The organism is Neobacillus drentensis, from assembly GCF_036962125.1.
Taxonomy (GTDB): domain Bacteria; phylum Bacillota; class Bacilli; order Bacillales; family Cytobacillaceae; genus Neobacillus; species Neobacillus drentensis_B.
Genome location: NZ_JBALOA010000023.1, coordinates 10,699 through 68,369 on the forward strand (window position 1 = coordinate 10,699; position 57,671 = coordinate 68,369).

31 protein-coding genes and 1 pseudogene are annotated in these 57,671 nt (G+C 37.9%); 24 read left to right on the forward strand and 8 right to left on the reverse strand.

What is annotated here, in order from left to right:
* Window positions 1-25: 25 nt before the first annotated feature.
* Window positions 26-1,801 carry a vWA domain-containing protein gene (locus V7121_RS19085; protein ID WP_335547449.1) on the reverse strand — a complete coding sequence of 592 codons (1,776 nt, stop codon included), beginning with the start codon at window positions 1,799-1,801 and terminating at the stop codon, window positions 26-28.
* 82 nt (window positions 1,802-1,883) lie between these two features.
* Here V7121_RS19085 and V7121_RS19090 point away from each other — a divergent pair, with 82 nt between their 5' ends.
* Complete coding sequence (locus V7121_RS19090; protein ID WP_335499671.1) at window positions 1,884-2,033, forward strand: hypothetical protein; 150 nt, start codon at window positions 1,884-1,886, stop codon at window positions 2,031-2,033.
* Window positions 2,026-2,958 (forward strand): hypothetical protein, encoded by a 933-nt coding sequence (locus V7121_RS19095; protein WP_335547451.1) that lies wholly within the window; start codon window positions 2,026-2,028, stop codon window positions 2,956-2,958. Before V7121_RS19090 ends, V7121_RS19095 begins: the two co-directional genes overlap by 8 nt.
* A gap of 69 nt (window positions 2,959-3,027) precedes the next feature.
* Here the strand turns inward: V7121_RS19095 and V7121_RS19100 are convergent, their stop codons facing one another.
* Complete coding sequence (locus V7121_RS19100) at window positions 3,028-3,327, reverse strand: DUF4359 domain-containing protein (protein ID WP_335499667.1); 300 nt, start codon at window positions 3,325-3,327, stop codon at window positions 3,028-3,030.
* A 322-nt stretch (window positions 3,328-3,649) separates the two neighbouring features.
* On the opposite strand from V7121_RS19100, the gene V7121_RS19105 reads away from it, so the two are divergent.
* The gene (locus V7121_RS19105; RefSeq protein ID WP_335547453.1) at window positions 3,650-4,558 is read left to right on the forward strand and encodes a CPBP family intramembrane glutamic endopeptidase; all 909 of its coding nucleotides are present in this window, start codon (window positions 3,650-3,652) and stop codon (window positions 4,556-4,558) included.
* Window positions 4,559-4,615: 57 nt separating this feature from the next.
* Here V7121_RS19105 and V7121_RS19110 read toward each other — a convergent pair whose 3' ends face one another.
* A complete protein-coding gene (locus V7121_RS19110; protein ID WP_335499662.1) occupies window positions 4,616-5,227 on the reverse strand; it encodes a hypothetical protein in 612 nt (203 codons plus the stop codon).
* A 312-nt stretch (window positions 5,228-5,539) separates the two neighbouring features.
* On the opposite strand from V7121_RS19110, the gene V7121_RS19115 reads away from it, so the two are divergent.
* The gene (locus tag V7121_RS19115) at window positions 5,540-6,961 is read left to right on the forward strand and encodes an Ig-like domain-containing protein (RefSeq protein ID WP_335547455.1); all 1,422 of its coding nucleotides are present in this window, start codon (window positions 5,540-5,542) and stop codon (window positions 6,959-6,961) included.
* A 132-nt stretch (window positions 6,962-7,093) separates the two neighbouring features.
* Here V7121_RS19115 and V7121_RS19120 read toward each other — a convergent pair whose 3' ends face one another.
* Window positions 7,094-7,666: a 3D domain-containing protein gene (locus V7121_RS19120; RefSeq protein ID WP_335499658.1), complete on the reverse strand. Its 573-nt coding sequence runs from the start codon at window positions 7,664-7,666 to the stop codon at window positions 7,094-7,096.
* 381 nt (window positions 7,667-8,047) lie between these two features.
* Here V7121_RS19120 and V7121_RS19125 point away from each other — a divergent pair, with 381 nt between their 5' ends.
* On the forward strand, window positions 8,048-11,065 hold the full coding sequence (locus V7121_RS19125) for a S8 family serine peptidase (protein ID WP_335547456.1): 3,018 nt from the start codon (window positions 8,048-8,050) through the stop codon (window positions 11,063-11,065).
* Window positions 11,066-11,107: 42 nt separating this feature from the next.
* Here the strand turns inward: V7121_RS19125 and tagU are convergent, their stop codons facing one another.
* Window positions 11,108-12,031, reverse strand: a complete 924-nt coding sequence (gene tagU, locus V7121_RS19130; protein WP_335499653.1) for a polyisoprenyl-teichoic acid--peptidoglycan teichoic acid transferase TagU — start codon at window positions 12,029-12,031, stop codon at window positions 11,108-11,110.
* Between the two features lie 281 nt (window positions 12,032-12,312).
* Here tagU and V7121_RS19135 point away from each other — a divergent pair, with 281 nt between their 5' ends.
* Window positions 12,313-17,184, forward strand: coding sequence for a bifunctional 2',3'-cyclic-nucleotide 2'-phosphodiesterase/3'-nucleotidase (locus tag V7121_RS19135; protein WP_335547458.1), 4,872 nt, complete (start codon window positions 12,313-12,315; stop codon window positions 17,182-17,184).
* Between the two features lie 69 nt (window positions 17,185-17,253).
* Here the strand turns inward: V7121_RS19135 and V7121_RS19140 are convergent, their stop codons facing one another.
* A complete protein-coding gene (locus V7121_RS19140) occupies window positions 17,254-18,459 on the reverse strand; it encodes a HupE/UreJ family protein (protein WP_335499649.1) in 1,206 nt (401 codons plus the stop codon).
* 280 nt (window positions 18,460-18,739) lie between these two features.
* On the opposite strand from V7121_RS19140, the gene V7121_RS19145 reads away from it, so the two are divergent.
* From V7121_RS19145 to V7121_RS19160, 4 genes are all read left to right on the forward strand, one after another.
* The gene (locus tag V7121_RS19145; RefSeq protein WP_335547459.1) at window positions 18,740-25,894 is read left to right on the forward strand and encodes an Ig-like domain-containing protein; all 7,155 of its coding nucleotides are present in this window, start codon (window positions 18,740-18,742) and stop codon (window positions 25,892-25,894) included.
* Window positions 25,895-26,067: 173 nt separating this feature from the next.
* Window positions 26,068-27,975, forward strand: a complete 1,908-nt coding sequence (locus V7121_RS19150) for a hypothetical protein (RefSeq protein WP_335547462.1) — start codon at window positions 26,068-26,070, stop codon at window positions 27,973-27,975.
* Window positions 27,976-28,108: 133 nt separating this feature from the next.
* A complete protein-coding gene (locus V7121_RS19155) occupies window positions 28,109-29,380 on the forward strand; it encodes a serine hydrolase (RefSeq protein WP_335547464.1) in 1,272 nt (423 codons plus the stop codon).
* A gap of 73 nt (window positions 29,381-29,453) precedes the next feature.
* Complete coding sequence (locus V7121_RS19160) at window positions 29,454-30,407, forward strand: C39 family peptidase (protein ID WP_335547466.1); 954 nt, start codon at window positions 29,454-29,456, stop codon at window positions 30,405-30,407.
* Here V7121_RS19160 and V7121_RS19165 read toward each other — a convergent pair.
* Window positions 30,404-31,528 carry an acyltransferase family protein gene (locus tag V7121_RS19165; RefSeq protein WP_335547469.1) on the reverse strand — a complete coding sequence of 375 codons (1,125 nt, stop codon included), beginning with the start codon at window positions 31,526-31,528 and terminating at the stop codon, window positions 30,404-30,406. The genes V7121_RS19160 and V7121_RS19165 overlap by 4 nt on opposite strands.
* A gap of 172 nt (window positions 31,529-31,700) precedes the next feature.
* Here V7121_RS19165 and V7121_RS19170 point away from each other — a divergent pair, with 172 nt between their 5' ends.
* The 3 genes from V7121_RS19170 (at window position 31,701) to V7121_RS19180 (ending at window position 36,052) form a co-directional block, all read left to right on the forward strand.
* Window positions 31,701-32,417, forward strand: coding sequence for a polysaccharide deacetylase family protein (locus V7121_RS19170; protein WP_335547470.1), 717 nt, complete (start codon window positions 31,701-31,703; stop codon window positions 32,415-32,417).
* A 46-nt stretch (window positions 32,418-32,463) separates the two neighbouring features.
* Window positions 32,464-33,666 (forward strand): right-handed parallel beta-helix repeat-containing protein, encoded by a 1,203-nt coding sequence (locus tag V7121_RS19175; protein ID WP_335499635.1) that lies wholly within the window; start codon window positions 32,464-32,466, stop codon window positions 33,664-33,666.
* A gap of 235 nt (window positions 33,667-33,901) precedes the next feature.
* Window positions 33,902-36,052, forward strand: coding sequence for a bifunctional glycosyltransferase/CDP-glycerol:glycerophosphate glycerophosphotransferase (locus V7121_RS19180; RefSeq protein WP_335547471.1), 2,151 nt, complete (start codon window positions 33,902-33,904; stop codon window positions 36,050-36,052).
* Between the two features lie 56 nt (window positions 36,053-36,108).
* On the opposite strand, the gene V7121_RS19185 is transcribed toward V7121_RS19180, so the two are convergent.
* Complete coding sequence (locus tag V7121_RS19185; RefSeq protein WP_335499631.1) at window positions 36,109-37,002, reverse strand: DUF6270 domain-containing protein; 894 nt, start codon at window positions 37,000-37,002, stop codon at window positions 36,109-36,111.
* A gap of 425 nt (window positions 37,003-37,427) precedes the next feature.
* Between V7121_RS19185 and rfbA the strand changes: the two genes are divergently transcribed.
* The 11 genes and pseudogenes from rfbA (at window position 37,428) to V7121_RS19240 (ending at window position 57,645) form a co-directional block, all read left to right on the forward strand.
* Entirely contained in the window at window positions 37,428-38,312 is an 885-nt protein-coding gene (gene rfbA / locus V7121_RS19190; RefSeq protein ID WP_335499627.1) for a glucose-1-phosphate thymidylyltransferase RfbA, read from the forward strand.
* Between the two features lie 25 nt (window positions 38,313-38,337).
* A complete protein-coding gene (rfbB, locus tag V7121_RS19195; RefSeq protein ID WP_335547473.1) occupies window positions 38,338-39,396 on the forward strand; it encodes a dTDP-glucose 4,6-dehydratase in 1,059 nt (352 codons plus the stop codon).
* 107 nt (window positions 39,397-39,503) lie between these two features.
* Complete coding sequence (locus V7121_RS19200) at window positions 39,504-41,507, forward strand: CDP-glycerol glycerophosphotransferase family protein (protein WP_335499623.1); 2,004 nt, start codon at window positions 39,504-39,506, stop codon at window positions 41,505-41,507.
* Window positions 41,508-41,547: 40 nt separating this feature from the next.
* Complete coding sequence (locus tag V7121_RS19205) at window positions 41,548-42,834, forward strand: ATP-grasp domain-containing protein (RefSeq protein ID WP_335499621.1); 1,287 nt, start codon at window positions 41,548-41,550, stop codon at window positions 42,832-42,834.
* Between the two features lie 3 nt (window positions 42,835-42,837).
* Complete coding sequence (locus V7121_RS19210; RefSeq protein WP_335547476.1) at window positions 42,838-43,962, forward strand: DegT/DnrJ/EryC1/StrS family aminotransferase; 1,125 nt, start codon at window positions 42,838-42,840, stop codon at window positions 43,960-43,962.
* Entirely contained in the window at window positions 43,955-45,811 is a 1,857-nt protein-coding gene (locus V7121_RS19215; protein WP_335499617.1) for a glycosyltransferase, read from the forward strand. The genes V7121_RS19210 and V7121_RS19215 overlap by 8 nt, the downstream gene beginning before the upstream one ends.
* Window positions 45,812-45,970: 159 nt before the next feature.
* Window positions 45,971-49,315: a CDP-glycerol glycerophosphotransferase family protein gene (locus tag V7121_RS19220; RefSeq protein ID WP_335547478.1), complete on the forward strand. Its 3,345-nt coding sequence runs from the start codon at window positions 45,971-45,973 to the stop codon at window positions 49,313-49,315.
* Between the two features lie 386 nt (window positions 49,316-49,701).
* On the forward strand, window positions 49,702-52,824 hold the full coding sequence (locus V7121_RS19225) for a CDP-glycerol glycerophosphotransferase family protein (protein ID WP_335547480.1): 3,123 nt from the start codon (window positions 49,702-49,704) through the stop codon (window positions 52,822-52,824).
* A 51-nt stretch (window positions 52,825-52,875) separates the two neighbouring features.
* Window positions 52,876-53,760: a UTP--glucose-1-phosphate uridylyltransferase GalU gene (gene galU, locus V7121_RS19230; protein ID WP_335499611.1), complete on the forward strand. Its 885-nt coding sequence runs from the start codon at window positions 52,876-52,878 to the stop codon at window positions 53,758-53,760.
* A gap of 98 nt (window positions 53,761-53,858) precedes the next feature.
* Window positions 53,859-55,016, forward strand: a pseudogene (locus V7121_RS19235) (CDP-glycerol glycerophosphotransferase family protein); the annotation flags it as partial.
* Between the two features lie 301 nt (window positions 55,017-55,317).
* A complete protein-coding gene (locus tag V7121_RS19240; RefSeq protein ID WP_335547482.1) occupies window positions 55,318-57,645 on the forward strand; it encodes an SH3 domain-containing protein in 2,328 nt (775 codons plus the stop codon).
* Window positions 57,646-57,671: the final 26 nt, after the last annotated feature.

The window sequence follows — 57,671 nt, forward strand, 5'->3', positions numbered from 1 at the left end:
GCCGCTGACCAGGGCGCTTCCGCTTTTAATTTATATACTCTATAAATATGGACTTATTAACCTTTTTTAGAACAAGGCGGAGACGGTCATTTTTCTTTATTTCAAATCCCTTTTTGGCGTCAATGGCGCGTCCGCCTTTTTCAACGGTACAACCGGAGCTATTGATGAGCAGTAGCTTATCACCGGCCGCCGGCTTGAAAATGATTTGATCGGTTTCGGCGAATTCTGGTGCCAAGGACAGAAGTTGATGCATGCGGAACCTTCCTTTATAGCTTTTTAACTTTTTGTATTGCGGGTTAGTTCGTTCACCAGTATCTTCGTCCTTTATTTCCACCACGATTTGCCCGCTAAATCTGCGCTTTGCTCGCTTCATTTTTGATAAAAAAATAGAAACAAAGGCTGCAAGCAGGAGGGCACTTCCAACCGCTGCTACTACATACAGCCATGGAAATGGATTATCGTCTTCTGTTTTGGCAGGCTTAACTATTTCCGGAGTCTTGGCTGAATGATGAACGGTTATCTTTTGCGGTGTGGTTTCTCGGAAAAAGCTGCTGTCTTCCGCTTTTACCACCACCTCATAGGCAGAGGCATTCCCAAGCTTGGTTTGTCCTGTAAAGCCTTGAATACCTGAGTTTAAAGCAACTTCCGTAACTTTATCATTATCGAGGTCTTTGACATAAAGTGTTGCTTTCATAGATTTATAGATCAATTTATCAGAAATGGCTGTGTCATTATCTTCAAAAAATGCGCCAATTTTGAGCGTGTCGCCTGCATAGTAGCTCTGCTTGGTAAGTGGGTCCAACTTGAGCTGTAAATCATAGTTAAAGACGAGATTCATATCAATTTTATCTTTGTCTACCCCTTTAACCCTTAGCTTCCAATCGCCTTGTTCAGGCTGCAACAGCTTAACCATCGAGTAGGACTTTGATTTTGAGAATAAAACTTGGTTGGAAGGAATTTCCAACTCCTGGCCGGAGGGGTTTATCAATTTCACTTCAACTGGTTTACTAGAAATCATTGAAATATTGGCCTCGAGCACATTTTCATTCGGGACATGGAGGTTAATATCTTGAAATTGGCCATTCCCGACGATTTGATCCAAGGGAACAATTTTTAACTTAAGGTGGTTGGCAAAGATTTCACTGAGAATACCAGGTAGCTGATCGGCCGAACTTGCTTCAAAGAATTTACCGTTTGTACGATTCGCGACATCAGTAAGAACCGTTTTGTTCAGTTTGCCATCCGCGTTCAAACCAATCGTATAAATCGGGTAGCCTTTTCCCTGTGCGGCAGCAATGGCCATCTCTAAATCACTATTCGCCTCTTCTAAGGTTCTGGTTTTGTTGGGATCTAATTCGTTATTTCCATCGGCGAGCAGAACAATCAGCGGATCGTAATCCTGTTCATGGCTGGAATCCAACACCTTAACCGCTTCTTTCACCCCAGCTGATAAATCTGTATACGTGTACTTTTCAAGCGAATCGATGAAATCCTTCAAATCCTGTTTATCCTGATTTGAGCGGATTTTCACTATTGCCTTTTCGCGCATGACCGCATCCGCATAAGCGATGACCCCAATTTTATCTCCATTAAAGGAGGTCATATCAATAAACATCTTCATCGCCTCACTGCTAATATTCATTGGGTCACTGCTTTTCATTGAATTACTAACATCCACTACGAGCATTCCTTCCATTCGAGAAGTGGAATTAAGTGGACTCGCAGCACGTACACTAATATAGCTCAAGCTGCAGAAAAGACACGCGATTACAATAAAACTACTCATCCATTTTTTTATCATCTGTATGCAACCTCCAACAGCTAAATGTATTTTGGGATATTGACCAATTTTGATAGAACTATTCAAAGGAAGGGAAGAGAGTATGTATAGTCTCATATTTACAAGTATCCTAGTTTTGCTTCTAATCTGGAAAACCTATAAATTAGTGAAAAACAAAAGGAACAGCGGTTATTTCGATGATATTGATGATGAGTTGGTCATCATGTTGAATGAAGGTGATTTCAATGACTAAGCAAGCCATCCAGTTTTCCAAGAAAAAAAGGTCGAAATATCGCTTTCAGAAGTTGAAAATGTGTAAAAAATGTCATCGTTATTCGGTTGTAAACAGTGAAATTTGCCCGGAATGTGGTTCGACGTTTATCGGAATCGAGCGTCTGGTTCAATCGATTTATAAAAAATGCTTATTTACGGAAGCAATTAAGATTTTGCTTCTTGTCTGTATAGGAATTGTGGCTGCTCCGACCGTAAACTCACTATACATCTCATTCATCACTGGAATCCTCTTTTTGGTCAGTTACGTCCTATTAGCCGCAATCTATAGAAAAAGTGAATATTTTAACCACCTGAAAAAGCTGCTCCGTGTCGACCTTAGAAAAATTCGAGAGGGCATCCAATTTGACAGTGACCTTGCGGAAGAGGATATCAAACAGGAAAAAATGGTCTCCGCTTATGAAAAATTACGCGAAATTGGTGATTTTATTTATAGTGATCAAGTAAAATTACGCCGTGTAATGGTCCTAAATGCTACCTTTCTAAGAAGAGATATGGAGCTTGAACTAGAGCCCCTTATTCCTTCATCCTATGATAAGGAATTTGTAAAATATGCTCTTGAGGTACTAAAAATCAATCGAACGCTTTTTACGAAAAAGTGCATCGCTTATTTTTTCACGCATCGTGCCGAGATTATCAGGGATTTTGGGTTAAATCCACTAATTTCTGTCGCGGGTACAGTGTTGCGGATGAAATTATATATCCTTGAATTTTCACAGTTCATCGAGGAATTTCTTGAATACTTACCAAGAGACCGGTTCTTGCGGCTTTGCAATCTAATCTATTCGTACCCTGAAGTCGAGTGGGGCAGTCTAAAGGAACAGGTGCAGCGTTTAGTGGAACGAGAGTATCATTACGATCCTGATTTTAAGCAGTTTGTATCGTAGGAGAGGAATTCATGAATAATCGAAAAAAGACCAAACAGGGGCAAAAGCTCGATGTCTGATCTTTTCTTATCAATTTGATTTTTTTATCGTAAAGAATTTATTAAATATACCAATCGACGTAATAGTCCCCAAGCCTACCTCGGAAAAATCCGTTTTGTAGATCGAGAAAATAAAATAATCTTTCTGTGTAGTTCCCGCGTCAAAAATGGATTTCCCGGCTACTGAAAGTACCCCTTTCTCAATTAGGCTCGAAGATTTATCCATCGTTTTGTGATTAACCCAGTCGATATAAGCAGAGCGTTCAGGATTGGTTGTTGATAAAACATAGAGAATGGCGATTAAGATTATGGAAGGAACTAGACGTTTCATTTAACAAGACTCCTAACTTTTTAAGATAATCCAATGCTTGTACCATCATATGTATCTAAGAGATTAAAAATCACAATAATTTACTACTTATATGGAAAGAAAATTTGGATGAATATTAACTATGAATATGATAGATTAGTACTAATATATTCTTGGGAAAAATGAGGGGATCGCTTCGTGTCGAGAAAATGGAAGTGGATGATTGCTTGTTTCTTATTCCTGCTGGTTATGAATGGGTTTGGAATAATAGTAGTAAAGATGTTAGGCAGGTAAGGAGAAGGCTGTATTCTCCACTAAATTTTGATAGGCAGGCGGTGATGGGATGAGGCTGACAACAAATTTAACAAAACCAATTTCTAAAAAACTACTTGTTGCGATACTAATTATTACATTTGGGGCGGAAATTCTTCTTTATCTCACTCGATACAGTTCCATGGCTAGCACGTTATATGATGCGGTTATGGTGTCTTCATTTTTCATCGGCTGGAAGCTTTACCCGAGACTTGAAAACGGCGAGACCAATCGAAAAAGTCCGCGCCAGCATATGCTGCAATTTACTGGAGCTTTTCTGATTTTTTTCCTGGGGAGTACGGTAATTAATGTCTATTCAAGTCTAACCTTTACAGATTTTAACGAGGATTATGATCATTATGTTCAAACCTACACGGAGTCGCAATCCTTTGAAAAGGAGGATAAATCGAACTCTGCTGTTCATGAGATTCCAGTTACTTCCTTTTTTGAAAAAGTAGATACAGTTAGTTCGGATATCTATACCGATTCATTGGCAGGTTTGGAGGAGGTTTGGCGGCTGGCCTATATGATTCTATTACTCGTGATTTTTAGAAAGGTGTTTCCACGGCGCTGGGAGAATGGTTCGAGAGATATATTCTTATTGGCTGCCCTGTTTATTACCTCGATTTTGTTTGGAATTGACCATACGCTCGATACCGAGCAGCCTTGGGCAATCCGACTTGGGGCGATTGTCACCTTCGCAAATATGGGATTTTTGTTTGGTGTGATCCTGTTATGGACGCGGAACCTTTGGTTGACGGTTATTGTCCATGCTTTATATGACATTACCGCAACACTTTCCTGGTATTATATCGAATACGCAGTGGAGTATTTTACCTTAGGTGTTTTAATTCTCCACATCTATCTCCTTACGTTAGAAAAATTAACTCAAAAACGTTCCATGCAGGAAAAGATGACAGTCCCTGCAGGTCCATTATGAGAATTGATAAAAAGGTAGAATATAGGAAAAGGACTGCCGAGGTTTTGGCAGTCCCATTTATTGCTTCATTAAATAGGATTTAGAGTTAATCCAATATTGAATGATCCCATTTTCTTTCCGCTGATAGACAATCTTTTCTCGCTCAAAACCCTTGATTAAACTATCCGCTGCCAATTCCTGCTTCACACGGAGTTCAACTAAATCTTTATCTAACTGAAGTTGATCTAAATGGTTTGTGTTTTCAATCGAAGTCATTATGTTCAGACGCTGTTCAATGACATCGCTTAAATCCTGTTGATGTTCATGGAAGCTTTTTGATGTCTTCAGTTGGTTTACTTTTGTTAAAAGATTCTTTTGTTTTGCTCTGCTTTGACCAATACTTCCACTCTTACCGGTTAAAACGTCATTCAGGACTGTTTCACTTTGCTCGTTATAGTCAAGGACTTTGGTTAAGTAAGAGACTGTTCCCGACTGTTTTGGAATCCAAAGGTCTTTTAAAAATAGAGACCAGGAAATAACTAGCAGGATGATGGTTATAATCGTAAAAATCAATTTGTTAGAAGAATTTCTCTTATGCGGAAGTGCTATTTTTGGTTGAGGATGGGCAAGGGCTTTCAATTGTAACTCTTCGAGTTCCTGCTTTACTTTTTGTTGGGCGGTTGTCAGCATTTTCTTGCCCTCCTGTCATTATAGAATGGTTAGAAACTATTAATATCCTACACAAAAAACAACAAAAAATCCATTTTTTCTCCAATTTTTATGAAAAAACTAGTAAATTAGTATTATTTCCCGAGAAATGTAGAATATTGTTAGACGTGGGCCAAGAGTATTAATGGTGGGATTCTGTTCTACGTAATATAAGAAATGAAAAATTTGTAATTAATTGCCGAAATATATATATAGCAATCTATTTCTATTAAAACATTATTTATGGTATTGTATTATAGGAATAAATGGAAAAATACAGAGGGGGCTCTACTAGTGTTTAAACGGTTTTTGAGTGGCTTTATTATTTTATTTCTAGTATTTTCAGTTTTTCCTGGTGCACAAGGCGCCGAGGCCAGCACAACTTCTAAGAACCAACTGATTATTATTAACAAAAAGGTTAATAAACTCGCATTTTATGAGAATGGTAAATTAGTTAAAACATACAGTGTCGCAACAGGAAGAACTTCAAAACTTACCCCAGAAGGGACTTTTTACATAAGAGAGAAGATTGTTAATCGACCTTGGTATAAAGAACATATTCCAGGCGGGGACCCGCGCAATCCACTTGGAAAACGCTGGATGGGATTAAGCAAGCAAGAAAATGGCGGCTATCCATATGGAATCCATGGGAACAGCAACGAAAGTTCAATTGGTAAATATGTATCACATGGATGTGTTCGGATGCATAATAAAGAGGTAATAGAATTATATAGTAAGGTTAAATTGGGAACGAAAGTAGTTATTACTACCTCTAGTAAAACCTTTAACCAACTAGCTGCACCATTTTATAAAAATATCGATATCAAAGCTCCATCTGTTCCAACCGTTACGACTGTTTCAGACAAATCAACAACAGTATCTGGTAAAACAGAAAAGGGTGCAAAGGTTACTGTTAAAATCGGTTCCAAAAAGTACACGAAAACAGCGAATTCAAAAGGTAAATTTAAGATAACGATTCCAAAACAAAAGGCTGGCAAAAAGTTATACTTATCAGCGGCTGATAAATCAGGAAACATCAGTAAAACCAAAACTATTGTTGTTAAGGATAAAACAGCTCCAGTGGTAAGCGGGGTCACTAATAACAAAACCTACAATAAAGATGTAAAGATCACCTTTAATGAAGGAAAAGCGACATTAAATGGAAAAGCAATTAAGACAAAATATGTGGCTAAAGCAGATGGCAAACGCACTTTAGTGGTAAAAGATGCAGCTGGTAATAAAACAACGGTAGTGTTTACGATTGATAAAACAGCTCCTGTAGTTAGTGGAGTGAAAAATAATGCACTATATAACAAGAACGTTACCATCTCCTTTAATGAAGGAACCGCTACATTAGATGGGAAAGCATATAAAAACAAAACTGTTGTTACTGCAGAAGGAAGACACACATTGGTTGTCAAAGATGCGGTAGGTAATAAACGAACTGTCGTGTTTACTCTTGATAAAACTGCACCAGTTGCACCAAAGGTTATAACAGTTCCTGATAACACTACAACGGAAATCGTTGGAACGGCAGAAGCAAAGTCAACTATTACAATTAAAGTAGGTACCACTGTAATTGGAACTGGTATTACTGATCAATATGGAAAATTCAAAGTTGTTATCATGCCTCAATTAAGCAATACTAATTTAATCATTACTGCAACTGATGCTGCAAAGAATGTAAGTTCTGAAATGCTTGTTACTATTAAATAAATGTGTAAAACAGCACCTAATTGTTCATGATTAGGTGTTGTTTTTATTAGTTTAGTAGAGGAAGCAAGGTAAATATCAATTTATACAACAAAAAAGTCCCAAGTGATTAACTCACTTGGGACTTCGCTTATATTATTTTAATATTTGCACTTTAACTGTTCGTCTTCCCCATTGAATCGCTTTTTTATAAGAAGGAACGAAGATATCAATTTTCTTCCCTCTAATAGCACCGCCTGTGTCGCCAGCAATCGCATAGCCATAACCTTCAACATAAACCTTTGTGCCAAGCTTAATCACTTTTGGGTCAACGGAGATTACTTTAAGTTTTGGATTTTTCTTTAGGTTTAATCCTAAAGCAGTGATACCAGAACAATTTCTACAATTTGCTGTATAAGCAGTAGCACTAACTGTTATTGTCTTTACTACTCTTGGCTTCTTTGCATTACTAGTAGTAGTTGTGACTTTCTTAGCAGCTGGTTTACTAGTGACGTTAGATACCTTTAACTTTTGATTCGGGTGAATTGTATTTGACTTAAGGTTATTCCATTTTTTTAATGTATTCACTGAGACTTTATATGTTTTTGCAATACGATAAAGCGAATCGCCACTCTTAACTTTATATGTATTGGATGATGCTAATGCGCCATTACTACTTCCAAATAATAACATACCTGCCATACTGAACATGATTAGGAATTTCTTCATTAACTGATAACCCCTTTCCTCTGTTATATAAAAGTTACCACAATAATATTACACAAATATTTCAATAGCTTACTAGTTTCATGACAAAACCGTTATAATAAGGTGTCAGGTACCACCCATGGACAAAACCTTCGGTTTTGTACGCCTGGGGTGGACTTTATGTGTATTGGAATTATTTTGAAAAACCGAAAGAATTGTAATCTAATAGCTATCTTATGAAAAGGTGGAAATCAATTTGTGTAACAAATTCCTTTTGCAATATTAATATGAGAATGAACAAAATTATCTTTCTTCCAATGCAACCCAATCTACTAAAAAGTGATAAAATAAATTAATAATATAGAATGACATTTTTTGAGAAAACATAATGGGGGATTACTAGTGAAATACATTTGCTCACTGAGCTTGATGGTGCTTAGTTTACTATTTACGTCATCGGGTGCAATGGCGGATGGGATTAACCCCCATCCTAAAAAAATCGATCCAGAAGTCCTATTTAAGGAAAAGGCTGAATATGTAGCTGAGGAACTGATTGTAAAATTTGCACCAGAAACAGCAGTATCAGAACGTGAGGACCTGCTGAAACAAGTAAATGTAATAGAAAAGACGCCCTTAGAAGATCCAGATTTTATCTTAGTGAAAGTCAACCAGGGCATAGATCTAGCGGATATTGCCAAACAATTATTAATGAGTAAACAAGTCGTTTTGGTCGAACCCAATTATAAGTACAAAAAAGCCTATTTGCCAAAGGAACCCAGCTATAATCGGCAATGGTACCTAAATAAACTTCAACTGCCAAAAGCATGGGACAAGACAAAAGGTTCTTCGAAGATTACTGTTGCGGTTATTGATGGTGGAGTTCAAAAAGATCACCCGGACCTTAGAGGGAAAATTGTCAGCCCCTATAACGCAGTCAATGGTTCCTCCAGTTATGCTCCTGACGAACATGCAACACATGTGGCTGGAATAATCGCCGCAGGCTTTAACAAATTTGGAATAGCGGGGATTGCCCCAGATGTCAAAATCATGCCAATCAACGTGTTTCAAGGGGATCAGGCAAGTGTAGAAACGGTCATTCGGGGCATTTATTATGCGGTCAAACATCACGCCGATGTCATTAATATGAGTCTTGGTGATGATAATAAAAGTGAACTATTAGAAACGGCTACAAAATATGCAAAATCCAAAGGTGTAGTCCTCGTAGCTGCCGCTGGCAATTCCAGCACGTTTAAGCCGATGTATCCAGCCGCATCCGAGGGTGTATTGGCTGTCAGTGCAACCGACCGAAATGATCGAATTGCCAGCTTTTCAAATTATGGGAATTATATTGACCTTGCTGCTCCCGGCGTGGATATCTATTCATCTATAGCAGGAAGCACGTATGCAACATACAACGGGACATCGATGGCTGCCCCAATGGTTTCAGGAATTGCGGCGCTTGTACGGTCGAAGAACCCATTTTTAAGCCCCAGCCAGGTTGAAGCAATTTTGAAAAAATCAACCATTGACCTCGGCAGCAAGGGGTGGGATGACGAATACGGGTATGGAAGAATTGATGCATACAAGGCGGTCAACAACACATCTGTACCTATTTCCAGCATTACTGCTCCCAAAACATATACGATGAAGGGGAAAAATAAAGCTGCTTTCTCCTTTAGTGCAACAAGTAAAACCAAGGTTTCATTAACCATAAAAGATACACATGGAAAAACGGTGAGAAAGGTATTATCGAATAAGATCTCATCAGGAACGAAAATTTCTACCTCTTGGGATGGAAAAACAACAAGTAAAAAGTTTGTTCCTACTGGTACTTATAAAATAGAAGTAAAAATCACAAATGGTACAGACAGCCTCTATAAAAGCACAACAATCAAGGTTGTCAATCATACAAAACCAGCTATTCTGGTGTCAGGTACCTATTCCTACTCACCTAATGTGAAGGGGCAGATTACCATCCCATATGTATTAACACATAAAGTAAAAGTATCTGCTGCGGTGACGGATATATCCGGCAAAACTGTAAAGGTACTACTTTCGAAAAAGACCACTTCTGCTGGGAAGCATTCGATCGCCTGGAATGGGAAAACAACCAAAGGGTATCAAGTCAAGGATGGAACATTCTATCTTGTCATGTCATTTACAGATAGCACTAATAAACAAAGCAAGCCAAAGAAGGTTCAAGTGAAAGTGGATACGGTCAGGCCATCAGGAAGGCTATCACTTTCATCCACTTTGTTTAAAATGAATACAAAAACCACTAACACAATTAAGATAGTAGACATGAAGGAAGCTTCCAATCTCATCATTCAAGTGGTTAGTGACAAAGGGACAATCATTAAGAATTTAATCAATAAACAAAGCAGCGCTGGGACCATCACTGCCAGTTGGAATGGGAAAAATGATAAGAATCAATTGGCACCGGAAGGAACGTACCGATATTTTGTCCAGTTAAAGGATATGGCTGGGAATATAACAAAGATGAACAGCCCATTGTTTACTCTTCAAGATTGGCGTGTTCCTGTGATTTCATCTGGGAAAGAATATTATTTAAAAACAAAAGATCCGATGACAATTGGTTATACCCTAAACAAGCCTGGGAAGGTGACGGTTGGCATATATAAAAATGGCAAAAACGTTACCGCCATTAGAACGGACGCAGCAGAATCAGCCGGTCAACACACTTTTATATGGGATGGGACGGATCAGAATAAAACTCCGCTCAATGATGGCGAGTATCAGTTTATCATCAAACTTGAGGATCAGTATCTTGTAACGCAAATCTACACGGGTAAAATTCATATCGAGATCCATAAAATCGAAATAAGTTATCCTGCTGTCGTCATGTTTTATCCAGGAGAAGGCAGTGAGGTCCATTACAAACTATCAAAGGCGAAAAATGTAACGGTAGAAATTTTTAATGCATCAAATCTAAAGGTGAAAACCATTAAACAAGATGTACCAGTTAAAGATGGAAGCCAATATTTTAGTTGGGATTCTACCAATGATACCGGAGGGATTGAAAACGGTCCGAATTATTATTATGTAATCACAGCTAAGAATTCTTATGGTCAACAGTCCATAAAAGGGAAAATGGCGTCAACGGGCAATCCAGCGTGGTTAGCTTCCCATAGTTTTGGTTTCCATGTAGGATCAGATCAAATTTATTACGACCAATTGCAATTGAAGATAAATACAACCCAGCAAGCTACTGTTATCATCCATGTCCATAACTATGAGGGCAGCGCGCAAATTGCAGAGAAGCAATACACGCTTAAGTCTGGTTCCAATACGATTGTCTATACCAAACCTTCTAAATATTATTGGTTTTACTATCTAATCGAATATCGTGATCTATTAGGAAATCAATACTGGTACGAAATTAATGAGTTAAATTATTAAAATAAAAACCCTCAGTCATTTATCAGACTGAGGGTTTTATCGTTAAGTAGTCTCTAACTGTGTTTTTAGTTCAGTTTGCAGACGTAGTTTTTCATCATCGGGTACTACGTAGTAATAGATCCTGTTTATTCGGGTTCCCTTGCCTTTAATGGTCATCTGATCAATATTACTGCCAACTCTTTTATAATTCTTCTGAATCGACATCATTTGATCAAAAGTAAGGTTGGTTTTCACGTTATTTCCTAGGGCTGTAAAGATATCACTGTAATTTGCCAGCGAAGATAAACTTGCTCCTTCTTTAATGACACCTTGAATGATTTGACGCTGGCGTATTTGCCGTCCAAAATCACCGCGTGGGTCTTCTTTTCGCATCCGTGTATAAGCGAGTGCTTTTTTTCCATTCAAGGTAACCTGACCTTTAGGAAAATGATAGCCGCCATAGGAAAAGTCCAAATCATTATCAACAGTAATCCCGCCGACTGCATCGACAATATCCTTAAAGCCTTCCATGTTCACTTTCACAAAGTAATCAATTGGTATATCTAAAAAGTGTTCAACCGTGTTCATTGCCATTTCTTCACCGCCAAAGGCGTAGGCGTGGTTGATTTTATCCTCTGTACCTTTACCAATAATTTCTGTCCGAGTGTCACGTGGAATACTGAGCATCTTAACTGAATTGAGATTTGGGTTGACAGTTAGCACAATCATCGTATCTGAACGGCCACGATCTCCTTTACGCTGGTCAACACCCAGGAGTAAAACAGAAAAGGGATCCTTTTTATGTAATTCCACTTCCTCTGTTCTTTTATCTGATGTTCTGTCAATAGGGTGATGCATCGTTTGAACAGCATTTTGTAATGAGTTATATACTGAATAGGCGTAAACCCCGATTCCAATTAAAAGCAAAACTAAAACTATACCAGTTATACGGAGCCATCTTTTCTTTTTCTTTTTATCAGCTCTCATCAAGCGTTCCTCCAAAATATAATTTAAACCATATTTTAGAATAGCAGATTATATCGAATTTTTATACAGTTTTTTGAAGAACTTACATATTTTTAACTGGAATTTTTGGGAATTATATTTTTTTGTATGTTTTATAAAATATTTGTCGAAGGCTTTTTTGAGTGAAAAAGAAGATTTTTTCAAAAATATGATAAATTTCTTACAAACCCCTATTATTCTTCCAAAAAAATTAGTAGAATAGTCTTGCAATACTAATATTTTTGTCGAAGGGCGGAAAAAGTGTGAAGAGACAGATAAAAAGAAGCATGAAAAGACGTATGCTTAATGGATCTCTAGCAACAGTGTTAGCGCTTACAACAATTCCTTTGAATATTTTCCCACATGCTGCAAAAGCTGAAGGAACAGGGAATACGGCTACACTACGAATCTTAGAAACTACGGACCTGCATTCAAATGTATTGCCGTATGATTATTTCAAAGATGCACCAGTTACCAATTATGGTTTAGCAAAGACAGCTACATTAATCAAACAAGCTAGATCTGAAGTTGATAACTCAATGCTATTTGATGCTGGTGATACGATACAAGGAAATCCACTGGCTAGTTATGTTGCAAAAGTAGATAGACTTGGACCAGATGAAACCCATCCTATTTACAAAGCAATGAATTATTTAAAATATGATGCTGGGATTGTTGGTAACCATGAATTTAACTATGGTTTGGATTACTTAAAGGATGTTCAGCAAGAAGTTCAATTTCCAATTGTAAACGCTAACATCTATAAGGACGATCACGATTCCAATCCGGATAATGATGTCAACTATTTCACTCCATATAAAATTGTGCCAAAAACCATCAAAGACAATGCCGGCAAAGACCATGTAATTCAGGTTGGGGTCATCGGTTTCGCACCACCGCAAATCATGAATTGGGATAAGGATAACCTAACGGGTAAAGTCATTACTAAAGATATTGTTGCCCAGGCCAATATATTTATTCCACAAATGAAGGCTGAGGGAGCCGATGTCATTGTTGCCGTTGCGCACTCAGGTTGTGATATCAACGCTGCAGGGCAAGAAGAAGCAGAGAATGCCGTTTTTGATTTAACAAAAGTAGCTGGCATTGATGCAATGTTATTCGGACATGCTCACGTCAACTTCCCAAATGGACCAGAATTCCATCAAGGTGGTAAGGTCGAAAATCCAGATCTTCCAGGTATCGATAATACAAAAGGCACCATCAATGGCACACCAGCAGTTGAAGCAGGTTTCTGGGGTAATAACCTAGGTGTTATGGATTTAGCACTTGTACAAGATGCAAACGGCAAGTGGTCTGTGGATAAGGCTAATTCAAAGTCAGTTAACCGACCGGTTGTTGCTGCAACAGAATCAGACCCAACAATTGTTAGTGATGCACAAGCTATTCACGATAAAACAAGGGCATATGTTAATGGAAAACTTGGTACTACAGATATCCCAATGCACAGCTTTTTCACGCGTGTAATGGACGATGCTTCAACACAAATCGTTAACGCAGCGCAGATGGACTACGTGAAAAAGGCGATTGCAAACACAGAATATAAGGATCTTCCAGTTCTTTCAGCTGCAGCACCATTTAAAGGTGGCCGAGGCGGCGTTGCTGATTACACAAACATTGCTAAAGGCGATGTTACTATTAAGAGTGCTGCTGATTTATACTTGTTCGATAACACATTAAAGGCTCTTGAAGTTACAGGCGATCAAGTGAAGCGCTGGATTGAAGAATCGGCGAAGCAATTTAATACAATTGATCCAAATAAAGTAGAACAGCAAGATTTACTAGATTATGATTTCCGTCCTTACAATTATGATGTCATCGATGGTGTTAAATACGACATCGATGTTACGAAGCCAAAAGGTGAGCGTGTAGTAAACCTACGGATGATGGATGGAACTCCTGTTCAAATGGACCAAAAATTCATCATTGCAACAAATAACTATCGTGCTGGCGGAAGCGGCGGTTTAGCTGAATTAAAGAATTTAAAACCTGTCGTCGATTCTCCATTCGAAAATCGTCAAATCCTGATGGATTATATCAGTGCAAAAGGTAACATTAACCCTGTCCCAGACAACAACTGGAAAATTGCTCCGGTTGGCGGTGTTGCGAAGGTTGTTTTCCACTCTGCACCTGATGCATTACCATACCTAAGCCAGCAACCAGATGTTAAAGACCTTGGTGCTTCCACAACAAAAGCAGGCTATGAACTATATGAATTAGACCAAAATGTTCATGTTCAATTATTAGGAATCAATGACTTCCATGGACAATTAGACTATACAACTAAGGTTTCTAACCGTGAAGTCGGTGGTATTGAATACCTAGCTGCCTACTTAAAGCAAAGAGAAGCAACGAACCCTGCTAACACCGTAATGGTACAGGCTGGAGACTTAGTAGGTGCAAGCCGCCCAGTTTCAGCGCTATTACAAGATGAGCCAACGATTCGTTTCATGAATGAAATCGGTATGGATATTGGTACAATCGGTAACCACGAATTTGACGAAGGCGTTACAGAAATGAAGCGTTTAATCAATGGTGGTGCACATCCAAAAACTGAAGCGAAATATGGTGCATTTGAAGGTGCAAACTTTGACTATGTAGTCGCAAACGTTGAGGATGAAAAAACTGGTGAATTAATTTTACCTCCATATGCCATCAAAGAAGTGGATGGCGTTAAAATTGGTTTTATCGGTGTCGTTACTACTGAAACCCCAAGCATTGTTACAGCAAGCGGTGTCGCAGGTGTTAAATTCACAGATGAAGTAGAAGCAATTAATAAATATACGGCTGAACTAAAAGCTAAAGGCGTAGAATCAATCGTTGTTCTTGCTCACGATCCTGGTACTTCCGCAAGCAATGGAACAAACCCAACTGGTAAAGTAGTTGATATGGCAAGTGCGATTGATGATGAAGTAGACGTAATTTATGGAGCACACGATCATAAATACTTGAATTCTACTGTTGATGGTAAATTATTAGTTCAATCATACTCTTATGGAACAGCATTCTCTGATGTGGACCTTACGATTGACCCATTAACAAAAGATATCGTTACAAAAACAGCTACAGTAGAATCAACCTTTAAAGACAGCATTACACCAGATGCAAAAATTAAAGCTGAGCTTGATAAATACCAAGCTGATATCGCTCCACAAACACAACAAGTTGTCGGAACCGTGACTGCACCTATTTCACGTACGCAAAACAAAGCTGGGGAAGCACCAATGGGTAACTTGATTGCGGACAGTATGCGCGCTAAAACAGGAACTCAGTTTGCCTTTATGAATATCGGCGGCGTTCGTGATGAAATCAAAAAAGCAGGCGACGTTACTTGGGGTGATCTATTCGCGGTTCAACCATTCGGTAATGATGTGGTTAGCTTAAAGATTACTGGAGCCCAAGTAAGAACCTTAATCAATCAGCAATTCCAAGCTGACAGATACCGTATTATGCAAATCTCTGGCTTAAAATATACTTGGTCAGATAAGTTACCACTCGGACAAAAAGTTGTCGACATCTTCCTTCCAGACGGTTCAAAAATTGACCCAGCTGCTGAATATAGTGTGTCAGTAAATAACTTTATGGCTGATGGTGGCGATGGATTTACGATCCTTAAACAAGGTAAAGAGCGTACCACGTGGACAACGGACTTAGATGCCTTAGTTGACTATGTTAAATCAATTGGCGGCCCAATCACTGCAGGTATTGAAGGAAGGATTGTCCTTGATGAAGCAGTTACTGCTGATGTTAAAGAGGTAACTGATCAATCTACTGCCGTAACAGGTAAAACTGAAGCAGGGGCAACTGTTGTAGTAACTGTTGGTGAGGTTAGTCAGACAACTACTGCTGCTGAGGATGGAAGCTTCTCTGTAGACATTCCAGTCCAAAAAGCAGGTACTGAAGTTGTTGTTACTATTACTGATAGAGCACTTAACGTAAAAGAGGTTCGCTTAACTGTTAAAGACGTAACAGATCCAGCAGCTCCTATCTTTGAACCAGTGACCAATTTGTCTACTGAAATCAAAGGCCATGGTGCAGAACCAGGCACACATGTTTACATTACGAATGGATTCAATTTGAAGGTCCACTTAACAGCAGATGAGAACGGTAATTTCAGTGTTCCATTAATGGCGCCACTTAAAGAAGGTACCCAATTATTCGCATTCTCTGTTGATTTATCATTCAACCTAAGTCCAATTGGCTATACAGTCGTTCTTGACGTGATTGCGCCGAATAAAGCTGTCGTAGATCCATTAAGCAATAAAGATAAAGTAGTAACAGGAACTGCAGAGGTTGGTTCTACTGTCACTGTATCTACCAGCAAAGGTTTACTTGGCACTGCAACTACTGGTGCTGATGGTAAATTCTCTGTATCTCTAAAATCTGCTCTAGGTGCCAAATCTGTAGTAACTGTCGTTGTCACTGACCCATCAGGCAATAAGAGTGAAGCAACAACTGTTACTGTTGGTGATAAAATTGCTCCAGTCGTAAGCGGAGTCATTGATAATGGTATCTATAATAAAAATGTTACCGTTACATTTGATGAAGGTACTGCAACATTAGATGGGAAAACCATTAAAACTGGTACTCTTGTTGCTACAGAAGGAATCCACACAGTAGTGGTAACGGATGAAGCCGGCAACAAAACAACTGTGAAGTTTACGATTGATAAAAAAGCTCCAGTCGTAACAGGTGTATCCAACAATGGTCTTTACAATAAGGATGTAACGATTTCCTTTAATGAAGGCAAAGCCGTATTAAACGGCAAAGCAATCGGAACGAAATATGTTGTGAAAACAGACGGAAGTTATACATTAGTGGTAACTGATGTTGCTGGCAACCAAACAACTTTTAAGTTTGCGATTGATAAAAAGGCTCCAAGCACACCATCTGTTGATAAAATTACTGTCAACACTACCAAAGTAACTGGTAAAGCTGAAGCATATTCAACAGTTATTGTGAAAGTGAGCGGTAAAGTGATTGGTACTAGAACGGCAGATAAATATGGCAAGTTCTCGGTCACGATTGCTAAACAAAAAGCTGGTAAAGTGGTTGAAGTCGTATCAATAGACAAAGCTGGCAACGTAAGTAAGGCTGCCAAAGTCACTGTAAAGTAATAAGATAACAAGAAAAATCCCTGAAGAAAGTTTCAGGGATTTTTTGTATTCTATAGGTTTCATTCGATGTTAAGAAAAAATCCTTTGGACTAGCCAAATGGCTCCGAGGATGAAGATAATTATTGAACCATAACGAACGATTTTTTGAGAAATCTTTAACTTATACAAGTAAGCAAGTAATGGCACAAGCAAGAGGACAATAGCGAGCTGCACGGTTTCGATGCCGAGGTTGAAATTAATCAATGCAACGGCAAGATGGCTTTTTGCAATTTCCATTTCCCTTAAGATACTGGCAAACCCAAGCCCGTGAATTAGACCAAACAGAAATGTGATACTCCACCTATATTTAATCTCCTTGCGGAAAATATTCTCTAACGCCACATAACAAATACTAAATGCAATCATCGACTCGACAAAACGAGAAGGTAACGTAATCCATCCTAACACCGCGAGAGTCAGGGTGATGCTGTGGGCCAAAGTAAAGGAAGTGACAATCGATATGTATTGTTTCAAGGTCTGTTTTCTTAGTAACAAGGCAAATAGAAATAATAAATGATCATATCCAGTAAGAATATGAAGCATTCCTAGTTTGAAAAATGAAAACCACGTAGAAGTGGACGATGGCTGGACTGGCGTCGCAGTTTTGGTCTTTTGTTCCGTATCCGGCTGTGTGGTTTGATCCTGACCTTGTTCTTGCTGTATCTCAGTTAATAAAATCGTCCAAGTTCGCTCTTTCCCTTGTAATACGGCCTCACTAGTCTGACCCAAAACGGAGGCGGAGATTAGGTCAACATAATTCGCCCCTGTATCATTAAAATAAAAACCATCATTATATGCAATCGTGTCACCAGGCTTAAAAGCTGGAAAAATCAGTGTTGTTGAGACAAACTCTTTATTTTCTTTTTTTACAAGCTTCATTGTCTCCACTTTAGGAGTTATTTCCTTATTGTTTTTGTCTAACGTAAGACCTTCAGTAATTAATTCTTCAATATGATGCCTCGCTTTTTTGATTTCAGATTTTTCGAGGACCCAGTTTTTATTAAGATCTATATCAGGCAGTAATTCAATCAAGGATAACGAATCGAGGGTAAAGACTAATTCCGTTTCCTTTTCATCCATCGTTATTTTTGAATAACTTGCACTATAGGCATGTGCATCAGCTGTTTTTGGCAATGCTATAAAGGAGAGCAGAAGAATAGCTAGAAAACTACAGAAAAACCGATTTTTATCGAAAAAACTCAGGTTTTGTCGAGTGAAACTGAAAAATGAAAACACAAATGAACCTCCTAAAAGTTATTTCAAAATAGTTAACTGAGTTTACCAAAAAGATTAAAATAGGCGAAACCTCCTTAATATAATCACATTTTGTCTGTATTTGTATACCTTATTTAAAAATAATTTAGACGATTAGAAATAATTGTAAAAAAAATTATCTATCCATAGACCTAATAATTTTGTAGAATAATAGAGTATTGTAAACATTCAAAAGAGGCAATTTTGTAAGCGCTTATAATGTATGTTTGCAAAAGAAATTACAGCAAAGGGTGGTAGATGGATGAAAGCGAGACATCGGAAGTTTAAGCGCTGGACAAGCACGGTCACGGCAGCACTTCTATTGGTCAGTACCTTTTTGCCAAGTGGTCTAAGTATTAGAGCACATGCAGATATGGCTGATCATATTGTAATAAGTCAATTGCACGGTGCTGGGGGAAATAGTGGGGCTGTTTATAAAAACGACTTTATTGAATTGTACAACCCAACCAGCAGTCCTATTGTTTTAGATGGTTGGTCAATACAATATGCAAGTAAGACAGGTACTTTTTCAACCGCCTCAACTGCGGCTACTAATCTTAAAGGTACTATTCCGGCATACGGATATTATTTGATTCAAGAGGCTGCAGGAACTGGTGCGCAACCAACATTTCCAAATACTCCTGATGTAACTGGATCAATTGCTATGTCTGGAACAGATGCCAAGGTAGCCTTAGTTCATGGAACAGAGGCAATTTCAGGGAAAAGTGATAGCAATGTTGTGGATTTCGTTGGTTATGGAATTGCAAATGAATTTGAAGGTTCCGCATCAGTGAAAATTACTGCCAATGCTAATAGTGCGCAACGTAAGCCATACGCAAACACAGATCCAGCTCCTGGAAAAGGAAATGCATGGGATACAGACGATAACGCAGCAGACTTCTATGTAGGACCGGTCGCTGCACCAAGAAACACAGCAAGCACTCCTGAAGCCCCAATGGTTCCAGTAATCAGCTTGCAGCCAAAAGGAAATACAATTCAATTTCTACAACAACAAGATAATTCAGCAACAGTAAAGGGTGGAGCCCTAGCGGTAGAACCTGGCTCAACTGTTAAAGTATATGACAGCGTAGCTAAGGTAACAACGCTTGGTACAGCTACTGCGGCAGCTGACGGTTCTTTTGAAATTAGCTTTACACCAACAACAGCACTTTCAGCTGTTTATGTTGCTGCTAAACAAAGTGACATGACTGAAAGTGCAGCCATCCAAATTGATAAAGCAGCAGCATCATCAAATGTTGCTGTCGATAAATTAAACTATATGGTAACAAATGGTGTAGGAACTTTAATCGGTAATGCAGGCGCAGCCGTTAAGGATTCTATCATCAATGTATATCCAAACGAATCAGCCAATGCTTCTGAAGTACTTGCAACAGCAACAGCAGGCACAACAGGAGATTTTAACATTAAAATTAACACCAATGCACCTGATAAAGTGTATGTAACACAGCAAACAACCACAACTAAAGGGATCATGCTTCCAAGTGCTCCTGTATCAATTGAGAAAGCAGTATTAACTACAATCACTCCACTTAATGAAGTAAAAGCAACTGACTCAAAAGGGATTTTAACGAACCTAAACGGGTTCTTTACAGTGGAAGGTGTAGTAACGATACAAAACGGTATTCTTGGTACGCAGAAAAACAACTTCTATATCCAAGATGCCACAGGCGGAATCAATGTTTTTGGAAGTTATGATTCTGGTCTTACCGTCCAACGAGGTGACAAGTTACGAGTAACTGGTAAAGTCATTGTTTATAACGGTATGACTGAGTTCGAACCAACTGCAATTCAAAAACTTGAAGAAGGCCTTGCCCTTCCAACCGTTAAAGATATCACTATTCTTGGATTAAATACGTTTACAACAGCTGAACCGCTTGAAGGAAGCTTAGTTGCCGTTACCGGTAAAGTTTCAGCTGTAGCAGCAACAGGTGCCAATTATAACGTAACTTTAGTAGATGAAAATACTAAAACAACGACAATCCGTGTTATGGGTGCTACTGGCATCAAACCAGATACGGATTTAGTTATCGGTAAAAGTTATACGATTACAGGTATCGTTGGACAATACACAACAAATGCCACTCACGTCAATGGATATCAAGTATTCCCACGTGACGTGAAAGATATTGCTTCCATTTTAGGAATTACACACACAGCATTAACAGAAGTATACAAAGGTACAAGTGTTGAATTTGTTGCCAATGCTGATGGGGCAGAAAAGGTAACTACCTACTACCGAGCAACAGGAGCAACTGAGTATACTCCATTAGTTATGGGAAATGACGGCACTAGTCGTTACACTGCAACCTTGAATGCTGCCGATGTTCCAGCAAACGGCTTTGAATACTATATCGAAGCTACAGCAGGTACAAAAGTACAATCAGCTGGTACAAGTGCAGCACCATATGCAGTAACATTGATTGAGGATACAACAGGTCCAGCGTTCAGTGGAGAAACTCCTCAAAAGAATGCAAAAATGGAAACACCACATCCAGAGATTTCTGCTTTAATTAATGATCCAAGTGGTGTGGATGAAGCTTCCGTTCATATGTGGCTTGATGGAAACGAGCTTAAAGCTCCTGAAGCTACAATCACTAGAATGCAAGTTAAATATACTCCAACCGAAGATCTTGCGATTGGTGTTCATACAGTAAAAGTAGCTGCTACAGACTTAAAAGGAAACTCAAATACAAAAGAGTGGACATTTGAAATTGTTCCACGTTTTGATGGCGGGAACCACTATCGTGGTACCACACACAATCATACCAACATCTCACATGATGGTGCCGGTACACCGGAAGATGCATTAAAAGCGGGTCAAAAGTATAAATACGATTGGTTTGCCTTCTCAGATCACTCACATGATATTGATCCTGAAAAATTAGGAACCGATACAGTTAACCGTACTGCAAAAGATGGTAAAACTGTTATGCAGGAACGTTCTGGCGGTACACAATGGCAACAGACGAAAGATCTTGCAAAACAATATACAAAGAATGGCGAATATGTAGTATTCCCAGCATTTGAAATGACTTCAACAACATGGGGTCACTCCAATATCTTTGGTACAGATAACTTTATCGACCGTAACATTAACGGAAAGCAATACCAAGACTTAAACCAATACTATGCTTGGGTATTAACATATGACAATATCGTTGGTCAATTCAACCATCCTGATATGTCAGCGAATGCTTTTAACAACTTCAAGCCTTACAATAGCGATGTAGATAAATTATTCACCATGCTTGAAGTAGGTAATGGTTCTGGTCACTATGGCTATGCCAATGCCGAAGCAAAATATTTCTCTACACTAGATTTAGGCTGGCACCTTGCGCCTACTTATGGTGAAGATAACCATGAAGGAACTTGGGGTCAAATCAATGCTCGTACAGTTATCGTGGCAGACGATCTTTCACAAGATTCCTTAATGAACTCGATGCGTAATATGCGCGTTTACATGGAAGAAGATCCGAACTTCACATTAGATGTTTCTGCTAATGGCTACTATATGGGTTCAACAGTTGATAGTAAGAAACTAAACTTCACTATTTCTGGTAATGACCCAGTTGCGGAAGCAAAAAATACAACTAACTATGACTACTTGCCAGCATCATATAAGTCAGATGATCGAATTGCTAAAGTTGAATTAATCTCAAACGGCAGCAAAGTAGTCGATTCAATTACACCAATGGAAAAAGACTTTACATGGTCACCAAATTATACAGTAACAGGCGGCCAGCAATGGTTTGTCGTTAAAGTTACTCAAATGGATGGTGAACGTATTTATTCTTCACCAATCTGGTCTAAAGAAGAATCAGTCGATGTGAAAGTAAATGGAATCGATATCGATGGCGGAGTGATCGTTGGAGGCAACCCTGCGACATTAAAAGCAACTGTGGCTAATAACGGTACAGAAGTCGTGAAAAACTTAAAAGTAGATTTCTATTATGATGAAGTAAAAACAGATAATTTGATTGGCACTAACACTATTTCATCGATTTTATCAAAAACGTCTGCTACAGCAACAGCAACTTGGGCAAGCCCGATCAAAGGCGACCATAAGTTAATTGCCGTTGTGACTTCCTTAGATGGCTTAAATCTTGGTGATGTTCAATATTCATTACAAGTAAAGATTAAAGAGCCGCTTGGAATTAAAGTGTTAATAGATGCTAACCACAACAACGAGAACACAAGTACAGATGGTGGAACGTATAAGGATAACTTAAAAGCCTTTACGCTAATGCTTCAAAAAGAAGGCTACACAGTGGCTGAAAATAAAACAGCACTTACTGATGAAGTATTAAGTACGGCGAAAGTATTAGTGCTTACACACGGAAAAGCTTTAACAGCTGATGAAAAAACAGCCGTTGCTAAGTTTGTGAAAAATGGCGGTTCATTATTAATGGCTGGCAAGAGCAATAACAGCACAGACCCAAGCATTAATAACGGTGTATTAAGCGAAATGGGTTCAGCAATTCGCATGGGTAATGATGGCGTATTTGATGATAGCAAGAGCGGAAACTTCTGGAGCGATCCAGCGGTAAGCCCATATGCAGTCAGAGTACATCCGGGCTTAGTTGCTAACCATATCACTGACCGTGTTTCATTTGTTGATTATTACAGCGGAACAAGCCTTTCTGGCGCTGATAATCAGCCATTAACCGAGTCAGGTAAGGTGACTATCCTTGCGAAAGGTAATGAAACCACTTATCAAGGAAAAGTTTTAGGTGGATACACGTATGATGCTGTTTCTGATGCAACAGGCGGATCAGCGATTCCGTTAATTGCTTCTGAAGAAATTGGCGAAAACGGCCGTATCGTCGTTTCAGGGATGAACATCTTTAATGACAAGCAAATGGATGAATCGTTTGAACCAAAGGGCAACGACGAATTAATCTTTAACGCAGTCAATTGGTTAGCACATCGTGAAATGAAAGTGGCAAACATTGCTGATGTACGTAAACTAGCTGATGATACAGATGTAGTGGTGGAAGGAACCGTTACAACTGGTGCAGGTGTCTTCTTTGATGCTTTCAACTTACAAGATGAGACTGGCGGAATCATGGCTTACCTTGAAGTTCCAGATGGTTCACTAAAACCAGGCGATAAAGTACGTGTTTATGGCCACATTAAGAGATTTGATAATAATATTGAATTAGAGTTTACTAGCTTTGCAAAAGATGTTATTAAAATTGGATCAGGCGAACCTTTACAACCGAAACTAGTACCAACTGGTGAAGCAACTACTGCTGCCAACCAAGGATTCCTAGTAAAAGTTAAAGGACAAGTAGTTTCTAAGTTTGACGATAACTCTTATGTCATCAATGATGGTTCTGGTGATGTGTTAGTATTCACAGATGGCTACATTGTGAACCAAAGCAATGTTCAGGTACCAGTTCTTAAAACAGGTGACACCTTAGAAGCAGTCGGTCTATCAGGTGCTTTTGCACAGGGTACACGTATCCGGGTAAGAGATACAAGAGAGTTAGTTGGAACTGTTGCTCCAGATACAACAAGCCCAGTAGTAACTGGTATAGAAAACAATGGTCTTTACAATACTGATGTAACTGTTTCCTTTAATGAAGGCACAGCGACATTAAACGGTGAAGCATTCACTAGTGAATCTGTAGTAACTGCAGAAGGAAACTACACATTAGTGGTAACAGATGCTGCAGGCAACAAAACAACAGTAATGTTCACGATTGACAAAACAGCACCAGGAGTAACTGGCGTAGAAAACAAGGGTCTATACAATACGGATGTACAAGTTTCCTTTACTGAAGGCACAGCAACATTAGATGGTGCAACAGTCACAAGCGGAGCAGTAGTTTCTGAAGAAGGAAACCACACTTTCGTATTAACAGATGTAGCAGGCAACCAAACAACAGTTACCTTCACAATTGATAAAACAGCACCAGTAGTAAATGGTGTTGAAGATGGAATTTACAATCAAGATGTAACCATTTCGTTTGAGGATGGAACAGCAACATTAAATGATGAAGTAATCACATCTGAAACAACTGTAAGTAAAGAAGGCAACTACACTTTAGTGGTAGTTGATGCAGCCGGAAATCAAACAACCGTTCATTTTGTGATTGATAAAACGGCACCAGCGATCATTGGTGTAGCAGACGGTATTGCTTATAATACAAATGTAAGTATTACGTTTGAAGAAGGAACGGCAACATTAAATGATGTAGCATTTACAACTGGAACGACTGTAAGTGAAGAAGGCAGCTACACATTTGTCGTAACAGACGAAGCAGGCAACCAAACAACAGTTACGTTCACGATTGATAAAACAGCACCGGAAGTAACTGGAGTTGAAGATGGTATCTACAATCAAAATGTAACCATTTCGTTCGAAGATGGAACGGCTACATTAAATGATGAAGCATTTACAACTGGAACGACTGTAAGTAAAGAAGGCAGCTACACCTTAGTCGTAACAGATATTGCAGGAAACACAACAACTGTATTGTTTACGATTGATAAAACGGCTCCAATAGTAAATGGAGTTAGCAATAATGCGAACTACAGCAAGGAAGTAACCATCACGTTTACTGAAGGAACGGCAACATTGGATGGTAAAGAAGTAAAAACAGGAACAGTGGTTAAAGCAGAAGGAAAACACATTGTTGTGTTAACTGACGAAGCAGGCAACAAGACGACTGTCGTGTTTACGATTGATAAAACAGCTCCAGTCATCACAGGTGTTACGAACAATGGTCTTTACAACAAAGATGTCACGATTTTCTTTAACGAAGGTACAGCGAAGTTAAACGGAAAAGCAGTGGCAACTAAAACAGTTGTTAGCGCACAAGGAAGCTATACATTAGAAGTAATTAATGCAGCAGGCTTAAAAACAATCGTCAAGTTTACGATTGATAAAACAGCCCCAACTGTAACAAAAATCTATGAAGTTTCTGATAAGGCAACAAAGGTTACTGGAAAAACAGAAGCATATGCTACCGTTAAGCTTTATATTGCAGGAAAATATCAACGGAGTGTTACAGCTGACAAATATGGTAACTTTAGCTTCTCTATTTCTAAACAAAAAGCTGGAACAGAAATTAAAGTTTACGCTGTCGATAAAGCCGGCAATGTTAGCAAAGCTGTGTCTGTGAAGGTAGTAGACAAAACCGCTCCATCAACACCAAGTGTTGATAAAGTTACGGTGAAATCTACTAAAGTTACCGGAAAAGCAGAAGCTGGTTCAACAGTAACAGTTAAAGCTGGAAGTAAGGTACTTGGAACAGCAACAGTCGATAAATATGGCAAGTTCTCAGTTAAGATTTCCAAACAAAAAGCTGGTAAAGTTCTTTCAGTGACAGTGAAAGATAAAGCAGGAAATACTAGCTCAACGAAAATAGTAACAGTAAAGAAAAAGTAATTTAATAAATACCCCTTAGGACCCAAGGTCCTAGGGGGTATTTTTTTAGGGAATAGAATAATAGAAAAGAAACAATATTAAAAATATATCTTGCTAAAATGGGATAAAAATTCCAAATATTATGGTAAAATATTCATTGGATTTAAAATTCCAATTGGGGGAAGGTACTAACTTTGAAAAAGATACTCATATCTACATTTATTCTATTACTAGCATTGTCCTTTTCTGTGAACTTGGCATTTGCAGAAAAGCCACATTTTAAAGGTGGATTCAAAAAACTGGATAACCAAGTAGTGGCCGAAGTTGAACCAAATGATGCGATGGAAGAAGCCAATCCTATTCACAACCTAGATGAAGTTCAGGGATATATTACCGAGGGAGACCTAGATTTTTATAAATTAGACATGCTGAGAAATGGTGAGTTTACATTATACTCCTATTTAGGTAATGACTATTATGATAATCGCAATTATTTTACTGATTACTCTGTAACTCTCTATGATGTAAATGGGAATACCATAGCCACCAGTGAATACTTTTATGATGATGAAACAGACAATTATTATCGATATTTGAATTCAAGATTGGAAAAAGGAACCTATTATATCTCTGTAAATAGAGAGGAATATGCCTACTCCATGGGGAGCCAAGAGTATTACCTCTGGCCAGAGATATCCTATGACGCAGATTTTACAATCAATAGTCTAACAGCCAATCTACCCTCGCCTCAAATTGAGCGGAAAGTGATTACATTTCAGACAAGCGCAAGTAAAACAGGTCTTCAATATCAATATTCGATCCAAAACAAAGTGGTCAGAAGCTTCAATACAGCATCTGCATACCAATGGAAACCAACCGTACCAGGTACATACACAATAAAAGTAGAGGCACGAGATCCTGCCATTCCAAGTGCAGTGGTTGAAAAGGAAATATCGTATGTCATTAATCCGTATAAGCCAGATTTTGCGGTTGCCTCCATTACGCCAAATATTAAATCACCTTACCTGATAGGCAAAACGATTACATTTGCAACGAAAATAACGACGAGATCAAATTATTCTGGGCTTCAATATCAATTTTCAGTGAATGGAAAAGTTGTTCAAGCATTCGGAACAAAAGGCTATCTGTCATGGAAACCGACCGGTGCAGGGAGATATTACATCAAAGTTGAAGTACGCAGATCACAATATCCTAATCGAATCGTTTCAAGGCAACTAAGCTATGATATTACGGATGGAAAGGTTTATGTTTCTTCATTAAAAGCAAATATGTCCTCTCCTCGACCGACTTCCACATCAATTAAATGGACGGCATGGGGTAAAGGAGTAAATCTAGAATACAAATTTAGTGTCTATCAAAATAAAAAATGGAAGACTATTAAAAACTATTCAAGCAAAAACTACGTCTATTGGAAACCGAAAAGTGCAGGGGTTGCAAAAGTGCAAGTCACAGTCCGGAGCAAACTATCTAAAAAGACGGCTACAAGAACTAATAGTTTTACCATCTTTAAGCCTTCATACTTCTCAACACCAACGTTGAAATCGGACATTAGCACGAAACAGGCGGCGGGTACATATTTCTTTTTCACAGCTAAGTCATCCGGTAAATATTTAGAATATCGATTCAGAGTTTATAATGGTTATTATTGGTACACCGTACAGGATTATTCGAGCAGCAGATATTTATATTGGGCACCCTATTATAGTGGGAAATTTAAGGTCGCCGTAGATGTACGCCAAAAAGGAACAAAAAAAGTGAAGACCAAGAAGCTATCACTTGATATTAGGGAATCTCCAAATTCATCTTTTAATGCAAACTATGATATTTACTATAATTCAGGATATTTAAGAGTAACAAATTATGGGTATAACAATATTAAGGTAACAAAGATGCAGTTTTTGAATAATAGTAAGGTTATCTATACTTATTATCCAAAGAATTGGATTACAATTGGACGTACGTACCAAACTTATTACTTTTATCCCAAAAAAGCCGTATCTCAATTTTCGTATAACACTGTCATCAAGGTTTACTATACTTATGATGGGCTGACCCATACAGCATACCTATATAGAAATTAGGCTAGCCTGAAAAAAGTATCTATGATTCAATGGATGCTTTTTTTATGCTCAATAAAGTTAGAACCTATATTAATATTTTACTATTTTTGTTAATATTTAAGGAAGATAATTACTGAAAAGGATGGGGAAAGAGTTGAAGGTAGGACGTTTCACACAGGGATTGATGGTTATTTTTTTAGTCATATCAATGTTGATTCCAAGTCATAGTGCATATGCCGCAGAATTAACCGCGCATCAGGAGTTTACCAAAAAAGCATCAAGTGAACTTAACAAGTATCTTAAAAAATCGGGCGGACGAGTGACCTTACAGTATCAGGATTTGGTTACCGGGGAAACTTTTCAAATCAAAGGTAAGACCTCAAACCGTGCAGCTAGTACGATTAAGCTGCCGCTTGCTCTCTATATTATGGAGCAGGCAGCAAAGGGTAAGATCAACTTAAATCAGAAGCTTACATACAAAAGCTACCATTATTATGGTGGCAGCGGGGTTATCCAAAAGGATAAGGTTGGGACTTCCTATACGATTAGAAATCTTGTCAAAAAGGCAATGATTTATAGTGATAATATTGCATTTATCATGTTAAAGGAACGGGTCGGCCAAAAGACGTTTATAAAATATATGAAAAGCATTGGCGGGCAATATGCCTATCCGAATGGGCAAAATTTAACCTCCGCCAATGATTTAACGATTTATGCGAAACGACTCTATCAATTTTCCAATAAAAACCCGCTCGGCAAGGAGCTTGTCGGTTATTTGAAGAAGACCGTCTATAATACGACGATTCCTCGCGGGATTAAAGGGACTGCAGTCGCACATAAGGTTGGAATGATTCCGCAGGATAGAATTTATAACGATGCCGCGATTGTTTTCGACAAGAACCCTTATGTATTAGCGATTACCACCAAAGGGATTTCCTACAAGAAGTCACAAAAAGTCATTGCCGGTTTAGCCTGGATCGTGAATAAGAATCATAAAGCGAAGGCATCCGCTCCCTATTTTAAAAGTAAGGCAGATGTAACCATCTATCAAAATAGTTCTAAATCGGCAGCGATTGGAACCTTGAAAAAATACCAAACTCTTAAAATTTTCTCCACAAAGGGCACATGGTATGGGGTGAAATTTGGAAAAGGGACAGGCTATATCCAAAAGAAATCAGTGATTGCCCTTAAGAAAACGTCTGTAAGCGGCTGGGCTGCGAATCTTTCCCAAATCGGAATCATTAAAATGAAGGCGAACGCACCGGTTGTCGACAATACCACTTCAGGTAAGGTGATTGCCTATATTAATAAAGATCAAGATTACTATTTTTTTAAAAGAGAAAATGATTTTTATGTCATTGATTTAGGCGGCAGAGTGGGCTATGTAGCGAGCAAATATATTACCAATCTTAGTGTAAGTATGTAAGTTTACCAACTTTGCTAGGGACCATCTTTTCCCTAGCTATTTTTCAATTTTTTTCAGTTAGGAGCAACTATATATGAAGAAAAAAAAGAACTGGATCGCCTCTTTACTCATTTTAGCAGTTTTTGGAACAAACACGCTGATGACAGAAGCTGCGGTGGTTACCGATCAAACACCTCCCCCCATGCCTACTGTGAATAAGTTAACCAATAAATCGTTTACGATTAGCGGAATAGCAGAAGCGGATTCGATGGTTTATGTGAAACGAAATTCTACGTATTACCTAAAGAAAGCTGCAGACAAAAAAGGAAATTATTCCATTCCGATTCCGCAGCAAAAAAAACAGACGGTTCTCGAGGTTTATGCTGTTGACCATTCAAATAATAAAAGTCTTCCTCGAAAAGTAATCGTTCAGAATCAACCTAAGCTAAAAAAGAGGATACTTAATGTCCCTATCGTTAAACAAATGCCAGAGCTTCCACGCGGGTGTGAAGTAACAAGCCTAACGATGTTATTGAAATATACAGGCATTAAAGCAAACAAAATGACACTAGCCAAACAAGTGAAAAAGGACCCAGCCAAGTTGGTACGCAAAAATGGCAAAATTTATTTCGGCCATCCCAATTATGGATTTGTAGGCAATATGTATACCTTCAATAAACCAGGGTGGGGTGTATTTAATAAACCCATTGAAGCCTTGGCCGAAAAATATAAACCGAATCGGATAAAAAATTTAACCGGCAAACCGTTCGAAACGATACTCAGCTACGTCAGTGCCGGGCATCCCGTTTGGATTATTAATACCAGCTGGTTCAGCCGTGTTCCGAATTCATATTGGCAGACATGGTATACCTCACATGGAACAGTAAGGATCACCTATAAGGAGCATTCAGTTGTGATTACCGGCTATGATTCCAAATATGTCTATTTCAATGATCCCTTAGACGGGACGAAGAACAAAAAGCGTCCAATAAAATCCTTTGTTGAGGGCTGGAAACAGTTTGGAAGCCAGGCGATTAGTTATTATTAAGAAGACCGCATCCGCATCGTTCTGAAAAATGGATAATGAATCATATGGTTAAGAAAATTAATGCCAATGGAAACGAGTATAGTTAGAATAAACACCCAAATAACAATCAGTGTTGAATAGTAAGGGGCAAAGCTCATCTCCTGAAAGTAGTAATAAATAAAGAAGGTATGGGTCAGCCAGATAGTGGTTGAATGCTTCCCAAGTTTGCCAAAAAGCCATTCCAGAAAAGTGATATTTTGAACTAGTTTCACAAATGAGAAAATCGCGATAGGGGCGACGATAAAATCTGAGTAGTTGTAGATACCAGCTATTTCAGGACCTCTAGTTTTAATGACAAATGGGTACAGATCCTGGCGAAAATAAAAACATAAGACCAACAGGGCTAAAAAGACGATTTTATAATTTAAGTGAATTTTAGAGAAAAAAGCATTCATTTTTTCAAAAATGGAGTATTTGGAAAAGTAAATTCCAGTAACGAACATGATTTGCCACGTCAATAGCGTACTTAGATGATTGATTGCGATTTGGACTAATTCAAGTTTGGGGAAAAAATCATCCACATGAACAAAGAACGCAGCAAGAAATAGACAAATGAATGAAAGATAACTGACGAAAATCGGACCTTTTTCAATCATTTTGACGAGTAATGGAAATAGCAGGACCAATTCAATATAGACAGAGATGAACCACCACTCGCCATTATAGGTATGAATCAGGGCAAATAAATTATAAAAAAATTGTTTGCTATTCCATGAATATCGGATCGTATCATCAAAATATTTAAGTCCAATTGGAATGAAAATAAAAAAAATAATCCAATAGAGCAGAAAAAAGTTGAATACTCTTTTTAGGGCTTGATGGAAGTTGAAGTGATGTTTCGATTGGAAGCTTTTATAAAGACCGAGCCCGCTTAAGAAAAGGAAGATGGCTACACATAGCTTCCCAAATTCGCCAATTAGCATGTCTAGTGGTATGTTATCGACCATCATTAATGGCTTGTAATCAACAGAGGAAATACGACTGGGAAAGGCGAATAAATGATGATAGACCATTAACACAATCGCAAGTCCCTTCGCAATAGCGGTCATATCCCTTGAAAAAATAAATGGTTTTTCTGCCATACCAATTCACCTCAGAAACCTGTCGTAATTTTTCTTCTTTATAGGTTGGTTCGATTAAATCTGGATTATTCATCGCTAAACTGATTTCTTTTTGAAATGGGGAAAAGCGTCGACTGCATAAAATAGATTAGGAGATTTGTACCATAGTAGATTTTCCTGAGGGGGAGAGGGTATGGTAAGAAAAACGTCAGTTGTATTCCTTAGTTTATTGATGATTATTAGTACGTTTGGCTTTTCTTCTATTACGACGCACGCAGCTGAACCAAAAACTAGTAAGGTTGTTTATTTGACATTTGATGACGGCCCCAATCGATACACACCTAAAATCCTTGATATTTTAAAAAAAAAGCAGGCCCATGCGACTTTTTTTATGATTGAAGGTAATATTAAACGGAATCCTAATACCGTAAGACGGTTGATAAAGGAAGGAAATTATCCAGCGTTACATAGTGTTTCCCACGACGTCCGTAAATTATATCGGGGGAGCTCTAAAAATGTGGCTCTTGAAATGGAGAAAACCCGCCAAACCTTATTAAGATTTGCCAAGTTTAATAGTAAGTTGACCCGTGCTCCATATGGAAGCAAACCTTATATGAAGAAACCGTTCCGCGATGCCCTTGCGAAAAAAGGTTTTAAAATGTGGGATTGGGACATTGATACACTCGATTGGAAATATAATCGAACCAGACCGACAATGATCACCTCGCGTGTTAAATCCGGTCTTAAAGGCAAAAAGGGTCCAATTGTGATTCTTTTCCATGATTCCCGGGGAACAGCGCAGCAGCTTCCAATCATTATCGATTACCTGCGCAAAAAAGGCTATAAATTAGAGGTCTATAACCCTGAAAAGCATTTTGTAAAGAATTTCTGGAATGACAAGCGATTTTAGCATTCCCAAATAAACTTCAGTGAAGAACAAAAAGAGGAGGATTTTTTTGAAGGTCAAGTTAACAAAATTATTTATCGCTTGTTCTATGATGATCGGGTTGGCCGCACCGATGTCTGTGTCTGCCGCTGCCAAAACCTATACAATTTCACCAACTAGTAAGCCTTATAAAGGCAAAATGACTAATTTCAGCACTTACAATAAGTACACGCGACAGTATTATGTACTGCGTTCTTATTTGGAACAGTTTGAAAAAGCGGGCGGGGGCACGCTAATTTTGAAAAAAGGGACCTATACGATTCCGAAAACCCTTTATGTTCCTTCCAATGTAACGATTCGCTTAAAATCTGGTGCGAAAATACTGAAGGGAACGAAAACGGGAACGAAAAAAATTGGACCAAATAAAACCCTGTTCCAGGTTGTTAAGCCGTCGATCTCGCTAAAAAGTGGTGTGCGCGGTAAATACGATGGGGAAAAAAACATCACCTTCATCGGAGAAGGAACGGCGATTATTGATTTGAATTTTGAATTAGATACCATCGCCATCGTTGCCGGACATAACCGTAATATTAAAATCCAAAACATTCATTTCCAAAACCTAAAGCAAGGCCATTTTGTCGAAATGGATGCAACAGATACGGCCTCGATTACAGAAAATGAGTTTGTGAACTCTAAAGCCTCCGTGAACAAAAATAAAGAAGCAATCAATCTGGATACACCGGATAAAGTGACCAAAGGCTGGAATCACCCTTGGAGTAAATACGATAAAACACCGAATCGAAATATTAAGATTGTGGGAAACCTTTTTAAAAATCTTGACCGAGCAATCGGTACTCATAAGTATTCTGAAGGTAAATATCATGAGAATATATTAATTCAATCCAATACAATCGATACGATGCGCGAGGCCCCAATCAGGGTGATGAACTGGAAAAATGCCGTGATTGAAAACAATACGATTAAGAATGTTGTCAATGGGTCAGGAACCTTTAGAGGCATTTTTGCAAGCGGTGCTATCAATCCGACCTTCCGTGAAAACTATTTTGAAAACGTTGCCCGTCCTATCGGCTTTATGCCGTGGAGAAATAGTGACCCAGGGTCGGTATATAAAGTTACCTACAATACGATAAGCCCTGCCAATATTGCTGCATTAAAAACCAACCGTATAAAGAAAACAAAAGAAAACTTTATTCGCATTAACTATATTTATAACGTGTTTGATCGCGGGACGGACAAAATATATTTTCAATAAATGAAATAGAAGGGGCTGCCATTGGCAGTCTTTTTTTTAATCTATAAAAAACTAAAAATTTCCCAGTAATTTTATTAGAAGCATAAATTTTAATATTAATTATGTGGAAACCTATCCTATTCAAGTGTGTGAAGAGTACAATTGGACAAAACATGTTATAATTTAACATTGTTCTACCCCAAACTGCAGAAATTTGTTAAAATCGATTAGGAAACTTGTCGAAATATCAGGGAGTGTGACAGAAGTAATTATGAATACTAAACAAAATGCGATGGTATCAATCATAATCCCCTATTATAATTCCATGGAATTCATCGGAGACTGTTTGAATTCCGTCTTATCACAAAGTTACACCAATTTGGAGATTATTATTATAAATGATAGTTCAGATTCAGAAAACACAGGATACATTGAAACATTGCTTGAAGATAAACGAATCGTCTATTTAAAAAATGAGTCGAAAAAAGGAGTCGCCTATTCACGGAATAAGGGTTTGGATTCGGCAACAGGAGAGTTTGTGTTTTTCCTAGATAGTGAAGATATCTTAGTGGAGCAAGCGATTGATATTCTTGTTGCGAATATTAACGAGGCACCAGCAATTGCTGGAAATACGAAACGTTTATTAAAGCCAACAGATTTAGAGGGTCCTGCGCAGCCGGAAATCATTTTAACCATGAAAGACAGTAATAAAATTTTTAGCAACGGGAGCATTTTAAATGTATTGATTAGGAGCAGTTTCATTAAGGAACATTCGATCCGCTTCTATGAAGGGACGGAAGGCTCTACAGATATATCAGGAGTGATCCAGTTTATCTTATACGTTAAAAGTTTACCAAGCTTAAACATTCGTACATATTTTCAGCGGGTTAGAAATGATCCGATTTCTAATCCAAGTTTGGTTCAGCGTTCCATCCAAGAAAGAACCCGGGATTTTACGACAGTCTACATGGAAATGAATAAGCAGTATGGAAAATCAGAAGTAGTGAAGGAATATTTGGATGGCTTGCTTCTTAGATTTTACCGAAGAGAAGTAATTAATATTTTTCAAGATAAAAAACATCTGGATGAGTTCTTTGCCTTATTATCAACCGTAATGAAAATGCTCAACCCAGCGGCTCTGGCTTCACAGCCTACCCATATTAAAAGGGAAATCAAACAGTTACGGTCTGGGAATAAAGAGAAATTCATTAGGGGCTTTAAATTTCATGTTGAAGCAAGGGATTTTAAGAATGCAATAAAAGGATTTACAAGGCTAAAAAGGTATATTTACAATAAATTTTTCTTGCGATTTCCGATGAAGGAAAATTACATTATATTTGAAAGTTTCTTAGGAAAAAACTATTCGGATAGCCCTCGTAATATTTATGAATACATTATTGAAAACAAAATGGATTATCAATGTATCTGGGTTTTTAATGATAAAAATCGGAAAATCCCTGGAAATGCAAAAATAGTGAAACGATTCAGCCTAGCCTATTACTACTATTTTGCGGTATCGAAATACTGGGTCAATAATATGCGCCAGCCGCTCCATCTTGTGAAACGAGAGGGAAATGTCTTTTTAGAAACCTGGCATGGAACCCCACTTAAAAAGCTGGTGTTTGATATGAAGGATGTCTATTCAGCCAACCCAAGATACAAGCGCGATTTTTATATGCAATCGCGGGCGTGGGATTATTTACTATCGCCCAATCGCTATTCGTCTGAAATTTTTAGAAGTGCATTTAAGTTTGATAACGAAATGCTGGAATACGGGTACCCACGAAATGATATTCTTTATTCACCACAAAAAGAGGAAATTATCACACGGGTAAAGAGAAACATTGGGATTCCTGACAATAAAAAGGTGGTATTATACGCTCCAACCTGGCGGGACGATGACTATTATGAGCCTGGCAAATATAAATTTCAACTTCAGCTCGATTTACACAAAATGAAGGAAATCCTTGGAGAGGACTATGTGGTCGCCCTTAGGATGCATTATTTTATTGCGGACGATATCAACGTGGAAGGCTTAGATGGGTTTGCCTTTAATCTCTCGAAGTATGACGATATTGCTGAATTGTACTTAATTTCGGATATTCTGATTACCGATTATTCTTCGGTATTTTTTGACTATGCCAACCTAGAACGTCCGATTTTATTCTTTACCTATGATCTTGATAAATATCGGGATCAACTAAGGGGCTTCTATCTTGATTTTGAAAATGAAGGACCAGGACCACTCCTTAGGACAAGTGATGAAGTCATTAATGCGATTGCCAAAATTGACGAGGTAAAGAAGGAATATGCCACTAAATATGATGCGTTTTACGAAAGGTTCTGCAGCTGGCATGACGGAAAGTCGACAGAGAAGGTAGTAAGAAAAGTATTTACTGAAAAATAATTGCTGGTAAAAAAAATACTCCCGCTAGCCAATGCTATTGGGAGTATTTTATGTTTTTATTTCAAAACGAGTTTATCTAAGAAATGAAACCTAGAATGCTTGCTGGATTTTAATTGAGTCATTTCATTTTCAGCTGTTTGTAACGCCTGCTCAAGGTTTTCTTTTTGTATCAATGTGTCAGTTAAAATAATTCCTAATAGCTTTCGGGTAAAGTCCTGGTAAAAGCTCATATCGTAATGGACATAAAACATTTCCCACGGATGGTCTTCAACTGAATAGTAGGTTCGCCCGCTGTAATCCAACACTTGGACATCATAGTTTTTGATGACGTGATTGTCAAGGGCATCCCACCATTTATTATACACGGGTACATTAATATATTTCTTCCGTCCGCTCTGGCTAATAATTTTCATTGTTCCAGTTTCTTTATCCAAATATTCATCGACAAATCGTGCTTTATTGATGATAACCTTACAGTGTGGTACGTATACCTGCAAAAAAGTAAATAATGTGGCTACTCCAGCCCTCCATAATTCTAAATACCTGTCTTTTTCATTAAAAAAGATTTGAAATTCTTCTTTTGTGTCTAATTTCGGATACTGGCTGGTTTTTTGGAACAACCACTTCTTGTTTGTTATATAGCTTTCACCAATTCGCTGAACACCATAAAATAAGTCTCCATAAAAATCGATGATTAAATAATCAGGTTGATGTTTTTTCATTTCGCTGAAAAAGCTTTTATCCAATTCTGTTTTAAAATGCCGTGTATCGAAAGGGGACAAATGGTCAATTAAGCTTTCATCAAATGAGATAGGCTCTGCAGCAAGTGAAATCATCGACATTTGGTTTTGGTGAAGGACACAAGTATAGTAGTCCTTATAATCAGGAATGAATTTCGAATTAAAACTATCTCTTGAGACACAGCTTCCGAGTACCGCTATCTTTTTCATGTTGACCGTCCTTCTTGTTTCTTATTTTTTTGGACTACAATTGCCGCTTTTTCAAGACAAACAGTAAATTTGACATAGAATTAGGTGTTAGTTAGTCCAAAGTCCTATCATATCATATTAAGTTTTGAACAATGTGAAAAAACTATGTAAAATTTAATTGAAAATAGCAAATGCTATTCAGTAATTGTAAAGAATTGTATCGTTTCTACATTTTTCACTAATAGTAAGCGTAAAATTGTCGATTCTTGCTTATTGTTATTCCAATTGTAAATATATTCTTTTATAATAAATAAGGTTAAAAAACTACATACAAATAATATATTGACAAGTTGAATATCAGTTATGATTTAAACTGTTAATATTTTGTTCAATTGTTGTATCGTTGAGAAAACATATAAAATAACTATAAAGAGGTGTTGAAGGCAGTGAAAGGAATTATTTTGGCCGGTGGTACCGGAAGCAGGCTGTATCCAATAACCAAGGCCATTTCAAAACAATTAGTGCCTATCTATGATAAACCAATGGTTTATTATCCGTTATCTGTTCTGATGCTTGCAGGTATAAAAGAAATTTTGATTATATCAACCCCAAATGACTTGCCACAATTTGAACGACTGCTCGGAGATGGCAGCCATTTAGGTTTAACCATCTCCTATACCATGCAGGAGAAGCCAGGTGGACTAGCCGAGGCGTTTATAGTAGGAGAAGAGTTTATTGGTCAAGACAAAGTAGCCTTAGTTCTTGGGGATAATATCTTCTATGGTCAAGGGCTAAAGGAATCCTTGCAAAGAGCTGTCAACTTAGAAGAAGGCGCGGTTATTTTTGGTTACTATGTAAGTAATCCTGAAGAGTACGGCGTAGTGGAATTTGATGATGAGGGAAATGTCCTGAGTCTTGAGGAAAAGCCAGCAAATCCTAAATCAAATTATGCTGTTCCAGGGCTTTACTTCTTTGATAATGATGTCGTTGAAATTGCGAAAACAATCAAGCCATCACCAAGAGGTGAATTGGAAATTACAACAGTCAACGAGGTTTATTTACAACGAGGGAAGTTAAAAACTGAAATGTTAGGTCGAGGCATGGCCTGGCTAGATACAGGAACCCATAGCAGCCTGTTAAAGGCAAGTAACTATGTAGAGGCGGTTCAAAATAGGCAAGGATTATATATCTCATGTGTAGAAGAGATTGCCTATCGGCAAGGGTATATTAACAAAGAGCAATTATTGGAATTAGCCGAGTCCCTAAGTAAAACAGATTATGGACAATATTTATTTCATATTGCAGAAACGTACCCTCCTAAAAGGAAATAGTAAATAAAGTAAAGGTGCTGAAAAGATGAAAACCTATTTAGTGACAGGCGGGGCTGGCTTTATTGGCTCTAACTTTGTATTGTATATGCTAAAAAAATATTCAGATATAACCATTGTTAATGTGGATTTATTAACGTATGCAGGAAACCTTGAGAATCTGAAAAGCGTTGAAAATAACGAGAATTATCATTTTGTGCAAGCAGATATTGGAGATTCAAAGGCGATTCAAGCAATTTTCGATCAATATGATATCGATTATGTCGTTAACTTTGCGGCGGAATCACATGTTGACCGGAGTATCGAGGATCCCGAAATCTTCGTCAAAACAAATGTCTTAGGTACTTTAAACCTCTTAAATATCGCCAAAGAAAAATGGTTAGTCGGTGATGATCTGTACAAGGAAGGAAAAAAGTACCTCCAGGTTTCTACAGATGAAGTATATGGATCACTAGGAGAAACGGGGTATTTTACTGAAAAGACACCGCTAGATCCAAGCAGCCCTTATTCGGCAAGTAAAACGTCTGCTGATCTATTAGTGAAAGCTTATTGGGAAACCTATAAAATGCCAATAAACATTACACGCTGCTCTAACAACTATGGTCCCTACCATTTCCCTGAAAAGCTAATTCCATTAATTATCCATAACTGTCTGCATCATAAAGAAATCCCTGTATATGGAAATGGTGAAAATGTAAGGGATTGGCTCTTTGTTGAAGACCATTGTAAAGCGATTGATATGGTCGTGAATCAAGGCAGACTAGGTGAAGTTTATAATGTTGGCGGGCACAATGAACGAACCAATATCGAGATTGTTAAATTAATCATCGCATATTTACAAGAACATGCGGACTCTGGAATTACCGAAGATTTAATTACCTTTGTTAAGGATAGAAAGGGCCATGACCTCAGATATGCGATTGATCCAACGAAGATTACCAATGAACTAGGGTGGGAACCAGAAACCAAATTTGAGGACGGGATCGTTCGGACGATAAATTGGTACCTGGAAAATCAAGATTGGATGAATCATGTTACGAGCGGCGCCTATAAGGCCTATTACAGTAAAATGTATGGTCAGAAATGATAAATTACACCTTCCCTACTCCTTCCAAAAGTAGGGATTAGGCGTTTTTATGGACGACCATTTCAGCAAGGAATATAGCTTCTTTCAGAAAAGTAAGGAGAAGAAAGATGAAGAAATTGATCAAAAGGATAGTTTCGAAACTAGCTCTTACCCATAAGGTAAAAAATGTAGCTATCGAAAATAATGCACTTGTAATTGAATATGATAAACTTTACCCTTCTTTTCTCAAGCGGTATGTGTTGTTAAAGGATCGAAAATCGGGACGGAGGATTCAGGAGTTCTTAGCGGGTAAAAGTATCGCTATTCCATTAGATGATTTAGCAGAATTAACTGATGATGGGACGATCGATGTTTCTTTAACCTCCTATTTATTTTCGAGAAAAATAGTAAGAAGATCTGGATTTTCCAGTCATCTTAAATTAACACAAGTAGTAGATGAAAAAAATAAAACAAAAATAAAAATTTCGAAAACGAAAAAGAAAAATATTGCCATCGCCACTAAAAAGATTCTAATTAACCCAACTATTCATGTACTAAAAAATGAGGGTTTGCATTTTTACATAACGGGAACAATGGAAGATTTCTTTAATAATGAACCTGCCTTTGCAGAAGTGATTATGCAAAGACGAGATGTCAATCGAAGGCATACGTTTATGTTGGACGTAACTAAAGAAGGTTCTTCCAATCACTATCAATTTGCAGGAACCATATATCCAGAAAAGCTTAAGCACGATCTTGTGAAAAATTCGCGCTGGGATGTGATTTTACGAATCACTGATGAAAAGAACAAGGTCCTTCACCAGGAACTGATTAATCTGCAAAGTTACCGGGAATTTGAAAGAGAAGAAGATCGCTATTTAGTAACGAAAGAAGTAGATGAAGACCACGTCATTTCACTTTACGCGACGATGGGGGTTAATAGTTTAGCCCTGTGGTATACAGACCAAGCTCAGTTTGAAAAAACATATGCCATTGCAAGAGGAAAAACGGTCTTTAACGAAGTAAGTAGGGATGAACCACTAGACAAGCATATGGTGGTGTTTGAGAGTTTCTTAGGAAAGAATTATTCAGGGAATCCGAAATATGTTTATGAACAAATGCTAAGAGATCCAAAATATAAACACTATACATTTGTTTGGTCCTATACGGGAGACCATCCAGAAGATATTCCGGGTAATCCGATTCTAGTCAACAGAGAAACGGAAGATTTTTATCGTTATTTGGCCAAGGCGAAATATTGGGTGAGTAATATCCTCTTTCCTGTTCATCGCAAAAGAGAAGGGAATATTTATTTGCAAACCTGGCATGGAACACCATTGAAAAAACTGGGATGGGATATAGATATCGAAGGGCCTGAGGTTTTGGCGAGGGAGAATTTTTATATCGAATCTCGGAATTGGGATTATTTAATCTCTGCCAATTCTTATTCTTCGAAAATTTTTAGAAGAGCCTTTAAGTTTGAAAAGGAAATGCTCGAAACTGGTTATCCCTTAAATGATATCTTTTATCGGAACGATCTTCCGGAAAAAGTAAACGAAATTAAGGGAAAACTTAAATTTCCAAAGGATAAGAAAGTAATTCTATATGCACCAACCTGGAGAGATAATGAGATGGTGGGTTCATGGGAGCATTCCTTTCAATTAAAATTTGATCTAGAGCAATTCTATGAAAACCTGCATACAGACTATGTCTTAGTGCTCCGGATGCATCATCTTATTTCTGATGCTTTGGAGATCGATGATAAATATAAGGATTTTGTATATGATTTGTCTAAATATAATGACATTCAAGAGTTATATATTACCGCTGACGTGCTGATTACTGATTATTCATCTGTGTTTTTTGATTATGCGAATTCTAAGAAACCAATCCTTTTCTATGCCTATGACTACGAAATGTACAAGGAAAATATTCGTGGTTTTTATCTGAATATGGAGGAGGATTTACCTGGACCTGTACTTCAGTCCGGAGAAGAATTATTAGAGGCGATTATCAAGATTGACCACGTAGCGGAGGAGTATAAAGAAAAATATGATAAATTCTATCAGCGCTATTGCAGTTTAGAGGATGGTCAAGCTGCTAAAAGGGTAGTCGATAGGGTCTTTCATTAACTAGATTTCATTGATAACTACGTAGAAGGTTGTGAATAAATTGCAGAAAAATGTATTGGTGTTTCCTTGTGGCTCTGAAATTGGCCTTGAGATTAATAATGCGCTGAAATTTGTCAAGGGGTTAAAGATATACGGTGGATCCAGTGTAGCGGACCATGGAAAATACACCTTTAAAAATTATATAGATGGAATACCGAATGTTGCAGATGAAAACTTCATTCCTGCATTAAATCGGATTGTTGAAGAAAATAATATTGATTATATATTCCCTGCCCATGATAGTGTCGTGCTTACCCTTGCCCAAAACAAGGAAAAACTAAAGGCAGAGGTCCTCACCTCTTCTAAAGAAGTTTGTGAAATTTGCCGTTCCAAGAAGTTAACATATGAAACTTTTCCTGAGGAAGCCTTTACACCGCATATGTATCGTGATCAGAACGAAGTGCAAGAGTTCCCTGTATTTTTGAAGCCAGATGTCGGTCAGGGCTCGAAAGGAATTGCACTAGCAAGAAATAAAGAAGAGCTTGCCTACCATCTAAGTAAGCCAAATAATCTTCTCATCTTGGAATATTTACCTGGGAAAGAATATACGATAGATTGTTTCACTGACCGTCATGGTGAATTGAAGTTTGCTGGAATGAGAGAACGGAGAAGAATCAAAAGTGGAATCAGCGTCAATTCGATGACTTTAAAGATGGAGCCGCAAGTACGGGAAATCGCTGAAGTCATTAATCAAAAATTACAACCGCAGGGAATGTGGTTTTTTCAGGTTAAAGAAGCGAGTGATGGCTCATATAAGCTGTTAGAGATTGCCCCAAGAATTGCGGGAACAATGAGTCTGTATCGAAATAAAGGAATTAACTTTTCTTTATTAAGTCTTTATGACCGTATGGGTTTTGATGTTGATATTATTGAAAATGATTTTACGATCGAAGTGGACCGAGCGCTAATCAATCGATTCTCCTTAGATATCTCTTATGATAAAGTCTACCTTGATTTTGATGATACGATTACATTAAATAAGAAAATTAACCCTTATATTATGATGTTTATTTATCAATGTATGGCAAAAGAAATTGATATTGTTCTGATAACTAAGCACATACATGATATTAGGGAAACATTAAGAACCTTAAAAATTGATCCATCTCTCTTCTTAGAAATTATTCATATCAAACAAGAAGATGAAAAGCATAAATATTTTTCCGTTGATAAATCGGCTATTTTTATTGATGATTCACATAGTGAACGGAGAAAAATCAAAGAGAAATTTGGCATTCCAGTTTTTGATATCGATGCAATTGAAAGCCTAATTGACTGGAGAAATTAACCGATGAAAAATGAACTTATTTTTAAACACAGAATCAACGTCACACAGCCGAAGCTGCCTGATTATGGTATGTACACAGAACTGCTAAAAGAGGTCTGGGAGAAAAAGTGGCTGACAAATGATGGTCCCTTACATGAACGATTTAGAGAACAAGTAAGAGACATGTTAATGGTACCTCAGGCGGAGCTATTTACCAATGGACATCTGGCATTAGAAATTGCCTTAAAAGCCTTAGATTTAACGGGCGAGGTCATTACCACTCCGTTTACCTTTGCATCTACCACTCACGCGATTGCGAATGCCGGTTTAAAACCTGTATTTTGTGATGTAGATCCGATTACCTACAACATTGATGCGACGAAAATCGAACGTCTGATTACACCCGATACTAGTGCGATTGTGGCTGTCCATGTGTTTGGAACACCATGTGATGTCTTTACAATTGAGGCGATTGCCAAAAAGCATAATCTAAAGGTTATTTACGATGCAGCGCATGCTTTCGGTGTGGAGATTAATGGGGTAGGGATTGGTAATTTTGGAGACATATCTATGTTTAGTCTTCATGCGACAAAGGTATTCCATTCGATTGAGGGTGGATTGCTAACCTTTAAGGATGAAAGTTTGTCCCCAATCCTAAAGTCACTTAAAAACTTTGGAATTACTTCTCCAGAAAGTGTTGATTATGTCGGAACTAATGCGAAAATGAATGAATTTCAAGCAGCGATGGGACTATGTAACCTCGAGACGGTAAGAAATGATATTCAAATGCGCGGGAATGTCTATCAAGCCTATGTGGAAGGGTTAAAGGACTTGGTATCTGTTCAGTTATTACCCCAAGACACAGCAGTTAAGGCAAACTATGCATATTTTCCGATTGTCCTTCGCAGTCATGAAATGAGAGATCGGCTTTTTGAAGTTTTGAAAGGGTACAATGTGTTTGCGAGGAAATATTTTTATCCATTATGCAATGATTTCTCCTGCTATCACACTTCTAGTAAGGAAACACCGATTGCCAAAGGGATTAGTGACAATATCTTATGCTTACCAATGTATGCAGACCTTGAAATTGCGGATGTTAAACAAATTGCCGAAATTATCTCATTTGAGTTAGGTGAGCACCTTGAGTAATAACTATAAATTAAGCGTGGTTGTATTAGTTTACAACACAGAGCCATATATGAGAGAGTGCTTAGATTCTCTTGTCAATCAAACGTTAGAGGGACTTGAAATTATCATGGTCAATGATGAAAGTCCAGATAATAGTGTGGCTATTATTGAGGAATACCAAAAGCGCTATCCTAATCTTAAGCTGATTAATCAGCCAAATAGCGGTGGGGCAGTTGCCGGTAATACAGGGTTACAGGCTGCTACAGGTGAATACGTTACGGTCATGGACTCTGATGATGTGGTGCCTCTTGATGCTTACGAAAAGTTATATAAAAAGGCAAAAGAAACGGATGCAGATATTGTCATTGGCAGAGCACACATTCTTGTCAATGGTGTGGTGAAACAGGTTCATTATAAAAAGGAACGTGATGTATGGAAAGAAGAACGGGAAGTAACGAACTTATTAGAGTTTCCCGACATCTTTTATGATGGATTCTATTGGAATAAAATTTACAAACGGGACTTTTTATTTAAGTATGATTGTTTTATGCCCCCTGGGATGCTTTATGCTGATCGGCCGATGGTTCACAAGGCTTTTCTTTATGCAAACAAAATTGAGATTATCCCTGATGTCGTCTATTTATGGAGAAAAAGAGGCGAAACTGGAGCTAAGTCGATTACACAATTAAAAGGTGATATCAATAACTTCAGAGACCGGATGGAGTCCTTATACTATCAGATTAACTATATAAATGAATTCGGAAATGAACAATTAAAAACTGAGTTTCTAAAAAGAAACTTAGACCGGCTCTTTTTTCCGATTAAGTCGATTGTGATCGATGAAGATTTTAAAGAGGTTTTTTTGCAGGAGATAAAAGACTTTTTATCGAAAATTCCTCAGGTATTTGAAAATGATATTGGGATTGTTAAAAATCTTTACATTTATATGATATTAAATGATATGACCGATGAATTAGTAGAGTTTCTTAAGGAGAGTCCTAAGGGAACGATTGTCGAAGAGGACGGAATCTACTACTGGGCACTGCCTTATTTCCGTGACCCGGATATCAATATTCCAGATGAGTTTTTCAAGGTAACAGCTTTGCAAAGTCAGTTTATTACGATGGATAGTTTAGAAATAGATGAGCAATTTATCCGGATCAAAAACATCCGTGTTCCGGATGTATTTCCGATAGATAACGTAAACATTGAAATCATTTCACGATTAGACCAAGAGGATAAAACGGTCTATCCAGTGAAGCGGAATAAGAAGGACATACTTACAGCGAAGATTCCAGTGGATAGTTTTACAGCCAATCACATTTATGATATTTATGTTGTTTTTTATACCAAAGATCAAGAAGAACGGTTTAGAATCACCAAAAGAATGTTCACAAATGGAGTTAAGAGGTTAGAGAATTTTGAAAAAAGTAAGAAGAATAGTTTATTCTTTGTAAAAGGAAAGCTTTCGTATCTAGTCGTTGACATCGAAGTATCATCGGTTCTGCTTGCTGAGGACAATATCCGTATTAGTGTATCAGACGCGGAGCGATTAGAAGACGCGGATTTAACCTTTTTCCTAAAAGACCGAGCTTCGAAGACAAAAATTTATTTTCATAAACGAGAGAATGGCACCTTTGAGCTGCCTTGGAAACATTTCATGGAGCCGAATCATACCTTTGATTTTTTCGCGAGGGTATTTAATAAGGGTGTTCGCTTGCATATCAATCAATTTCCAGCTTTTAAGAGCAACTCAGTGGATAATTTTGGACTTTATAGTGAGTTATATAAGACTGATCAGGAAAATATTTCACTAAAGTCGACCACTGCATTTAGAAGGACTATAAAAAAACTTATCGGCAAATCATAAATTTAATTGCCGGCAAAATAATACCACCATCAAACTCGTTTTGATGGTTTTTCTATATTTAGATTAATTACTAGCTTAGATATTGTATAGTTGACCAAATTAAACTATGCTTAAATCGTCTGGAAACATTAGGTAGTTTGAATAAGGAGCGGGTTTTTAATGATTTCTAAAGTTCTAAAAAGAAGAGTAAAATTTATTATAAATCCAATTTATCACTTTTTTGCTAAAGCAAACCATCGCATTAATTATCAATACACTAAGTATTACGAGAAATTATCGGTTGTGGATAAAACGATTCTCTATGAGAGCCGGGATGGAAAAAGTCTAACTGATAGCCCTTATGCGATCTTTAAGTATTTGCTACATAACCCAGAATATAAAGACTATCAACATATATGGTCTGTAACTAGTTTGGAAGAATTAGCTAGTGTCATTAATCAATTTAAAGATGTAGACAATATCAAATTTGTTAAACGAAACTCTAAAGAATACTTAAAGGCGTTAGCATCTTGTAAATACTTGATAAACAACTCGACCTTCCAATCGTTTTATATCCGTAAAAATGAGCAAATTTATATCAATTCCTGGCACGGGACCCCGCTTAAGAGTATGGGCTTCGACATCCCCGGTAATCCATCTGTCTCGCAAAATGTGGTGCGGAATTTTCTTAGTGCCGATTATTTAATTAGCCCGAATGAACACACGACTCATATGTTTCTTGATAGTTATAAGTTGAAGGGAATCTATAATGGCGAGATTCTTGAAGTAGGTTACCCTAGGATTGACCTCACGTATCACACAAATGCGGAGCTTTTCAAACAATACCTTTCCAAAATTGGGGTTAAGGTGGACCAGAACAAGAAAACCATTCTTTATGCTCCAACTTGGAAAGGGACCAATGTTTCGAGAGCAAAGAATGATATGTTCCAAATCATTGCGGACACTACTTATTTACAGAACAAAATTGGCGAAGACTATCAAATTTTGATAAAGGTCCATCCATTTTTATATGCAGAGGCTAGAAAATTCACAGAAATAAAAGATATCTTAATTCCTGATTTTGTGGATACAAACGAGTTATTAAGTATCGTCGATCTTTTAATTACCGATTACTCTAGTATTTTCTTTGATTATCTCGTCACAAACAATCCGATTCTATTCTATGTTTGGGATTACGATGATTATAATGAATCACGCGGCCGTTACTTGGCTGATGATGAGCTGCCTGGACCTACTCTCTTTACCATTCATGAAGTCGCTGAAGCTGTTCAAAGCATTTCTAAAGTTCGAGTCGAATATAGACAGGTTTATAAGGACGCGATGCTTAGGTTTGCGAGTCATGATGATGGAGAGGTGACGAAAAGAACGGTTGATTATATTTTTAAAGGGCAGAAGCCTGCTTTAAACGTCATTAAACCTATTGATATCCAGAAAAAGAAGATTCTTATCTATCCAGGCGGGATGATGAACAATGGCATCACCTCATCCTTTATTAACCTTATGGATAATATTGACTTTACTAAGTATGATGTGAGTATTTTCATGAAAACACCGACATCAAAAGAGGCGTTGAATAATATTGCAAAGATCAATAAAAATGCCAGGCTTCTTTTTCGAAATGGACTAGCTGTATTAGATATTTCGGAAGTCTATCGGGATAAATTAGTTCACAATCGGGGAGCTCGCAGCAATCTAACCCAAAAACTTTACCCTGAAAAAGCGTATTTAAGGGAGTTTAAGCGATTTTTTGGAAAGTCCCACTTTGATTATGCCATCGATTTCAGTGGCTACAGTTTATATTGGGCTAAATACCTACTCGCTTCCGATGCGAAGAAAAAAATCTGCTATATGCATAATGACCTACTATCAGATAGTGAGAGAACCATAAATGGACGCAAGCCGCACCGCGTTAATTTACGAGGCCTTTTTTCTGTCTATAATCGATTTGACAAATTGGTAAGTGTTTCAGCTGGAACGATGGAGTTAAATAAACAAAATTTATCACAATATGCGGGCGAATCAAAATTTGATTACGTGATGAATTCAATTAATACAAAAAAAATCTTAACCTTAAGTAATGAAGAACCAAGCGAGCAACAAGGTGAAACAACAACGAATCTAAATGGTAAGCTGCTTAGCAATATTGCGTTTAAAGCAAGGGCTATTATTACTAATCCACAGGATCATTTTATCTGGAATCGGCCCGTTGGTTTAGAAGGGGCTAAGCAAGTTGCTTCTGCAAATAGTTCGCTAAAAAAAGAGGTTACAATATTACAAGAGGCGCAGACGGTAACAAGTGTTTCTTACAAATTTACCATCGATGAACGGATTATCGGCTGGCTCGACCAGGAATGTTTTGAACTGCTTCCAGATAGCATCCTCTTTGAAAAACAGGTCAATAAAACTGCGGTTCTTCAAAACGTATCCGGAAATGATATTTGGAATAAACCCTATAAGACAGAAGATATCCAAAAGGTATCATCGAGTAAGGATTACTTAGGGATTGTTGTGGATATTGATCGTGAAGTCAGAACTCAGCATGGCTTCTATAGCAGGTTTTCTATTAATGGGACCTTAATAGGCTGGATCGATTCCAGTGCCTTTTCAAATGTTAGTGATGAGGGGGCAAATCAGCCATTACAGCAGTCTGTCTTTAAGCAGGTTAATAAGCAAAAGTTTAAAGCGATTATCAATCAGCTGGACAACCGGACGCTCGAGGAAAATAATTTATATGAGCTTGCTGTAATCGCCAATCCTGCGAATTATGTGATTTGGACAAAGCCGTATCCTAACCCAGGCTGTAAAAAGATTATGGATGCCAGTGATTTAGCAGAGGCGGAAGTGATTGTGACCAAATGTAATAAAACTCAAGCAGGTAGCTTTTATTTCTTTTATCATCAGGGAAAACAACTCGGCTGGCTCGATCAACGTGCTTTTTCGATCATTGAAAATGCTGAGATTGTTTCTGAAAAAGCAGCCTTTCCCGAACCGGTAAAAGATAATTATAATTTCGTGAATATGGGTAGATTATCACCGGAAAAAGGTCAGGACAATTTGATTAAAGCATTTGCTAAGTTCCATAAAGGGTTTCCTCAATCCAAACTTTATATTTTAGGTGAAGGACAGCTGCGCAAGGATTTAGAAAAGTTAATAGTAGAACTTAATATGGAAGACTCGGTGTTCCTCGTCGGTCAAGTTGAAAACCCGTTTCAAGTGATGAAAAAATGTGATTGCTTTGTCCTTTCTTCCCACTATGAGGGCCAGCCGATGGTGTTATTAGAGGCTATGACCCTGGGTATGAAAATATTAGCCACAGATATCGTCGCAAATCGGACCGTATTAGAACAGGGAAGATATGGTCTATTAGTAGAAAATAGTATTGAGGGATTAGAAAAAGGTCTCACCAAGCTCGCCAAAAATGAACTAGAATATACACCAGATGAATTCAATGCAGAGGAATACAATAAAAAAGCGATGGACACCTTCTATAAGGTATTGGAGTAACATTCTAATGCACATTTTAAAACAAATAGTTATTTTACTAAGATTGCTGAGAAAAAATATTTTTCTCGGCATTTTTTTATTTCAATACCACTGGTTGGAACAATTAGTTGAGTTGAAAGTCCTTATTGAATCACTCTGTTGATTGGAGTGGAAGGCACGAAGACTCCAGCGGGAGTACGGGGCAGGGGAGACCCCGCAGGAGCGAAGCGACGAGGAGGCTCCCCGCAACGCCCGCGGAAAGCGAAGTGCCTGGAGCGCAAATCAACAGACCTATTCAATCCCAAAAAATAGATTACCTGGTTCACTCATATAAGGACTCAAAGATGGTAAGAATAGCTAATAAAAAAATGATAAGAAAGTGAGCAGATAAGGGAGCTGTCGTTTTAATGAACAAAAAGGTTTTAAAAAGAAGGATAAAATTTATAGTTGGGCCACTCGCTAATTATGTAAAAAAATCAAACCATCGCAGAATAATTCATTACCAGCGATACTATGAGAAGCTAAACGTAATTGATGATACTATTTTATATGAGAGCAGGGACGGAAGAAGTTTAACAGACAGTCCATATGCGATTTTCAAATACCTCTTACATCACCCCGAGTATCAGCATTTCAAACATATTTGGTCCATCAATCATCCAAATGAGTTGGAAAGTGTGATTGCGAAGTATAAAGGATTGAAGAATGTCATATTTGTCAAACGTAATTCCAATGATTATCTCAAGTATTTAGCCACTAGTAAGTACCTAATTAATAATTCTACCTTTCAATCTTTTTATATTCCGAAAGATGAACAAATCTATATAAATACTTGGCATGGGACTCCGCTTAAAAGCATGGGATTCGATATCCCTGGTAATCCGGCTCATTCGCAGAATGTGGTGAGAAATTTTCTAAGTGCGGATTATCTATTGAGCCCTAATGACCATACCACCAAAATGTTTCTTGATAGTTATAAATTGAACGGTCTATACAATGGAGCGATTATTCAGGAGGGATATCCAAGAATTGATTTAACCTATCAAACAGTCCCTGAGGAGTTCAAAGCCATATTAACTCAACTAGGGTTAGATGTTGATAAAAATAAGCAGACCATTCTTTATGCCCCTACCTGGAAAGGGACTAATGTCTCGAAGGCGAAAAATGATATGTTTCAACTCATTAGTGAAATGACTTATTTGCGGAAACGGGTTGGAAGCGAGTATAACCTCTTGATCAAAGTTCATCCCTTTTTATATGAACAGGCGAAGAAATTTACCGAATTAAAAGAGATATTAATTCCAGATTTTGTAGATACGAATGAGTTGTTAAGTGTGGTTGACCTGTTAATCACCGACTATTCGAGTATCTTTTTTGATTACCTCGTCACAAATAAACCCATTTTATTTTATATCTGGGATTATGATGATTATCGTGAAGAAAGAGGGATGTACTTATCAGAAGAGGAATTACCAGGACCTACACTCTTTACTATCGAAGAAGTGGTAGTGGCCGTTCAAGGTATCTCAAACATAAGTGATCAATATACACACGTCTATCAAGAGGTAAAGAATAGATTCACCAAGCATGATGATGGAAATGTCACGAGCAGAATTGTCGATTACGTCTTTAATAAGCAAAAAACTCAGGTTCATGTCATTAATCAATTAGACCAGGATAAAAAGAAAATAATCATTTATCCTGGCGGCTTGTTAAACAATGGAATTACCTCCTCCTTTATTAATCTCATTGATAATATTGATTTTAGTAAGTATGATGTGAGTATTTTTATGAAAGCACCCAAGTCGAAGGAAGCTTTAAATAATATTGAAAAGGTGAATAGGAATGCTAGGTTTTTGTTTCGACATGGATTAGAGGTTCGTAGTCTTCTCGAAATTTACCGGGATAAGTTTGTTCATAATCGCGGTGCCCATAGTAGATTGACGAAAAAACTTTACCCTGAGAGCGCCTACAAGCGCGAATACAAAAGACTATCAGGGCGTGCCCAATTTGATTATGCGATTGATTTTAGTGGGTATAGTCTCTATTGGGCGAAATACTTACTTGCTTCCGATGCCAAGAAAAAAATCTGTTATATGCATAATGATATCCGATCAGATAGTGAAAAGGTCATCAATGGGCGCCAGCCGCATCGAATAAACTTACGTGGGCTTTTTTCAGTTTATAATCAATTTGATAAGTTAGTTAGTGTGTCTCCTGCGACAATGGAATTAAACAAACGTAATTTAGTGGAATTTGCAGAGGAGCATAAATTTGATTACGTCATGAACTCGATTAATCCTGAAAAGATATTGAGATTAGGAAATGAGGAGTTGACAGAGAGTGTCACGGAAGCGTTAGTGAACGAGGCGCTAACTCAAGACCAAATTCTTAGCAATCAGGTACTAAAAGCACGGGCAATCATCACTCATCCCGAAAATGAAGGAATCTGGAATAGACCTCCAGTTTATAACGGTGCGGCGATTATTACACCTGCTAATCATTATTTAAATCAGGAGGTCACTATTTTACGGGAGGTACTAACAAGTTCCAATAAATATTATAAGTTTAGTGTGAATGACCGAATTGTTGGCTGGCTTGACGACTCTTGTTTTGAGCTGCTCTCCGATCGAATCCTGTTTCAAACACCCGTGAAAAAACTAGCCGTGATTTCTCACCCGCACGGACATGATCTTTGGAGTCTGCCATATAATTTGGAAGGAACCGAAAAAGTCGCTCCCGCAAAGGTGTATAAAGGTCACTTAGTTGATGTGGATACTGAAGCAAGAACACAGCAAGGAATTTATAGTCGGCTGTTGGTCAAAGGAACTTTTATCGGGTGGGTGGAATCGACAGCGTTGACGATCGTGCGCGAAGAAGATGGAAAGAAAACGCTCCATCCTAAAAAAAATACAAAGATGTATAAGCTTCTTAATAAGAAAAGATATAAAATTGTTATTCCTGAAAAATCAGAAGAGAATGTAGAAATGGTCGAGAAAAAGATTATTCCTCAACCAGTGCATGACAATTTGAATTTTATCACGATGGGACGATTATCACCGGAAAAAGGTCAGGATAATTTAATAAAAGCCTTTGGTCAATTTCAGCAGAACTTCCCAGATTCGAAATTGTATATTCTAGGTGAAGGTCCGTTAAGAAAAGATTTGGAGAATTTGATTGAGGAATTGCAGCTTACGGATTCTGTCTATCTGACAGGGCAGGTTGAGAATCCCTTTACGTTTATGAAAAAATGTGATTGTTTTGTCCTTTCTTCTCATTATGAAGGACAGCCCATGGTATTATTAGAAGCAATGACTCATGGAATGAAAATCATCGCGACGGATATCGTCGCCAATCGAAATGTTTTAGAGAATGGACGATATGGGTTATTAGTAGAAAATAGTATTGAAGGGCTTGAAAAAGGAATGACCCAATTTGCTCGGAATGAATTAGATAATAGTCTTGATGAATTTATTCCAGAAGAATACAATAAAAAGGCAATGGCCTCATTTTATCAGGTGTTAGAATGAGGCTGGAAAAATAGATCCGACATGCAGATTACAAACTAAGGAGACCAAATAATGAGTAAAGTCAAAAAGGCGATTATCCCTGCGGCGGGCTTGGGAACAAGGTTTTTACCTGCCACAAAAGCGATGCCTAAGGAAATGCTCCCAATCGTGGATAAACCAACCATTCAATATATTGTTGAAGAGGCAATTGAGTCTGGGATTGAGGATATTATCATCGTAACCGGAAAAGGCAAAAGAGCCATTGAAGATCATTTTGATAATGCCTTTGAACTTGAAGAGAATTTAGCACGGAAAGAGAAGTTTGAACTTCTTGAGGAAGTTCGGAAGCCTGGGAATGTAGATATTCATTACATACGTCAAAAGGAACCCAAAGGTCTTGGCCATGCGATATGGTGCGCCCGAAAATTCATTGGCAATGAACCGTTTGCCGTGTTACTAGGAGATGATATTGTCCAGGCTGAAGTCCCTGCTTTAAAACAATTAATGAACATCTACGATAAAGTCAGTTCTTCAGTGATTGGCGTTCAGCAGGTACCAAAAAAAGAAACGAATCGCTACGGAATTATTGATCCGAGCCGGCAGGATGGACGGATGTATGAAGTGAAAAACTTTGTGGAAAAGCCGCCGGTTGAATTAGCGCCATCGAATCTTGCCATTTTGGGAAGATATATTTTAACCCCTGAAATATTTAATCTCCTTGAAAATCAAGAAACAGGGTCAGGCGGAGAAATTCAACTTACGGATGCCATTCAACGTCTAAATACGATTCAAAATGTATTTGCATATGACTTTGAGGGAATACGTTACGATGTGGGCGAGAAATTTGGTTTTATTAAAACGACCATCGAAATAGCCCTAAGCAGACCAGAACTACGGGATGAATTGCTCAATTATTTAGTGAAGCTCGTGGATCAAGAAGTAAAAATTAACAAATAGGTTATTGAGTAAACACAAGGCTGCGGATCATTTGCTGCAGCCCTTCAGTGTTTCTTTTAATGGTAAGGAGCGCGGTTTGATTGGTACCAGCGGTGAAAAGGTTAGTTATAGTTTTATACAAATGGTTGTTTCAACTAGTTTCATTACTTCCCCCACAGAAAAATCTAATTATGTTTGAAAGCTTCCTTGGCAAGCAGTACAGTTGTAATCCGCGGGCTATTTATGAATACCTTGAAGGCAATCATCCTGAATTTAAACTGGTTTGGAGTATTGATCCTCGGTATGAAAAAGGTTTTATTGATAAAGGAATTCCTTACGCACGACGGTTTTCGGTAAAATGGCTGTTTTTGATGGCAAGGGCAGGTTTTTGGGTTACTAATAGCAGGATGCCCTTGTGGATTCCGAAGCCAAAGAAGACCATTTACCTGCAAACGTGGCATGGGACCCCTTTGAAGAAACTGGCCCATGATATGAAGGAAGTGCTCATGGCTGGGACGACGACAGAGCAGTATAAGCAAGAATTTTATCTTGAGTCACGGAACTGGGATTATTTAATTTCTCCAAATCGCTATTCAACAGAAATCTTTAAGCGTGCCTTTAAATTCGATAAAGCAATGATTGAATCGGGTTATCCGCGAAATGATATCTTTTATAAACAGGGCCATGAAGAAATCGCGAAGGCATTTAAAAAAAATCATCAACTGCCTGACGATAAAAAGGTAATCCTTTATGCACCAACGTGGCGCGACAATCAATTTCATCAAGAAGGTAAATATAAGCTTGATTTGCAGTTGGATTTGGAAAAACTGAAGCAGGACCTTGGGGATGAATATATAATCATTCTCCGGATGCACTATCTAGTCGCTGAAAACTTTGACTTGGAGGCATATAAAGGTTTCGCTTGGGACTTCTCTAAGCATGAGGACATTCAAGAACTCTACTTGATTAGTGATTTACTCATCACAGACTATTCTTCCGTGTTTTTTGATTATGCCAATCTCAAACGGCCAATGATCTTCTTTACCTATGATCTTGCAGAATACAAGGATGATATTAGAGGTTTTTATTTTAATTTTGAAGAAAAAGTACCGGGCCCGCTCGTCGAAACCACAGAAGAAGTGATTGCTGCAATAAAAGCTCAAGAGCAGGGTAAAGTTCCAGACGAACGAATGAATGAATTTTACCAGCAGTTCTGTTACTTAGAAGATGGACATGCTGCTGAGAGAGTGGTTAAAGAAGTGATCTTGAAAAATTGATAGGTTATTACAGACACCCAATAGCTGAATTTGGGTGTTTTTGTATTTTTATGGTCGTTTTGTTAGTAAATACCAACAAAGTACGACGAATTTCAGGTAGGATTATTTTCTTTTTCTAAGAAAAATTTCCTATTTTTCTTTTTGTCTACAAGTATTTATTGGAATCTATTTAAATCCATAGCTTAATAGGCGATAATATTAATAGATTGAATAGCATCTTTCGGCAAAATATGAGTTTATACAATGGATTGTAGAAATATGCGAAAAGCAAAAAAGGACTAATCACGGGGAGGTGTGTTTTTTGAGAAATGTCGGAAAAGTTGTCCTACTATCTACTAGTTTACTATTAGGTGAAATCGCAGCACCAATCGTTCCACATGGTTTGCATCAGGCAGAAGCGGCTAGCACTGTAAAATTAGCCAGTATTAGCTATCAAACAACTTCGAACGTTAATTTAAGATCAGGTCCGACGGGGACATATAAAGTAATCCTTCTTATTCCCAAATCCAAAATCATCACAGCTACAGAGCAAACAGGAACCTGGATGAAGGTTACATACCAATATTCTGTTAATGGGAAAAAAACTGTGAAAACAGGCTGGGTGAGTGCCTCCTATCTCAAGAAAATTTCTACAACCCCGAAAACGGAAAATTTTCCAAAAACAACCTATCAAACGACCGATAATGTAAACATTCGTTCTGGAGCAAGTACAAAGAACAAAACATTACTAACGATTCCAAAAGGGAAGACCATCATAAGCGCACAGAAAATCTCGGACTGGTATAAAGTGACCTATACCTATTCTACCAAAGGAAAGAATATCACAACAACAGGCTGGGTAAAGGGTACTTATTTAAAGGAATACTATACATATAGTGCAATCAGCGGCGGTTATTATTTTTCAAAAAAAACAGTTAAGTTGTATTCTACACCGGATACAAAGAAAAGTGCCGTTTACAGCATCGCAGCGGGGAACGGACTTTATTCTGCTTATCAAACTGTAAATAGTGTCGGGCAAATCTGGTATAAAGTTACATACAATGGCAAAACACTTTACATTTATAGCGGTGATGTAAGTAAATACACTCTAACTTCTTTTGAAGCAACTGATTATCAAGTCAAACTTGATACCTATTTATTCTCATCTTATGGAAAAAGCTATACCAAACTAGTAAAGATTCCAAAACAAACGATTATATCTTCCAAGCAAAGAATTGGAGATTGGTATAAAGTTTCCTATAACGGTAAATCTGGCTATGTCTACAGCGGCGATATGACGAAATATACTAAGCCTGCAGAGACGCCTGGTACAGGAGGAACTGACAACGAAGAGGTCAAAAATCCTCCAACCGACACAATTACCGAGCAAGCCTTAACAAAGACAACCTATGCGGTTACGGATCAATTAAATTTAAGACAGGCTGCGGCTACTACAGCTGCTGTTTTAACCGTGCTTCCTAGAGGAACAATCATTATTCCAACAAGTAAAACGTCTAATGGCTGGTATAAAGTCAACTATTCGGGGAAAAGCGGCTATGTCTTTGGGACATATCTTCAACAAGTAGTAACGGGCGATCCACTCGACAACAGGGATAGTTACCAGTTTATTGATTTAAGGACTCAGTCTCGTGTAACGGCCAGTCAAATTAATAATTACATTGCCGGCTATGTAAAAAGCACGGGGAAATCGAGTGTATTGACGAATAAAGGACAGGTATTTATCGATGCGGGAAAAAAATATGGACTAAATGCCCTCTACTTGGCAGCCCATGCGATCCATGAAAGTGCCTATGGAACTTCGACCATTTCACTGACAAAGAACAACTTATTTGGATTTGGTGCCTATGATGCAGCGCCATTTGTAGCTGCTTACCGGTTTGCCAGTGTAGAATTGTGCATTGATTTTATTGCCCGTGAGATGAAGGCAACCTATTTAAATCCAGCAAATTGGAAGTATCAAGGAGCTTATCTGGGCTTTAGCACCAAAACATTAGCTAATGACAGAGTTGATGCCAGTAGTGAAGGAATGAACTTTTTTTACGCGAGTGATCCCAATTGGGGGAAGGCCATAAGCCAGCATATGGACAGGATTCTTTCTTATGAAAAAGCTTATTATGCAAACGCCGATGTAGATACCAGTATCCCAGCGAGACCGACAATTCCTGGCGGCGGCGATGTGTTTCCGGCAGATATCACGGCGATTGTCACACTCCCAGCAGAAAAACAAATCGTTCTAAATAGTAAAAAGGGAGTACACGATGCAGTAAAAACGATGAAAAAGGGAACCTTCTTTGTCCTTTTAGAAAAAACCAATGATTTTTGGCTAAGGGTTAGGGTGGACAATAAAGAATACTGGACCAATGATGTAGACTTTAGTAACTATAAAAACTATTTATCTGTGAAAAATTTAGGCAGAGCAACTGTTTCAGAGTTAAATATCCGAACTGGACCTGCAACCTCCTATTCTTCCGTCGGAACCTTGGCATTGAATGACTACGTATCAATTGTTATGAAAGCGGATGGATCATTAGTGATGGATTCATTAAAGTCATGGTATCAGATAAAATTGGCAACTGGTAAAACTGCATGGGTGAGCGCTGCCTATCTTTATACCAAAGATTTAAACTAGATTGGTAATATTTCAATAAAGTAGAA

Coding starts and splice junctions, on each gene's coding strand:
- galU (WP_335499611.1), top strand. CDS start 52,876: ATGAGTAAAGTCAAAAAGGCGATTATCCCTGCGGCGGGCTTGGGAACA.
- V7121_RS19105 (WP_335547453.1), top strand. CDS start 3,650: ATGAGGCTGACAACAAATTTAACAAAACCAATTTCTAAAAAACTACTT.
- V7121_RS19225 (WP_335547480.1), top strand. CDS start 49,702: ATGAACAAAAAGGTTTTAAAAAGAAGGATAAAATTTATAGTTGGGCCA.
- V7121_RS19095 (WP_335547451.1), top strand. CDS start 2,026: ATGACTAAGCAAGCCATCCAGTTTTCCAAGAAAAAAAGGTCGAAATAT.
- V7121_RS19185 (WP_335499631.1), bottom strand. CDS start 37,002: ATGAAAAAGATAGCGGTACTCGGAAGCTGTGTCTCAAGAGATAGTTTT.
- V7121_RS19200 (WP_335499623.1), top strand. CDS start 39,504: ATGAAGAAATTGATCAAAAGGATAGTTTCGAAACTAGCTCTTACCCAT.
- V7121_RS19100 (WP_335499667.1), bottom strand. CDS start 3,327: ATGAAACGTCTAGTTCCTTCCATAATCTTAATCGCCATTCTCTATGTT.
- V7121_RS19120 (WP_335499658.1), bottom strand. CDS start 7,666: ATGAAGAAATTCCTAATCATGTTCAGTATGGCAGGTATGTTATTATTT.
- V7121_RS19085 (WP_335547449.1), bottom strand. CDS start 1,801: ATGATAAAAAAATGGATGAGTAGTTTTATTGTAATCGCGTGTCTTTTC.
- V7121_RS19090 (WP_335499671.1), top strand. CDS start 1,884: ATGTATAGTCTCATATTTACAAGTATCCTAGTTTTGCTTCTAATCTGG.
- V7121_RS19145 (WP_335547459.1), top strand. CDS start 18,740: ATGAAAGCGAGACATCGGAAGTTTAAGCGCTGGACAAGCACGGTCACG.
- V7121_RS19160 (WP_335547466.1), top strand. CDS start 29,454: ATGAAGAAAAAAAAGAACTGGATCGCCTCTTTACTCATTTTAGCAGTT.
- tagU (WP_335499653.1), bottom strand. CDS start 12,031: ATGAGAGCTGATAAAAAGAAAAAGAAAAGATGGCTCCGTATAACTGGT.
- rfbB (WP_335547473.1), top strand. CDS start 38,338: ATGAAAACCTATTTAGTGACAGGCGGGGCTGGCTTTATTGGCTCTAAC.
- V7121_RS19165 (WP_335547469.1), bottom strand. CDS start 31,528: ATGGCAGAAAAACCATTTATTTTTTCAAGGGATATGACCGCTATTGCG.
- V7121_RS19220 (WP_335547478.1), top strand. CDS start 45,971: ATGATTTCTAAAGTTCTAAAAAGAAGAGTAAAATTTATTATAAATCCA.
- V7121_RS19210 (WP_335547476.1), top strand. CDS start 42,838: ATGAAAAATGAACTTATTTTTAAACACAGAATCAACGTCACACAGCCG.
- V7121_RS19170 (WP_335547470.1), top strand. CDS start 31,701: ATGGTAAGAAAAACGTCAGTTGTATTCCTTAGTTTATTGATGATTATT.
- V7121_RS19110 (WP_335499662.1), bottom strand. CDS start 5,227: ATGCTGACAACCGCCCAACAAAAAGTAAAGCAGGAACTCGAAGAGTTA.